This is a genomic window from Janthinobacterium woesei, from assembly GCF_051380875.1.
Classification (GTDB): domain Bacteria; phylum Pseudomonadota; class Gammaproteobacteria; order Burkholderiales; family Burkholderiaceae_D; genus Janthinobacterium.
Genome location: NZ_JBNYXW010000002.1, coordinates 56,773 through 114,443, shown reverse-complemented (window position 1 = coordinate 114,443; position 57,671 = coordinate 56,773). Strand labels below are relative to the sequence as shown.

At 63.2% G+C, this 57,671-nt stretch carries 45 protein-coding genes (2 of these 45 only partly in view); 13 read left to right on the top strand and 32 right to left on the bottom strand.

What is annotated here, in order from left to right; all coding sequences use genetic code 11:
• From recB to ACQ4W6_RS02200, 14 genes are all read right to left on the bottom strand, one after another.
• Positions 1-1,941 carry the 5' portion of an exodeoxyribonuclease V subunit beta gene (recB, locus tag ACQ4W6_RS02265; RefSeq protein ID WP_436565558.1) on the bottom strand. It extends 1,719 nt beyond the left edge of the window, so the window shows 1,941 of its 3,660 coding nt (coding positions 1-1,941); the start codon lies at positions 1,939-1,941; the stop codon falls past the left edge of the window.
• The gene (recC, locus tag ACQ4W6_RS02260; RefSeq protein WP_436565557.1) at positions 1,938-5,369 is read right to left on the bottom strand and encodes an exodeoxyribonuclease V subunit gamma; all 3,432 of its coding nucleotides are present in this window, start codon (positions 5,367-5,369) and stop codon (positions 1,938-1,940) included. Before recC ends, recB begins: the two co-directional genes overlap by 4 nt.
• Positions 5,370-5,444: 75 nt before the next feature.
• Positions 5,445-8,483: a CHASE domain-containing protein gene (locus ACQ4W6_RS02255; protein WP_436565556.1), complete on the bottom strand. Its 3,039-nt coding sequence runs from the start codon at positions 8,481-8,483 to the stop codon at positions 5,445-5,447.
• Positions 8,484-8,725: 242 nt separating this feature from the next.
• A complete protein-coding gene (cobA, locus tag ACQ4W6_RS02250) occupies positions 8,726-9,496 on the bottom strand; it encodes a uroporphyrinogen-III C-methyltransferase (RefSeq protein ID WP_436565555.1) in 771 nt (256 codons plus the stop codon).
• A gap of 14 nt (positions 9,497-9,510) precedes the next feature.
• Positions 9,511-10,701 (bottom strand): CmpA/NrtA family ABC transporter substrate-binding protein, encoded by a 1,191-nt coding sequence (locus ACQ4W6_RS02245; RefSeq protein ID WP_436565554.1) that lies wholly within the window; start codon positions 10,699-10,701, stop codon positions 9,511-9,513.
• Positions 10,702-10,876: 175 nt separating this feature from the next.
• Positions 10,877-11,530 carry an ANTAR domain-containing response regulator gene (locus ACQ4W6_RS02240; protein WP_436565553.1) on the bottom strand — a complete coding sequence of 218 codons (654 nt, stop codon included), beginning with the start codon at positions 11,528-11,530 and terminating at the stop codon, positions 10,877-10,879.
• Between the two features lie 68 nt (positions 11,531-11,598).
• Positions 11,599-13,098: a CoA-acylating methylmalonate-semialdehyde dehydrogenase gene (locus tag ACQ4W6_RS02235; RefSeq protein ID WP_436565552.1), complete on the bottom strand. Its 1,500-nt coding sequence runs from the start codon at positions 13,096-13,098 to the stop codon at positions 11,599-11,601.
• A gap of 13 nt (positions 13,099-13,111) precedes the next feature.
• Positions 13,112-13,909: a 5-deoxy-glucuronate isomerase gene (gene iolB, locus ACQ4W6_RS02230; RefSeq protein ID WP_436565551.1), complete on the bottom strand. Its 798-nt coding sequence runs from the start codon at positions 13,907-13,909 to the stop codon at positions 13,112-13,114.
• On the bottom strand, positions 13,906-14,829 hold the full coding sequence (gene iolE / locus ACQ4W6_RS02225; RefSeq protein ID WP_436565550.1) for a myo-inosose-2 dehydratase: 924 nt from the start codon (positions 14,827-14,829) through the stop codon (positions 13,906-13,908). Before iolE ends, iolB begins: the two co-directional genes overlap by 4 nt.
• Before the next feature lies 1 nt (position 14,830).
• Positions 14,831-16,660: a 3D-(3,5/4)-trihydroxycyclohexane-1,2-dione acylhydrolase (decyclizing) gene (iolD, locus tag ACQ4W6_RS02220; protein ID WP_436565549.1), complete on the bottom strand. Its 1,830-nt coding sequence runs from the start codon at positions 16,658-16,660 to the stop codon at positions 14,831-14,833.
• Between the two features lie 8 nt (positions 16,661-16,668).
• On the bottom strand, positions 16,669-18,615 hold the full coding sequence (locus ACQ4W6_RS02215; RefSeq protein WP_436565548.1) for a bifunctional 5-dehydro-2-deoxygluconokinase/5-dehydro-2-deoxyphosphogluconate aldolase: 1,947 nt from the start codon (positions 18,613-18,615) through the stop codon (positions 16,669-16,671).
• Between the two features lie 8 nt (positions 18,616-18,623).
• Positions 18,624-19,409 (bottom strand): ATP-binding cassette domain-containing protein, encoded by a 786-nt coding sequence (locus tag ACQ4W6_RS02210; RefSeq protein WP_436565547.1) that lies wholly within the window; start codon positions 19,407-19,409, stop codon positions 18,624-18,626.
• A gap of 3 nt (positions 19,410-19,412) precedes the next feature.
• Positions 19,413-20,540 (bottom strand): ABC transporter permease, encoded by a 1,128-nt coding sequence (locus tag ACQ4W6_RS02205; protein WP_436565755.1) that lies wholly within the window; start codon positions 20,538-20,540, stop codon positions 19,413-19,415.
• 188 nt (positions 20,541-20,728) lie between these two features.
• Positions 20,729-21,781, bottom strand: a complete 1,053-nt coding sequence (locus ACQ4W6_RS02200; RefSeq protein ID WP_436565546.1) for a sugar ABC transporter substrate-binding protein — start codon at positions 21,779-21,781, stop codon at positions 20,729-20,731.
• 244 nt (positions 21,782-22,025) lie between these two features.
• Between ACQ4W6_RS02200 and ACQ4W6_RS02195 the strand changes: the two genes are divergently transcribed.
• The 5 genes from ACQ4W6_RS02195 to ACQ4W6_RS02175 all read left to right on the top strand — a co-directional run bounded on the left by ACQ4W6_RS02195 (position 22,026) and on the right by ACQ4W6_RS02175 (position 26,574).
• The gene (locus ACQ4W6_RS02195) at positions 22,026-22,892 is read left to right on the top strand and encodes a MurR/RpiR family transcriptional regulator (protein ID WP_436565545.1); all 867 of its coding nucleotides are present in this window, start codon (positions 22,026-22,028) and stop codon (positions 22,890-22,892) included.
• The gene (iolG, locus tag ACQ4W6_RS02190) at positions 22,885-23,871 is read left to right on the top strand and encodes an inositol 2-dehydrogenase (RefSeq protein WP_436565754.1); all 987 of its coding nucleotides are present in this window, start codon (positions 22,885-22,887) and stop codon (positions 23,869-23,871) included. The genes ACQ4W6_RS02195 and iolG overlap by 8 nt, the downstream gene beginning before the upstream one ends.
• Before the next feature lie 28 nt (positions 23,872-23,899).
• A complete protein-coding gene (locus ACQ4W6_RS02185) occupies positions 23,900-24,922 on the top strand; it encodes a Gfo/Idh/MocA family oxidoreductase (protein ID WP_436565544.1) in 1,023 nt (340 codons plus the stop codon).
• A gap of 280 nt (positions 24,923-25,202) precedes the next feature.
• A complete protein-coding gene (locus ACQ4W6_RS02180) occupies positions 25,203-26,423 on the top strand; it encodes a hypothetical protein (RefSeq protein ID WP_436565543.1) in 1,221 nt (406 codons plus the stop codon).
• Positions 26,424-26,436: 13 nt separating this feature from the next.
• The gene (locus tag ACQ4W6_RS02175; protein WP_436565542.1) at positions 26,437-26,574 is read left to right on the top strand and encodes a hypothetical protein; all 138 of its coding nucleotides are present in this window, start codon (positions 26,437-26,439) and stop codon (positions 26,572-26,574) included.
• Positions 26,575-26,631: 57 nt separating this feature from the next.
• On the opposite strand, the gene ACQ4W6_RS02170 is transcribed toward ACQ4W6_RS02175, so the two are convergent.
• The 5 genes from ACQ4W6_RS02170 to ACQ4W6_RS02150 all read right to left on the bottom strand — a co-directional run bounded on the left by ACQ4W6_RS02170 (position 26,632) and on the right by ACQ4W6_RS02150 (position 32,520).
• Entirely contained in the window at positions 26,632-27,741 is a 1,110-nt protein-coding gene (locus tag ACQ4W6_RS02170; protein ID WP_436565541.1) for an ABC transporter ATP-binding protein, read from the bottom strand.
• A 9-nt stretch (positions 27,742-27,750) separates the two neighbouring features.
• Entirely contained in the window at positions 27,751-28,632 is an 882-nt protein-coding gene (locus tag ACQ4W6_RS02165; protein WP_436565540.1) for a carbohydrate ABC transporter permease, read from the bottom strand.
• Positions 28,629-29,513: a carbohydrate ABC transporter permease gene (locus ACQ4W6_RS02160; RefSeq protein WP_436565539.1), complete on the bottom strand. Its 885-nt coding sequence runs from the start codon at positions 29,511-29,513 to the stop codon at positions 28,629-28,631. Before ACQ4W6_RS02160 ends, ACQ4W6_RS02165 begins: the two co-directional genes overlap by 4 nt.
• A gap of 115 nt (positions 29,514-29,628) precedes the next feature.
• Positions 29,629-30,882 carry an ABC transporter substrate-binding protein gene (locus ACQ4W6_RS02155; protein WP_436565538.1) on the bottom strand — a complete coding sequence of 418 codons (1,254 nt, stop codon included), beginning with the start codon at positions 30,880-30,882 and terminating at the stop codon, positions 29,629-29,631.
• A 351-nt stretch (positions 30,883-31,233) separates the two neighbouring features.
• Complete coding sequence (locus tag ACQ4W6_RS02150) at positions 31,234-32,520, bottom strand: maltoporin (RefSeq protein ID WP_436565537.1); 1,287 nt, start codon at positions 32,518-32,520, stop codon at positions 31,234-31,236.
• 346 nt (positions 32,521-32,866) lie between these two features.
• On the opposite strand from ACQ4W6_RS02150, the gene ACQ4W6_RS02145 reads away from it, so the two are divergent.
• Together ACQ4W6_RS02145 and ACQ4W6_RS02140 are read left to right on the top strand one after the other, a co-directional pair.
• Entirely contained in the window at positions 32,867-34,780 is a 1,914-nt protein-coding gene (locus ACQ4W6_RS02145; protein ID WP_436565536.1) for a glucokinase, read from the top strand.
• The gene (locus ACQ4W6_RS02140; protein ID WP_436565535.1) at positions 34,764-35,882 is read left to right on the top strand and encodes a LacI family DNA-binding transcriptional regulator; all 1,119 of its coding nucleotides are present in this window, start codon (positions 34,764-34,766) and stop codon (positions 35,880-35,882) included. The genes ACQ4W6_RS02145 and ACQ4W6_RS02140 overlap by 17 nt, the downstream gene beginning before the upstream one ends.
• Here ACQ4W6_RS02140 and ACQ4W6_RS02135 read toward each other — a convergent pair.
• Complete coding sequence (locus tag ACQ4W6_RS02135) at positions 35,840-36,811, bottom strand: carbohydrate kinase family protein (RefSeq protein ID WP_436565534.1); 972 nt, start codon at positions 36,809-36,811, stop codon at positions 35,840-35,842. The two genes, ACQ4W6_RS02140 and ACQ4W6_RS02135, sit on opposite strands and share 43 nt — an antisense overlap.
• Positions 36,808-38,022, bottom strand: a complete 1,215-nt coding sequence (locus ACQ4W6_RS02130) for an AGE family epimerase/isomerase (RefSeq protein WP_436565533.1) — start codon at positions 38,020-38,022, stop codon at positions 36,808-36,810. Before ACQ4W6_RS02130 ends, ACQ4W6_RS02135 begins: the two co-directional genes overlap by 4 nt.
• Positions 38,023-38,393: 371 nt before the next feature.
• On the opposite strand from ACQ4W6_RS02130, the gene ACQ4W6_RS02125 reads away from it, so the two are divergent.
• Positions 38,394-38,792, top strand: coding sequence for a DUF1090 domain-containing protein (locus ACQ4W6_RS02125; RefSeq protein WP_436565532.1), 399 nt, complete (start codon positions 38,394-38,396; stop codon positions 38,790-38,792).
• A gap of 209 nt (positions 38,793-39,001) precedes the next feature.
• On the opposite strand, the gene mmsB is transcribed toward ACQ4W6_RS02125, so the two are convergent.
• Genes mmsB through ACQ4W6_RS02110 form a run of 3 tightly spaced genes read right to left on the bottom strand, consistent with a single transcriptional unit; the run spans position 39,002 to position 42,686 of the window.
• Complete coding sequence (gene mmsB, locus ACQ4W6_RS02120) at positions 39,002-39,904, bottom strand: 3-hydroxyisobutyrate dehydrogenase (protein ID WP_436565531.1); 903 nt, start codon at positions 39,902-39,904, stop codon at positions 39,002-39,004.
• A gap of 10 nt (positions 39,905-39,914) precedes the next feature.
• Positions 39,915-41,441, bottom strand: a complete 1,527-nt coding sequence (locus ACQ4W6_RS02115) for a CoA-acylating methylmalonate-semialdehyde dehydrogenase (RefSeq protein WP_436565530.1) — start codon at positions 41,439-41,441, stop codon at positions 39,915-39,917.
• A 27-nt stretch (positions 41,442-41,468) separates the two neighbouring features.
• The gene (locus ACQ4W6_RS02110; RefSeq protein WP_436565529.1) at positions 41,469-42,686 is read right to left on the bottom strand and encodes an ABC transporter substrate-binding protein; all 1,218 of its coding nucleotides are present in this window, start codon (positions 42,684-42,686) and stop codon (positions 41,469-41,471) included.
• Between the two features lie 121 nt (positions 42,687-42,807).
• On the opposite strand from ACQ4W6_RS02110, the gene ACQ4W6_RS02105 reads away from it, so the two are divergent.
• The 3 genes from ACQ4W6_RS02105 (at position 42,808) to ACQ4W6_RS02095 (ending at position 46,284) form a co-directional block, all read left to right on the top strand.
• Complete coding sequence (locus tag ACQ4W6_RS02105; protein WP_436565528.1) at positions 42,808-43,725, top strand: LysR family transcriptional regulator; 918 nt, start codon at positions 42,808-42,810, stop codon at positions 43,723-43,725.
• Positions 43,726-43,765: 40 nt separating this feature from the next.
• Positions 43,766-44,296 carry an isochorismatase family protein gene (locus ACQ4W6_RS02100; protein WP_436565527.1) on the top strand — a complete coding sequence of 177 codons (531 nt, stop codon included), beginning with the start codon at positions 43,766-43,768 and terminating at the stop codon, positions 44,294-44,296.
• A 116-nt stretch (positions 44,297-44,412) separates the two neighbouring features.
• Positions 44,413-46,284: a transthyretin-like family protein gene (locus tag ACQ4W6_RS02095; protein ID WP_436565526.1), complete on the top strand. Its 1,872-nt coding sequence runs from the start codon at positions 44,413-44,415 to the stop codon at positions 46,282-46,284.
• Position 46,285: 1 nt separating this feature from the next.
• Here ACQ4W6_RS02095 and ACQ4W6_RS02090 read toward each other — a convergent pair whose 3' ends face one another.
• Positions 46,286-47,449 (bottom strand): acetyltransferase domain-containing protein, encoded by a 1,164-nt coding sequence (locus ACQ4W6_RS02090; protein WP_436565525.1) that lies wholly within the window; start codon positions 47,447-47,449, stop codon positions 46,286-46,288.
• A gap of 47 nt (positions 47,450-47,496) precedes the next feature.
• Positions 47,497-49,605, bottom strand: coding sequence for a TonB-dependent siderophore receptor (locus ACQ4W6_RS02085; protein ID WP_436565524.1), 2,109 nt, complete (start codon positions 49,603-49,605; stop codon positions 47,497-47,499).
• A gap of 259 nt (positions 49,606-49,864) precedes the next feature.
• Here ACQ4W6_RS02085 and ACQ4W6_RS02080 point away from each other — a divergent pair, with 259 nt between their 5' ends.
• Positions 49,865-50,215, top strand: a complete 351-nt coding sequence (locus tag ACQ4W6_RS02080; protein ID WP_436565523.1) for a hypothetical protein — start codon at positions 49,865-49,867, stop codon at positions 50,213-50,215.
• A gap of 33 nt (positions 50,216-50,248) precedes the next feature.
• On the opposite strand, the gene bla is transcribed toward ACQ4W6_RS02080, so the two are convergent.
• From bla to ACQ4W6_RS02050, 6 genes are all read right to left on the bottom strand, one after another.
• A complete protein-coding gene (gene bla / locus ACQ4W6_RS02075) occupies positions 50,249-51,211 on the bottom strand; it encodes a subclass B3 metallo-beta-lactamase (RefSeq protein ID WP_436565522.1) in 963 nt (320 codons plus the stop codon).
• Between the two features lie 57 nt (positions 51,212-51,268).
• Positions 51,269-53,047: a M56 family metallopeptidase gene (locus tag ACQ4W6_RS02070; protein ID WP_436565521.1), complete on the bottom strand. Its 1,779-nt coding sequence runs from the start codon at positions 53,045-53,047 to the stop codon at positions 51,269-51,271.
• Positions 53,044-53,460, bottom strand: coding sequence for a BlaI/MecI/CopY family transcriptional regulator (locus ACQ4W6_RS02065; RefSeq protein WP_436565520.1), 417 nt, complete (start codon positions 53,458-53,460; stop codon positions 53,044-53,046). The genes ACQ4W6_RS02070 and ACQ4W6_RS02065 overlap by 4 nt, the downstream gene beginning before the upstream one ends.
• 70 nt (positions 53,461-53,530) lie before the next feature.
• Complete coding sequence (locus tag ACQ4W6_RS02060; protein ID WP_436565519.1) at positions 53,531-54,877, bottom strand: DUF3422 family protein; 1,347 nt, start codon at positions 54,875-54,877, stop codon at positions 53,531-53,533.
• Positions 54,878-54,987: 110 nt separating this feature from the next.
• Positions 54,988-56,196 carry a multidrug effflux MFS transporter gene (locus ACQ4W6_RS02055; RefSeq protein WP_436565518.1) on the bottom strand — a complete coding sequence of 403 codons (1,209 nt, stop codon included), beginning with the start codon at positions 56,194-56,196 and terminating at the stop codon, positions 54,988-54,990.
• The gene (locus ACQ4W6_RS02050) at positions 56,193-56,861 is read right to left on the bottom strand and encodes a TetR/AcrR family transcriptional regulator (RefSeq protein ID WP_436565517.1); all 669 of its coding nucleotides are present in this window, start codon (positions 56,859-56,861) and stop codon (positions 56,193-56,195) included. Before ACQ4W6_RS02050 ends, ACQ4W6_RS02055 begins: the two co-directional genes overlap by 4 nt.
• A 587-nt stretch (positions 56,862-57,448) precedes the next feature.
• On the opposite strand from ACQ4W6_RS02050, the gene ACQ4W6_RS02045 reads away from it, so the two are divergent.
• Positions 57,449-57,671, top strand: partial view of a PAS domain S-box protein gene (locus ACQ4W6_RS02045; RefSeq protein ID WP_436565753.1) — the beginning only. 3,173 nt of this gene lie beyond the right edge of the window; only the first 223 of its 3,396 coding nucleotides appear in the window; its start codon is at positions 57,449-57,451; its stop codon lies off the right edge, out of view.

Below are 57,671 nucleotides of genomic sequence, written 5' to 3'. Positions count from 1 at the left end.
GCCGATGGTGCGCGTGGCAAAGGCGGCGCGCGCCAGTCCCCCATCGAGCGGATTGGCCAGCGCCGCCAGCCAGCGCAGCACGTCTTGCGCTTCCTCGCTGTCGACGACGGAATCCTTGTCGGACAAATACACGCTGGCGACGCGTCGGCGCGCCAATGCCCGGCGGATGGCCGCCGCCTCCTTGCGGTCGCGCACCAGCACGGCGACATCGGCCGGATGCAGCCGCACGAAGCCGTCTGGCCCATCGAAACCGGCTTGCGGGTCGCCCAGCATGGCCACGATGTGTTCGGCGCAGTGCTGGGCGAAATACTCGCGGTAGCTGTCGCCGTGCAGCGATTCATCGCTGGCGCAGGCGGCCAGCAGCGCCGGCAGCGGGCCGCTGGCGCTCACCAGACGCTCATCGCGGCCCTTGGCATCGACCGCCTCGAACGGCAGCGGATTGTCGCCATTTTTCCGGTAGCGGAAGGCGCCGGCCGGCACTTCCGCCCTTTCGGCATGCAGGAACAGCTGGTTGACGGCAGCCACCAGCGGCGCCGTCGAACGGTAATTGGTGCCCAGCTGGTAATGACGGCCGGCGGTGGCGCGCCGCGCCGCCAGGTAGCTCTGGATATCGGCGCCGCGAAAGCCGTAGATCGACTGTTTCGGGTCGCCAATCAGGAACAAACCTTGCGCTGGATCATTCTCGGCAATGCGGTACAACAAATTGAAGATCTGATACTGTGCAGGTGCCGTATCCTGGAATTCATCGACCATGGCCAGCGGGTATTGATCGACGATGCGCTGGCGCAGGGCCGCGCCATTTTCGCCGGCCAGCGCGTCGTGCAGGCGCTGCAGCATGTCGGCAAAGCCGAACTGGCGCGACTGCCGCTTCAACTGGTCCATGCGCCGCGCAATGGCCGCCGCCGCATGCAGGTGCAGCGTGTGCGCCAGCGGGCTCAATGCGGCCAGCGCCCGTCCCAGCTCTTCGGTGTGCTCGAAGCAGGCCGGCACGGCGGCCGTGAAACTCTTGGCAAACGCATCTTCGATGCCAAATGGCGTCAAACGCTCCCACGCCTTGGCCGTGATGGCCGGCTGCAGCAAGAGCGGGTCTTGCGCCCACTGGCGCAAGCCATCGAACCACTTCGCCAGGTTTTCCGGCTTCATCTTGACGCCATTGAAACACTTGGGATTGACGGCGCGGTGGTCGTTGATCCAGGCCGCCATCTGGTTGGCGCGCTCGACCCAGCCCGCCTTCAGGCTGGCCAGCTGCGCGCCCAGCGCCCGCTGTTCGCGCGCGATCAGCACCAATAATGGCTCATCGCCGGCCATCTGCATGCTGCCGGCGCGGCGCGCCAGTTCGCGCACGCCCTTTTTCAATGCGCCGACGTCGGGCCAGCAATCGAGCAGCACGCCCAAAGCCTGCGGCGACAATGGATACACTTGCTGGCGCCAGTAATCGTGGGCCGCATCTTCGAACAGGGCTTGCTCATCGCTGACCAGTTCTTCATCGAACAGGCTGCCGCTGTCGAACGCATGCTCGCGCAGCATGCGCTGGCACCAGGCGTCGATGGTGAAGATGGCCGCTTCATCCATCGTCTCGGCGGCCAGCATCAAGCGGTGCGCGGCCTTTTGCCGCTCGCTCTCGTCCGGGTAGGAGACCAGCAAAGCATCCAGGAAGGCATCATCGCCGCCAGACTCGTGGCGGAAATACGCAGCCGCCTCGATCAGCCGCTCGCGCACGCGGTTCGACAATTCGCGCGTGGCGGCGCGGGTAAACGTCATCACCAGGATGTCGGCTGGCAGCAGCGGGCGGGCGAAACGGCTGTCCGCGTCGCCGTGGCCCAGCACGAGCCGCACGTACAGCGCGGCGATGGTCCAGGTCTTGCCGGTGCCGGCGGACGCTTCGATCAGGCGCGAGCCATGCAGGGGAAACGCCAGGGGATTGAGCAAATGGCTCGTCATGCTTCTTCTCCGGCGCCATCATTGGGCGCGCTAATCGGGTCGATGGTAATGTGCTCCTGAAGCCAGTCGGCCAGCGGGCCATACAGCTCGCGCGTGCAGTCCTGCCACGCTTCATCGGCTGCCAGGGCGGAAAACTCAGGCCACAGGCGGGCCAGGCACAGTTCCTCGCGCTCGCCCGAGATGTCAAAGCCACCATCGTAGACTGCGCGCGGGTCGCCGCCCTGCACCAGCGCCAGCCCCGTCTTGCAGGCGGTGGGCAGCGGATGGTTCATGCCTTCGCGCCACAGCGCCAGCAAGGTGGCCAGCGCCGCGCGCGCGGCGTTTGGCTCCAGTGGCGCCATGCTGATGATGGCGTCGCGCGCCACCAGGTAGCCAGTGACGGGCAAGCCCAGGGCGGCGGCGGCCAGCTGGCGCAGCCACATCAGCATCAGCTTGTCGCCGCGCGCCTGGCCGCTCTTGTCCGTCACCTTCGAGGAAATCTGCATCAGCCAGGCCGTTTCCTGCCCGTCGCTGCACAATTTGTCGAGCCAGTCGTCGATCTGCAGCTCGCCAAACACCAGGTTGATGGCGCGCTTGTCGGCCGCCAGCGGGAACGAGGCGCGCAGGGATAGCCAGGCGCTGCGCACGGGCACCAGCGCCTCGACCAACTGCGCCTGCACCTGCTGGCCGATCAGGCCTATCGGCAGCACGCCTTCGCGCGCCAGCCGCTCTGCGCGCGCCTGCAGGCTGGCGCGCACGTCGTCAATCGCTTCGACGGCGCCGCCGTCATCGAGCATGGTGTCTTCCAGCAGATAGCGCTCCAGGGCATTCAGGCCAAACGGCTCCTCATCCTCGCCCAGCATGGCCGCGTCGGCAAAATGTACGCTGAGACGGCGGCGGAAGAAGTATTTGACAGGCTGGCGCAGGAAGCTGGCCAGCTCGCCCAGCTTCAGGCGCGTGCCGGGATCGAGTTCGTAGGGTCTCAGCGGCAGCTCCCCGGACTGCGCCTGCACATCAGCATGGGCATCGGCGTGGGCCACGCGCCATTCGCGCGCATAGGTGAGCAAGCCGCCCGCCTCGAAATAGCGGCGGCTGAATGGCTGCAGCGCATGCTCCGTCGTCAGGCTTGCCAGGTGGCGCTCCAGCGACCAGCCAGCGGCCAGATAGTCGCGCAGCTGCGACACCAGCACGGACGGCGGCTGCTCGGAATTGTCGCGCACATTGCGCCCCACCCAGCTCACATACAGCTTGTCGCGCGCGGCCAGCAAGGCTTCGAGCATCAGGTAGCGGTCATCGTCGCGGCGCGAACGGTCGCCGGGACGCGCCATGCCGGGCAGCGCCAGCAAGTCGAAATCGGCTTTCGGCGCCCGGCGCGGAAAATCGCCATCGTTCATGCCCAGCAGGCACACCACGCGAAACGGCACGGCGCGCATCGGCATCAGGGTGCAGAACGTGACGCCACCGGAGACAAACTGGTGGTTCAGGGTCGGTTCGTCCAGTGCGCTCAACCACGCCACGCGCAGCACGGACAAGGGCACTTGCTCGACAAAGCCCGCATGCTCGCAGGTTTCCAGCCAGCGCAGCAAGGCGTTTTCCAGCTGCGCCAGGGTCAATCGGTCGCCCTCGTCATCGGCGTCAAAGAAGGCGGCCAGCAGCGCGCGCGCCTGTTCGCCCCATTCCTTCGGCGTGCGCGTGGCGGCCAGCACGCCGCGCCATTGCAGCAGCGCCTCGACCAGCTGCGCCAGGGACCCCGCCAGCGCCGCATCGAGGCCGCCCACTTCCGCATACGGCTCGATGCCGTGGAAATTGGCGCCACTGCCGCTGGCGTAGCCGAGCAGCATGCGCCGCACGCCGAAGATCCACGCATTCTGTTCGCCCGCCGCGCCCAGCCCCAGGCCGCTGCGGTGCGCCTGGTCCAGGCCCCAGCGCACGCCGGCGCCCTCGATCCAGGCGCCCAGGGTGGCCAGGTCGTCGGGCTGCAAGCCGAAGCGGGCCGCCAGTGCCGGCACGTCGAGCAAGTCGCGCACTTCGCTCTGGCGGCAGCGCTGCTGCGGCAGATGCAGCAGCCATTCCAGCGCGACGAGCAGCGGATTGACGCTGCGATCCTTCACATCGCCGATTTCAAACGGAATGAATCGCTCGTCGTTGCGCCGGTACTGGCCGAAGACGGCGTGGATGGCGGCCGTGAAGGTGTCGATATCGGGCACCATCACGACCACGTCGCGCGGACGCAATCCCGTCTCGCTGCTGCGCGCGAACATGGCCAGCAACTGGTCGTGCAGCACTTCCACTTCGCGCTGCACGCTGTGCGCGACGTGGAATTCGATCGAGCGGTCAGCGGCATCGGGCGGCACTTGCACGTGTTCGGCCAGCGGGCGCAGTTCGCGGATAGCCACCTGCACCTGCTGCAGCAAGGTCTCGCCCGTTTCTTCGCCAAACAGGTCGATGCGCAGGCTGTCGTCGCGCCCTTCAGCGGCCGCATGTTCATCGAATTCATCGAGCATGCGGATGAAATCGCGCCCTTGCCGGCCCCAGCTCGCCAGCAGCGGGTGGCTGTGCGCATGCAGCTCTTCGAGCGGGATTTGCGCCAGATCATGCCCATTGCGCTGCTGCTGGCGTTTATTCGCCGCGCGCAGCAAGTCGCGCCCGTCGATGATGTCACCCCAGTAAAACTGGCACGGATTGGGCACGGCCAGCACCACCTGCGTGTGGCGCGCCAGTGCCGCCAGCGCCTGCAAGGTTTGATACGGCAAGGCCGAGACGCCAAACAGCACCACGCGGCGCGGCAGCTTGGCCGCAGGCGCTTCGCCGGCGGCAATCGCCGCCAGGAAGGCTTCGTGGATATCGGCGCGGCCCGTTTCACGCTCGAAGGCCTCGACGTCGGCCCCCACGGCGCGCCACAACTGCGCCTGCCAGCGCTGGTCCTCTTTCAGCGCGATGGCTACACCACGCGCCGTGCGCAGCTGGTCGCGCCCTGCCGCCCAATCGGCGAGCCAGTCGGCGCGGTAGACCTGGTACTGGTCGAACAAGTCGGCCAGGCGCTCGGCCAGCTGCAGCCGGCGCTCGCAATCGCCATCGGCCAGGAAATAGCGCAGCGGCGCGAAGACAGGGTCGGCCAGCAAGGATGGCAAGAGGCGCATCAAGCGCCAGGTCAGCGGCGATTTATCGAATGGCGAAACGCTCGGCACGCGTTCGCGGCCCAGCATGCCCCGGTAGCTTTCCCATAGAAGGCGCGCCGGCAAGGCGATGCGCGTGGCGGCGCACACCCCCATCTCCTCGGCCAGGGCGATTTTCAGCCACTCGGCCACGCCATTCGACTGCACCAGGAAGATGTCGGTTTCCAAAGGCGCCAGCGGATGCTGGCGCAGCCACTGGAAGACGGCGGCGCGCAGCTGTTCGAGCTGGTTACCGTGCAGGATGAGGAGGCCGGGCGTGACGGTAGTTTGCATGCTGTTCCGATGGGTTGCCGCGCCCCCGCCCTGATGGCCGGAGACGTCAAAGACGTATTATCGCCGCTGCCTGCGTCAGGGCGCGTCGCTGGCGACAAATTCCAGTGAAATTTGTTCGGCCACCTGGGCCAGGGCCGGCCCCAGCGCCGTCAGCAAGGCGCGCGCCTGCTGCATGTCGCCGCCCAGGCGCAAGCCTTCGATCGCCGTGCACAGGGCGGCAAAGCCATGCGCGCCCACGGCCAGCGCCGACGACTTGCTGCGGTGACCCAGGTCCGCCAGGCGCCCCAGGTCTTCCAGCGCCATGGCTTGCTCCATTTCAGCGATGCCATCGCGCGCCGTGTCGAGGAACAGCTGGGCATACTTGCGCATCTTGACGGCGTCGTTGCTGAACGTCAGCGCCAGGGTAGCCAGGTCGAGGATGGCCGTATCGCGCAGTTCCAGGGCGGCCGGCGACGGCCGCACCTTCTGCACAACGGCCAGCGTGTCGCCCATGCCCGCGCGGCCCATGCCGCCAATCCCGCCGCGCAGGCGGAACCATTTCGCCAGCAGGTGGAACAGCAGATTCGGGGCGATCGGCTTGGTGACGAATTCGTCCATGCCAGCCGCCAGGCAGCGGGCGCGGTCTTCGCTGCCCGCGTTGGCCGTCATGGCAATCACCAGCAGGCCGGACAAAAGCGGATCGGCGCGGATGCGGCGCGTCGCCTCGAAGCCGTCCATTTCCGGCATCTGCACATCCATCAGCACGCAGTCGTAGCGCTGCCGGGCCAGCAAGTCGAGCGCTTCGCGGCCGTTGCCCGCCACGCAAACGGTGGCGCCCGCGTCTTCCAGCAATTCGCAGCCCACCTGCTGGCTGAAGATATTGTCTTCCACCAGCAGGATGGAAGCGCCACGGATCACGCCCAGCACTTCCGGTTCCACCTCGGCGATGCCGTCGTCGCTGGTCTGCGCGCACTTTTCCAGGCACGCCGTAAACCAGAATGTGCTGCCCTGGCCCGGCTGGCTGTACACGCCGACCTTGCCTTTCATGAGTTCAGCGAGCTGCTTGCTGATCACCAGTCCCAGGCCGCTGCCGCCATATTTGCGGGTGGTCGACGGGTCGGCCTGATGGAAGGAGCGGAACAACTGCGCCACCTCTTCCTGCTGCATGCCGATGCCCCGGTCCTGCACCTCGAAGCGCAGCATGCCATGGCTGCCGCGCTCCTCGGACTGGCGCACGCGCACGAAGATGCTGCCCTTGTCGGAAAACTTGATGGCGTTGCTGGCCAGGTTCAGCAAGATCTGCTCCAGGCGCAGCGGATCGCCGCGCCAGCGCTGCGGCAAGTCTTGCGCAATATCAAACTGCAGGGTCAGGCCCTTGACGGCGGCCGCTTCGCCCAGCTGGCTGGCGATGTTACCCAGCAGGGTATCGAGCCGAAAGTCCAGCACTTCCAGTTCCAGCTTGCCCGCCTCGATCTTGGAAAAATCGAGAATGTCGTTGATCAATCCCAGCAAGTGCTGGCCCGAATGGTAGATTTTTTGCAGGTAATCGCGCTGGCGCACGTCGGCCACCGATTTCAGCGCCAGGTGCGCCATGCCGATGATGCTGTTCATGGGCGTGCGGATCTCATGGCTCATGTTCGACAGGAAATCGCTCTTGGCCTGGCTGGCCGCGTCGGCCTGCGCCTTCAGGCGGTGCAGTTCCGTCACATCGGTGGACAGGCCGATCAGGCCAGTGACGGGGCCGGGCAAGCCGAGTGGCACCTTCACGCTCCACAAGTGATGCACCTGGCCTTGCGCATCGACAAAGCACTCTTCGCCGACGAACTTGACGCCGCTGTCGAATACCTGGCGTTCGGTGCGCTGCGCGGCGGCGGCCGCATCACCGAGCATCAACTCGCCATCCTGGCGGCCTATCACCTGCTCGGCGGCGCGGCCCAGGATGCTTGCCGTACGGGCATTCACGTAGCGGTAGCGCAGATCGGCATCCTTCATGTAGACATAGGCGTCGACGCTGTCGAGCACCGTGTCGAGCAGGGTGCGCTGCGCAACGGCGCTGCGGCGCGAGCGGTACAGGGTGTAGATATAGCCATAAATGAGCAAGGTGCCCGCCACCCCGACGGCCAGCGCCAGCCACGGAAAATAGCGGTCAAAGCCGCTGTACAGCTCCGCCTTGCGCACGCGAAAATGGGCTTTCCATAGGCCGCCCTGGTACGTCACGGGCAGCACCTGGTCGAAATAAGCGGCATCGCTGCCCGCTTGCGGCGGCGCTGCCGCCAGGTCGCCGTCATCGTTGAACAGCAACCGGTCTTGCGGCGTGATGCGCAAGATGCCTACGGCAGGCACGGGGTCGGCGGCGCTATACAAGGTCAGGTGCAGCGGCTCGAGCGCGCTGCGTTCGAACGCGCTGTGCACCAGTTGCGCCACGCCAAAGCCGATGCCCACCGAACCCTGGTAGGCGGCGCGGCGCTCGGCCACGCTGCCCTGCGGCATGCCGTTGCGGTACACAGGCAGGCGCATGCCCAGGCCCACGTGCGCGGGCGGCCCCTTGATCATGATCACCTGGCCCGACGCGCTGACCTCGCCGCTGTCGCGCGCCTGGGCCAAGGCCTGCGCCACCAGCGCATTGGCGCCGATATCGACGCCCATGCGTTCGGCCAGCAGGGAATCGGGCTCCAGGTAGGTGAGCACCGTATAGTCTGGCCGCTCGCCGGGCGGGCGGATGGTGAAGGCGGGATAGCCGCGCGGCGCCAGGCTGGTGTCCGTGCGCACGCCGACGACAAAGGCGGCGCGCTGGGCTTGCGTCAGCGCAACGGCATAGTTGACCGATTCGATGGCGGGAAACTGGCGCGCGATATCGAGGCCGCCCACGTAATCGTGGAACTGCCGGCGCGTGAGGTTTTCGCTGGTGCGAAACAGCGCTTCGAGTCCGCGCAGCAGGTCGGCATAGCCTTTCACGCGCGTCGCCAGGCTATGCTGGGCGCCATGCGTGAGGTTGTCGAAACGCTGTTCGGCGTCATCATCGACGGTGCGCGCCGCCCCCGCATACAGGGCACCGCCCACCGCCAGCGCCAGCAGCACGCCTGCCGCCCAGATCCTGATGCCCGCTGCCGTCCCGCCTTTGCTCAAAGTGTGCATTGTCGATCGCTTATTCCGGTTCCTCGAATGTGGGGCGCAATCCCGCACAGCAAGTACGAGGATACTATCAAAGCTCCTGCGCCACGCGTGTGCACATGAAAAAAAGCACGCGCAATGGTTGTCAATGATGGTCAATGCTTGTACGGGAAGGTATTCCAGGCCGACTGTGCGGCGCTGGCAAGGCAGCATGGACAACGCTCGCTCGTTGAAACGAAGTGACTGGACGGCGGCCGATACGCAGCTCAGGCGGAAGCGGCCAACAGGTTTGCCGCGCCATGCGCATCCCAGGCATCGGCGCAGCGCACCACTTCGCCCACGACGATGATGCTGGGGCTGCCAAGGCCGCTGGCCAGCAAGTCGGCAGGTAAATCGTGCAAGGTACTCAGCAACTGGCGCTGCGCGGCCAGGCTGGCCGATTGCACCACGGCCACCGGCGTGCCCGGCGCCATGCCGCCGGCCAGCAAGCCCGCTTGGATGGCAGCCACGCGCGCCACGCCCATATAGATAACCAGGGTCAGGCCACTTTGCGCCAGCGCAATCCAGTTCGGCTCCGAGGCACTATCCTTGCCATGGCCCGTGACGAAAATGGCGCCCTGGCTCCAGCTGCGGTGCGTCAGCGGCACGCCGATGCTGGCCGGCGCGGCCAGGCCGCTGCTGATACCCGGTATCACCTCGACTGCCACGCCGTGGCTGCGCAAATAGGCGCGCTCTTCCCCGCCACGGCCAAACAGATACGGGTCGCCCCCTTTCAGGCGCACCACGTGCAGGCCCGCACGCGCTTCAAGCAGCATCAAGCGCTCGATGAAGGCTTGCGGCGTGGAGGCGCAACCGCCCCGCTTGCCCACTTCGACCACGCGCACGCCAGGCGCCGCATGCGCCAGCACGGCGGGATTGACGAGGTCATCGATCAGCACCACGTCAGCGCGTGCGATGGCCTTCACGGCTTTCAGGGTCAGCAGGTCCGGGTCGCCGGGACCGGCACCGACCAGCGTTACGCTACCTTGTTGTGCCATGATGAAATCTCCAGTCAGAAAAAATGGCCGATGGCAAACGACGCCGCATACGCTTCCGGCGCGCTGCCATCCCACACCGCACCGTCGCACAGGGTCGATGTGCGCATGGGCGACGCTGGCAAGGGCGTCTGCGTCATTTCCGCCGCCTGGCGGTACAGGTCGATGCGGCTGACCTGCCTTGCCACGGCCAGGTAATCGGGTTCCTCGCGCAGCAAGCCCCAGCGCCGGTGCTGGGTCATGAACCACATGCCGTCCGACAGATACGGAAAATTGACGGCGCCGCCGTTGTAGAACCGCAAGCCGTGCGCCTCGTCCCACGTCTTGCCCAGCCCATCCTGGTAATGGCCGAGGATGCGCGGCGCCAGCATTTCCTGCGGCGTATGCAGATAGGCGGGGTCGGCCAGGGTGGCCGCCATGGCCATGCGGTTTTCATCGCTGGCGTCGATCCAGCGCCCCGCGTCGAGCACTGCGGCGATCAGGGCGCGGCAAGTGTTCGGATGCTGGCGCGCAAACGCGGCGCTGGTGCCCAGCACCTTGCCCGGGTGGTCGGGCCAGATCTGCCCGCTGGTGGCAGCCGTCACGCCCACGCCATCGACGATGGCCTTGTAGCCCCACGGTTCGCCCGCGCAAAAACCATCCATCTGGCCGGCGCGCAAGGCTGCCACCATCTGCGACGGCGGCACCGTCATCACGCGCGCATCGCGCAGCGGGTCGATGCCATGCGCGGCCAGCCAGTACTGCAGCAGCATTGCATGGTTGCCCGTTGGAAAAGTATGCGCAAACGCAAATGGCCGCGCCGCGCCGCGCATGTGCTGCGCCAGGGATGGGCCATCGTGGGCGCCCTCGCGCGCCAGCGCCGCCGACAGGGTCACTGCCTGGCCGCTGTGATTCAGGTTCATCAACACAGCCATGTCACTGTGCTGCCCGCCGATGCCCATCTGCACGCCATACACGAGGCCATACAACACGTGGGCCGCGTCGAGCTCGCCGCTGTTCAATTTATCGCGCACGCCAGCCCACGACATCTCGCGGCTCAGCTCGATCTTGATGCCGTATCGTTCATCGAAGCCCAGCTTCGATGCCATCACCAGCGAGGCGCAGTCGGTCAATGGCAGGTAGCCGACGCGTATCGTCTGTTTTTCCGGATGCATGGACCGCATCACGTGGGCGCTGCTTCCTGCTTGGCTGCCCGCTTGCTTTGTCATACCATTCCTTGCTGAAAGATGCCATCTTGCCGCGCCACCGTCCGTGGCCAGGCTACCCTCACCGAGCAGCAAAGAGCGTGCCAGCAACGCAAGATGATTTGCCGTGCATAGCGGCTGGAAATGCACTGAAATGGTGCAACGCACCAGAATGCATCATGAAAGGCACGTGGATACCTCATCCCAGCAAGTCCTCCACGTCGATGATGCGCTGGGCAATGTCCGCCAGTTTCAGCTTCTTGTTCATGGCCATGCTGCGCAGGCGCTGGTAAGCCTGCTCTTCCGTCAAGCCGTGATGCGTCATCAACAGGCCTTTGGCCCGCTCGATGACCTTGCGTTCCTGCAACTTGTGGCGCGTGTCGAGCAATTCGGCGCGCAATTTCTCTTCCTGGCGAAAGCGCGCCAGGGCCACGTTGAGCACGGGCAGGATGCGCTCGGCCTGCAAGCCGGCCACGATGTAGGCCGAAACGCCGGCCGCCATGGCCGCATCGATGCTCGCCGTGGCGCCGTCTTGCGTGAATAGCACGATAGGGCGGCGCTCTTCGCGCGTGGCGATGACGATGTGCTCGAGCACGTCGCGCGCGTCCGATTCGGCGTCGATGATGATGAGATCGGGCTGCAGCTGCGCGATGCGCTCAGGAAGGTAGAGGTCGGCAGGCAGGGAGGCGACGATGTCAAAGCCCGATTCCAGCAAGCCGATACGCAGAGCATTGCCGCGCTGCACTTGTGCCGCCAATGCCGCATTCTCGTGCACGCCGTGCTCGATGATGGTATTGACGACAACGATGCGCAGGGGTCGATCAAGCGCTGGCTGGGTACGGCTGGACGTCATGGGAGCTATCTACAGTGGCTAAACAATAACCACTGTAGCAAGCAAGAATCAAACCAGACGCGTTTCTCTTATTTCAAGGTCGGCATGGCAAACTCGGCGCCGGCAGCCGTGGAAGCGGGCCAGCGCTGCGTGACGGCTTTCTGTTTCGTGTAGAAACGCACCGATTCCGGGCCATGCGCGTGATGGTCGCCAAACAGGCTGCGCTTCCAGCCGCCGAAGCTGTGGAAGGCCATCGGCACGGGAATCGGCACATTCACGCCCACCATGCCTACTTGCACGCGGTGCGTGTACTCGCGCGCGGTGCCCCCATCGCGCGTGTAGATGGCCGTGCCGTTGCCGTATTCGTGCGCATTGACCAGGTCCAGCGCCGTGGCGAAATCGGGCACGCGCACGATGCACAGCACGGGGCCGAAGATTTCCTCTTTATAGATCGTCATGGCGGGCGTGACGTGGTCAAACAGGCTGCCACCGAGGAAAAAGCCCTGTTCGTGGCCCGGCAAGACGAAACCGCGCCCATCGCAGACCAGTTTCGCGCCCTCTTGCACGCCGGTGGCGATATAACCGCTGATCTTGTCCTTGTGCACCTGCGTCACCACGGGGCCCATTTCGGCCTGCAAATCCATGCCCTGCGTGATTTTTAACGCCGCAATGCGCGGCACCAGCGCGTCGACCAGTTGATCGGCCACATTGCCCACCGCCACCACCACCGAGATGGCCATGCAGCGCTCGCCAGCCGAACCGAAGGCCGCGCCCATCAGCGCATCGACCGTCTGGGCGATATCTGCGTCCGGCATGACGACCATATGGTTTTTCGCGCCGCCCAGGGCTTGCACGCGCTTGCCTTGCGCACAGCCGGTGGCGTAGATGTATTCGGCAATCGGCGTGGAGCCGACGAAGCTGACGGCGCGCACGTCCGGGTGGTGCAGCAAGCCATCGACGGCTTCCTTGTCGCCCTGCACCACGTTGAAGACGCCGTCAGGCAAGCCCGCGTCCGTCAGCAGTTGCGCCAGCAGCAGGCTGGCCGACGGGTCGCGCTCCGACGGTTTCAAGACGAAGGTGTTGCCGCAGGCAATGGCCATGGGGAACATCCACATCGGCACCATGACGGGAAAGTTGAATGGCGTGATGCCGGCGCACACGCCCAGTGCCTGGCGGATCGACCAGGCGTCGATGCCGCCGGCCACTTGTTCGCTGTATTCGCCCTTCATCATTTGCGGAATGCCGCAGGCAAACTCCACCACTTCGATGCCGCGCGTCACTTCCCCCTTGGCATCCGTAAACACCTTGCCGTGTTCAGCCGTGATCAAGGCCGCCAGCTGATCGGAATGTTCTTCCAGCAACTCCTTGAACTTGAACATGACCCGCGCGCGGCGCAGGGGCGAGGTTTGCGACCAGGCGGGAAACGCCGCGTGGGCGGCGGCCACGGCCGCGTTCAATTCACTGGGCGTGGCCAGCGAGACCTTTGCCGTGACCGCTCCCGTGGCGGGATTGAACACGTCGCTGCTGCGCTCGGAGCGCGATACCATGGGGTTGCCACCGATAAAGTGGCCGATCATTTGCGTCGTCATCTTGCTTCCTTCATTATTGAGTCATCAGCCATTCATGGGCCGGGTCATTCTTGAAATGCCACACCCGTTTCGGGCCGGCCATCACGTTCAGGTAGTAACCGTCGTAGCCATATGGCACGGTGACGGGGTGGTAGCCGCGCGGCACCATCACCACATCGTGGTTTTCCACGGCCATGGCTTCGTCGATGGAGCGGTCATCCGTGTAGACCCGTTGATACGCAAAGCCCTGCTCGGGATTCAAGCGGTGGTAATAGGTTTCTTCCAGCGAACTTTCCAACGGGATATTGTCGCTGTCGTGCTTGTGCGGCGGATAACTCGATGAATGACCGGAAGGCGTCACCACTTCCACCACCAGCAAGCCATCGGCCTCTTCCGTTTGCGGCAAGATGTCGCACACATAACGCGTGTTGGCGCCCTTGCCGCGCACGGAACGCGTCATGGTCGATGGTTCGATCAGGCGCGCCGCACGGTGGGTGCTGGCCGGGGCGCTGCACAAGGCGACCTCGGCGTTGCCCACCGCCGTGATGCTGACCGCTGTTTCCAGTGGCACATACACGGCATACGGTGCGCGCTCTTCAAACACGCTGGCGCGCCCGCCGATGGTTTCCCAGGTTTGCTCGCCCGCCTTGACAGTAATCCTGCCCGTCAGCACGACGATGCACAGTTCACGCGTGCCCGTCTCCAGGCTCAGCGATTCGCCTGCCGCCAGCCGGTGCGCGGCAAAGCCCACATGCGTCCAACCAGCCGACTCGGGCGTGACTTCGACGATTTTGCCGCCAGTCTTGTTGGCCTTGACCAGCAGCGGGCTCATGCCGCCTCCCGGCCCAGGCGCGGGATTTCATCGACCAGTTGGGCCAGGTAGTCATGGCCCATCTTCGCGTATTGATAGCTGGGGGCCACGGCCGGGTCTTGCTCCGCTTCCACCACCAGCCAGCCCGTGTAGCCGTGGCGGTACAGGCTGCTCAAAATCGCCGGGAAGTCGATGCTGCCATCGCCTGGCACGCTGAACGCGCCATTGATGACGGCTTGCAGGAAGCTCCAGTTGCCATTACGCGCCAGTTTCACCACGTTCGGACGCACATCCTTGCAATGCACGTGGCAGATGCGCTCGATGTGTTTGTTGAGGACCGCCAACGCGTCGCCACCGGCAAAGGTGATATGACCGGTATCAAACAACAGGCCAACTTCCGGGCCCGTCAACGCCATCAGTTGATCCACGTCAGCGGGGGTTTCCACGTAGGCGCCCATGTGATGGTGGTAGGCGAGGCGCACGCCGTGCGCCAGCAGGTGGGCGGCAAAGGCTGTCAATTTGTCTGCATACGCTTGCCATTGCTGCTGCGTCTGGAAACGCGGGCGTTTATACAGGGGGCGCGCTTCACCCTGGATGGCGTCCGCCACTTCGCCGTACACCATCACCGTGGCGCCGCTGTCGGCCAGCAAACGCAAGTGCGACGCCACGGACGCGATCTCTTCTTCGACCGAACGCTGCGCCAGGCGGCCCGAATACCAGCCGGAAACGCAAGCCAGGCCGTACTTGCCCAGCACGGCATTCAAGGCAGACGCTTCCTTGGGAAACTTGTTGCCCAGCTCGAAACCGGCATAGCCGATCTCGGCGCCTTCTTTTAACGCAGTCTCCAGCGGCGTCTCGCCACCGAGCGACGGCAAATCGTCGTTCATCCACGAGATCGGGTTGATGCCGATGCGAACATTCCAGGTCGTTGAGTGATGCATGTCAATTCCTTTGCTTCAGGCGTTCGGTTTCATAACGGGCGCGGGCAAGCTGCACGCGCAGCTGGGGTGACACCTCCGGCACGGCCACTTCCCACCAGCAACCCCCCTCCTCCGTCGTGCGCGTGTCGTCCGTATTGATGCAGATCAGATACGTGCGCGGCGCGGCGCGGGCGCGCAGCATGGCGCTTTCCAGTTCGGCGATATTGCCCACGTGTTCGCTCAAGGCGCCCAGCGCGCGCGCATGCAGGGCGAAGTCGATCACGGGGGCGCTGTCGGGCAACATATTGTTGAACGAGGCATTACCGCAGGCCTGCTGCAGGCGGTTGATGCAACCGTAGCCGCGGTTGTCGAGCACCACGATGATGAGCTTTTTACCCAGCATGACGGAGGTGGCGATTTCCGAATTCATCATCAGATAGCTGCCGTCGCCCACCATGACGATCACTTCCGATTCCGGTTTAGCCATCTTGACGCCCAGGCCGCCGGCGATTTCATAGCCCATGCACGAGTAGCCGTATTCCATGTGGTAGCCGCCCGGCGTGCTAGTGCGCCACAATTTATGCAGTTCGGCCGGCAAGGTGCCCGCCGCGCAGACGACGATATCGCGCGAGGTCGAGTCTGGTGCGGAACGCTGCACGGCGCCGATGACTTCGCCGTCATACGGCAAGCCCGCCACCTCGCGCTGGCCCGTGATGGCCGCCACCGTGTCGCGCCACGCGTGACCGGCCTGCTGTGCGCGCTCCAGCCATTGGCCGGCGCTGTTCCAGCCGTCAAGATGGCGCGACAGGCCCTGCAAGCCCAGGGTGGCATCGGCCTGCAAGCCCAGCCCCCGGCGTTTCAAGGCGTCAAAGGCATTCACATTCAGGCTCACCAGTTGCGCTTGCGCAAACAGGGAGTTCGAGCCGGTCGTAAAATCCTGCAGGCGCGTGCCCACGGCCAGCACCACGTCCGCCTCGGCTGCCAGCGCATTCGCAGCGGGCGAGCCCGTCACGCCGATGGCACCCAGTTGCAAGGGATGGTTCCACGGCAGCGAACTCTTGCCGGCCTGCGTCTCGGCCACGGGAATGCCATGGCGCTCGGCAAACGCCTGCAAGGCGGCGCTAGCCTTGCCGTATAGCACGCCACCACCGGCCACGATCATCGGCTGCTTCGCGTGCTTTAGCAATGCGGCCGCTTCTTCCAGTTCCTGCAAGATGGGCGGCACGGCGCGGAAACGCACGAGGCGCGGTTCGAAGAAATCGGCCGGATAGTCATACGCCATGGTTTGCACATCTTGCGGCAAGGACAGGGTCACGGGACCGCAGGCGGCCGCGTCCGTCAAGGCGGCAATCGCCCGTGGCAAGGCCGTCAGCAATTGCTCTGGGTAAATAATGCGGTCGAAATAGCGCGACAGCGGCTTGAAGGCGTCATTCACCGACACGCTGCCATCGCTCGTATCTTCCAGCTGCTGCAGCACCGGATCGGGCGCGCGCGAGACAAACACGTCGCCGGGCAGCAAGAGCACGGGCAAGCGGTTGACATGCGCCAAGGCGCAGGCGGTGAGCAAATTGGTGGCGCCCGGGCCGATGGAGCTAGTGACGGCCATCATGCGCCGGCGCATGTGGGCTTTCGCGTAGGCAATAGCCGCATGCGCCATCGCCTGCTCATTGTGCGCGCGGTAGGTGGGGAAACTGTCCTTGTATTGGTACAGCGCTTCGCCCAGGCCCGCCACGTTGCCGTGGCCAAAGATGGCGAAGGCGCCACCGAACAGGGGCTGACCATCCTCCGTGCGCAGGGCGGCCAGATAACGCACCAGCGCCTGCGCCATGGTCAAACGAACGGTTTCTTGCATTTGCGCGCTCATGCTGCACGCTCCAGACGGTTGCGCGTGCGCTGCCACAGGGCAATCAACTGCTCGAAGTTGGCGCGCACGGCCGCGATCAGGCCCGCGTCGTCGAGTTCGCCCGCCAGCCAGCGACGGCTCGGCTCCTGGAAGATGGTGCGTCCCACCATGAAGCCCTTGCACGTCGTGCTGGCACTGGCTTCTTCAAAACTGGCGGCCAGCGCGGCGATGGGCGCGTTCAAGCCAAGTAATACCACGCCACGGCAATACGGATCGCGCTCGTGCACCAGCGCATCGATGGCTTGCCATTGCTTGGCCGACATGCTTTCCAGCTTCCACCATTCCGGATAAATGCCCAGGTTGTACAGGCGCTTGACGGCGCGCAAGAGCGTATCGTCGCCGTGCGGCAAGGACTCCGGCGGTATGACTTCGAGCAACAGTTCATGACCACTCACTTGCGCCGCGTCATACAGGGCCTTGATCTGCGCTTCCTGTTCCAGGCGGTTTTCCACCGCATCGTCCGGGTGCAGCTGCACCAGGCATTTGATGACGTGCTCTTTCGGCCAGCTGACCAGGTGCGAGCCGATGGAACGGCCCCAGTCGAATTGCAGGGGATTCGAGCCGGGCAATTCCACGGGACGGCCCATCCACCAGCCGCGTCCCGTCGCATCGTTCAAGGCATCGACGCCATAGCGGCCATCGATCAGCACGCCCGTCTTGCCGGCCAGGTTCAAGGCCGTTTCCGTCTGCGCCACCGCTTGCACCATCAGTTGCTTCAATACCGCAATGCGCGACTCGGACGCGCCCGTTTGCTGCGCCAGCTCAAAGAATTGCGTGCGATGGTCAAAGGCGAACACGCACAGTTCGTCCCATTGCTTGCGCGCCACCGTCGTGCGGTGCAAACGGGCCAGCGTGGCGTCCTGGTCCGGCTGCGCCAGTTTCGCCGTGTTCGCCAGGAAATACTCGAGTTCGACGGGCGACGGCATGGCTGGCGCGCAAGCGTGGCGCGACACGACCAGCGCGCCGCAGGCATTCGCATAGCGGCAGCACGCCTCGTAGCCTTCGCCGCGCAGCCAGCCCTTGAGAAATCCCGAGATGAAGGCATCACCCGCGCCCAGCACGTTCAACACCTCGACCCGCACGCCACGGTAGTTATACGCGTCGTCGAGGCTGTGCGGCACCACGCTGTCGATGACGGCGCTGCCCAGCGGCCCGCGCTTGACGACCAGGGTGGCCAAGGTGGCGGCCCGCACGGCGCGCAAGCTGGCCATGATGTCGGCACCACCGCCGGCGATCATGAATTCCTCTTCCGTGCCCACGACCAGGTCAAACTGCGGCAAGATCGATTGCAAATGCCTGGTCACGCCATCATTGGAAACGAAGCGCGTTTCGCCGTCCGCCTTGCCCGACAAGCCCCACAGCACGGGCCGGTAATCGATGTCGAGCACGGTGCGCACATTGTTGGCACGGGCCAACTTGAGGGCGTGCATGCTGACGCCATGCATGGCGGCCGTGGAAAAATGCGTGCCAGTAATCAAGAGCGCCTTGCTGGAAGCAATAAAGGCGGCGTCGACGGAAGAAGGCTCGATGGCCATGTCGGCGCAATTTTCCCGGTAGAAAATCAGGGGAAAGGTGTTTTTATCCTTGATGCCCAGCATCACCAGCGCCGTCAGGCGCTCGGGATCGATGCTCACATGGCTGACATCGCAGCCTTCGCGCGCTAAAGTTTCCGTGAGGAAGCGGCCCATGTGGTCATCGCCCACCCTGGACAGCATGGCGGACTTCAAGCCCAACCGGGCCGTGCCAAAGGCAACGTTGGCCGAGGAGCCGCCCAGATACTTGGCGAAACTGCTGACGTCTTCCAGCGGGCTGCCGATTTGCTGCGCATACAGGTCGACCGCCAGGCGGCCCAGGCAGATCACGTCGAGCGCGCGGCCCTGGGCAAATTGTGTCGGGTTATTCATGGTTATCCTTAAATCGTGACACCGTCGAGTTCACTCATCAGCGTTTGCATTTCCGCACCGCCGGCCATCATGTCGAGTACTTCATCCTTGGAAACGGTTTCCTTGGTGTAGGTACCCAGCGACTTGCCCCGGTTCAACAAGGTGAACGAGTCGCCCACGGGATAGGCGTGGTGCACATTGTGGGTAATAAAGATCACGGACAAGCCCCGTTCGCGCGCCTTGTAGATCAGTTTCAAGACATTGAACGATTGCTTGACGCCCAGCGCAGCCGTCGGTTCATCGAGGATCAGCACGCGCGCGCCGAAGTGGATGGCGCGGGCAATGGCCAGGCATTGCCGCTCGCCGCCCGACATGGTGCCCACGGCCTGGTGCGGATCGCGCACCATGATGCCCATCTCGGCCAGCTTGTCGCGCGCCGTGTTGGCCGCATATTCCATGTCCATGACGGGCAGTACGCCAAACATCTTGCGGATCGGCTCGCGGCCCATGAAGAAATTGCGCGCCACCGACAACAGGGGTACCAGTGCCAGGTCCTGGTAGACGGTGGCCACGCCCAGGTCCAGCGCCTCTTTCGGCGAACTGAAACTGACCGGCTTGCCATCGACCAGGTACTCGCCGCTGGTGGGACGGTGCACGCCGGCCAGTGTCTTGATCAGGGTCGACTTGCCGGCGCCGTTATCACCCAGCAAGCAATGCACTTCGCCCGGTTTCAAGCGCAAGGTGACGTTTTGCAAGGCGATGACGGAGCCGAAACGTTTGCTGATATTTTCCAGCGCAAGGATGTATTGGCTCATGGCTTATCTCGCTTCCGTGACACGCGCACGGACAAAGTTATTGAACAGCACGGCGATCAGCAGCATCACGCCGAGGAAGACGCGGAACCAGTCCGAATTGATATTCGTGTAAGTAATACCGATCTGCACCACGCCGAAGATCAGCGCGCCGAAGCAGGCGCCGACGACGGAACCGTAGCCGCCCGTCAGCAAGGCGCCGCCGATGACGGCCGCAATGATGGCTTCGAATTCCTTCTGCATGCCACGGTCGGCGGCGGCCGAACCCACGTCAAATACTTGTAAGGTAGCAAACAGGCAGGCGCAAAAGGCAGTGAAGACGAACAGCGAGACCTTGACTGTTTTCACGGGCACGCCCACGTTCTTGGCCGCGTTGGCGTCGCCGCCGACGGCGAAGATCCAGTTGCCGATGCGGGTGCGGGCCAGGACGAAGCCCGACACCAGCGCCAGAGCACCCCACCAGACGATCACTTTCGGAATGCCTTTCACCAGCGGCGCGCCATTGTCAAGCGCCGTGATCCAGCCGGCCTTGGCCATCCAGACAAACAGCGACGTGCCCACCTCGCCATGGAACAGGGTCATGGCCAGCCAGTCTTCGGTGGCCAGCGCGCCGATGCCGCTGACGATGGTGCGGTTGGCGAACATGATCGACAGGGCCAGAGTCAGGCCGCGCAGGATGAACAGGAACGCCAGCGTGACGATAAACGAAGGCAAGCGCGTCTTGATGACCAGGTAGCCGTTGAGCCAGCCCAGCGCCATCGAGCCGGCAAAGGCAAACAGGATGGCGGCCCACACGGGCCAGTGGAAATACACGGAAGGGATGGCGATCATCATGCCGGCAAAGCCGATCATGGAGCCGATCGACAGGTCGAACTCGCCGGCGATCATCAGCACGCAGGCGCCGATGGCGATGATGCCCAGGTAGGCCGCCACCTGGGCCCAGTTGATCACGCCGTCGAGGTTGAACATGCCCGAGTCGCCGGCCGTCAGGATGAAGAACGCAAACACCAGGATGGCGCCCGAGATCGAGGCGAATTCGGGACGGCTGAACAGCCGCTTGAGCCAGCTGACTTGCCCCACGCGCTCGTCGGCGCCCTGTTCGCCCTGTTGTTTCGGCGCGGCGGTAGCGGCCATGCCGCCCTGCTCCACGCTTAATTTCACGCTACTCATGCTATGTCTCCCTTGTTTTATCGCAAACTGCCAGCCTCAACCCAAAATCGCGGGCGGCAGGACCCGCGCGCCGGCAGGCATGGCCTGCGCGCGGGGACAACGACTGATGTATTGAATTGGAACGCGGATGCTGAATGCTGAATACTTAATGCTTAACGGAACTGCCCGGCGTACTTCTCGACTTTGCCGATATTGTCCTTGGTCACATAACCAGGGCCGGAACCGATATGGCGCGGGCCATACGATGGCGCCAGGCCGTATTCAGCCATGCGAGCCTTGAATTTGGCATTGTTCATCAGCTTCTCGCGTACCTTGGCCAGGTCGGTGGTCTTGTCCTGTTTCATGATGGCCAGCACGGCCACGGGGATGTAGCCTTGCAGGTAGGGCTGCTGGTCGATGGCGAACTGAATGCTGCCATCCTTGATCGCTTTCGAGATTTCCTCCGACAAGTCAAACGTGGCGAACCACATCTTGCCCTTCAAGCCCATTTTCTCCAGCGCCTTCAGGGAAGCGTGGGCCGAGGTGGGGCCCAGCGCCAGCACGGCCTGGGTCTTCGGGTTGTTGCGCAGGAACGCGCTCAGCTTGCTTTCGATGGTGGTCGGGTCTTCGCCCGCATCCAGGGTGGCCGCCTTGAAGTCGACGCCGATCGCTTCGGCAAAACCACGGCAGCGTTCGAACGAAGAGGGATTCGTGGCGTAGTGGTTCACGCACACGAAGGACTTGATGCCGGCCGCCTTGGCTTTTTCACCGGCGCCCTTGCCTGCCTCATATTCAGGCTGGCCCACGTGCATCACGGCGCCCAGTTGCTCGCTTTGCGCCAGCGTCCCGGAATTGATGGTAATGAAAGGGATCTTCTTGGCAGCCACCAGGCCCAGCGGCTTTTGCAGCACGCTGAAGTCGGCGATGCTGACGATCACGCCATCGTAGTTGCGGGCCGCAGCCTGCTCGACCAGGCGCGCCATGTCGGCCAGGTCGCCATTCGGCGGATTGCGGTAGTCGACCGTGACATTGAAATCCTCGCCAGCCTGCTTGACGGAATTCTTGATCGTATTCCACCAGGAATCGGAATCGGGCGCATGGCTGATCAGCACGAATTTTTCGCCCGCCGCGTGGCTGGCGCTCATTCCCAGGCTCAGGCTCAGTCCCAGGCCAAGTCCCAGCACGGCCAGGCGCTTCAGAAATTGCTTACGCTTATTGCTTTGCATGAATGTCTCCTTGAAGGATTAATTTTTATAGTTGCCAGCTTTTGTCGCGTGTCATCGGGACCGAAAAAGCGGCAAGACCGATGCACTGCGCACAGCTTAGGCCACAAAAAAGACAAATGCAATAAAATTTTCAAATTAAATTTAAATAGAAATTCATTTCTATTTTTAAAATTCCCTCCTATAATTCTCGCCAGAACCAGCCGCAGTGATTCAGCGGCCCAGCAAGCACACCGAGGAAAAAATCATGGCAGCCACCGCCCCCATCGAACAACTGATGCAGCAGATCGCCGCCGAGTACGACAAGCTGTCGCGCCAGTTGAAAGTCATCGCGCAATATATAGAGAAGCACCGCGCCAGCCTGATGCTTGAGCGCATCAGCGATATCGCTGCCGCCTGCGACGTGCAGCCGTCGGCCATCGTGCGCTTCGCGCAGCGCTTCGGCTATACGGGTTTTTCCGAAATGCAGGATGTGTTCCGCCAGGCCTACACGGACCAGGCGGGCGCCGCGCCCGACTACCAGCAGCGCATCCGCAAGCTCATTTCCACGCGCGACGTCGCCCTCAGTGCCGGCGACCTGACGCGCGAATTCGTCGGCGCCAGCCGCGCCGGCCTCGATGACCTGGCCGCCGGCCTCGACGACGCCCAGCTGGAAGCGGCCGTCAACCTGCTGCTGAAAGCAGAGAATATCTACGTGATCGGCGTGCGCCGGTCGTTTCCGATCGCCTCCTACATCGCCTACGCGCTCGAACACACGGACAAGCGCGTGCACCTGATTAGCGGACTGGGCGGCATGCACCGCGAACAGATGCGCAGCGTGCGCGAACGCGATGTGGCGATCGCCATCAGTTTCTCGCCTTACGGCAAGGAAACCCAGCAGTGCATCAAGGCGGCGCAAGACAGGGGCGCCAAGGTCCTGGTGATTACCGACAGCAAGCTGGCGCCGCTGGCGCGCAGCGCCGACGCGCTGTTGACCGTCACCGAGGGCAGCGCCTTCGCCTTCCGCTCGCTCACCAGCACCATCTGCCTATGCCAGGCGCTATTTATCGCGCTGGCTTATAAATTAGAGCTCGACATCGAAGAAATCCACACCCCAGGAGAACATGATGATTGAAGTAGCATTGTTCGGCGCCGGACGTATCGGCAAAATCCACGCGGCCAACCTGGCTGCACAGCCGGGCGTACAGTTCAAGTACGTGGTCGACGTCAACTTGGAAGCGGCCGCCGCGCTGGCCAGCTTGCATGGCGGCAGCAGCGCCACGGTGGAAGCGGCGCTGGCCGATCCGGCCATCAAGGCCGTCGTCATCGCCTCCAGCACGGACACGCACGCCGACCTGATCTTGCGCTCGGCTGCCGCCGGCAAGGCCATCTTTTGCGAAAAACCCGTCGACCTGACCATAGCCCGGGCGCGCGCCTGCGCCGCCGCCGTCAAGGAAGCCAAAGTCATGTGCATGCTGGGCTTCCAGCGCCGCTACGACCCGACCTTCAATGCCGTCAAGCAACGCCTCGAAGCGGGCGAGATCGGCACGCCTGAATTGCTGGTCGTCACCAGCCGTGACCCTGGCCCACCACCCGTGAGCTATATCAAGGTTTCGGGTGGCATCTTCAAGGATATGCTGATCCACGATTTCGACATCTTTCGCTGGATACTCGACGACGAAGCCGTCAGCGTGCACGCCACGGGCAGCTGCCTGGTCGATCCGGCCATCGGCGAGGCGGGCGACCTCGATACGGCAGTGGTCACGATCCGCACGGCCAAGGGACGTTTGTGCCAGATCAATGCCTCGCGCCGCGCCGCATATGGCTATGACCAGCGCTTCGAAGTGCTGGGCAGCCAAGGCATGCTGCAGGCGGGCAACCACAAGCCGACGGAAGTGACAGCCTATGGGGCCGTCAACGTCAGCGTGGACAAGCCGGAAGACTTCTTCCTGGAACGCTACCGCGTTGCCTACGCGCAGGAAATGGGGCATTTCTTTGACGCCCTCGCCCACGGCACGCCGCTGCGCACCACCGTCCACGATGGCTTGAAAGCGCTGGAACTGGCCGAAGCGGCCACCCTGTCGTGGCGCGAAAGTCGTGTCGTGACCTTATAAACCAAGAATAACAATACCTGGAGACAGCATGTCATCCCCAACATTGAAAGTGGGCATCGTTGGCCTCGGCCGCCTGGGCCAGCGCCATGCCATCAACCTGGCGCAGCGCGTGCCGAACGCGCAAGTCGTGGCCGCCTGCAGCCCCGTGCAAGCCGAACTGGACTGGGCTGCCAGCGCGCTCGGCATCACCACCGGCTATGCAAATTACGCTGCCCTGCTGGCCCATCCGGGCCTGGACGCCGTCTTCCTCGTCACGCCCACGTCCCTGCACGCAGAGCAGATCATCGCCGCCTTGCGCGCCGGCAAGCATGTGTTTTGCGAAAAACCGCTGTCGCTGGACCTGGCCGACTGCCTGAAGGTGGAAGCGGAAGCGGCGCGCCACCCGCATTTGACCGTCATGATCGGCTTCGTGCGCCGTTTCGATGCCAGCTACCATGACGCGCAGCAAAAAATCGCACTAGGCCTGATCGGCAAGCCGTATCTGGTGCGCTCGCAAACCTGCGACCAGAACGACCCCAGTGGCGCCTTCATGCGCTTCGCCCCCACCAGCGGCGGCATTTTTCTCGATTGCAGCGTGCACGACATCGACCTGGCGCGCTGGCTGCTGGGCAACCCCGTGCCCAAGCGCGTGTATGCGAGCGGCACCAATGCCATCCACACGGGTTTGCAGGCATACGGCGACGTCGACAACGGCCTGGCGACGGTGGAGTTTTCCGATGGCAGCATGGCCAGTTTCATGGCCTCGCGCACGATGGCGCATGGCCATGAAACCCTGACGGAAGTGTTCGGCACGGGCGGACGCCTGGCCGTAGGCAGCAATCCACGCCTGAACCGCGTGGAAATTTCGGATGCGCATGGCGTGCGCAATGAATGCACGCCAGACTTTTATGCCCGTTTTGCCGATGCCTTTTTGATCGAGGCGCAGGAGTTTACCGACGCGGCGCTGGGCCAGCGCACCTTGTCGCTGACCTTGCACGATGCCACGGAAGCGACGCGCATCGGCCTGGCCATGACGCAAGCCATGCGCGAGGCGCGGCCGGTGCAATTCTAGCCTTTTGCAGGCCGCTCAGGCAGCCGGTGCACGAAACGGCTGCCTGGGCTCGACGGCCAGCCTTAAGCCCATGAATCACGGGAATATGAAAAGATAAGAAAACAGCACCATCTTGCGGCGGAATGCCCGCAGCGGATGCAAAACTGCCCTGACGACTGATCCATGTCAGATATCCATTCACACTTGTTATAGAAAAATGTTGCCAATAGCCAGTGCATCACCTGCCCTCCATTGCGCTATACAATAAACGCCCGACCACTCCCGCAACGAGCACGCCGCCATGATGCCCGCCGACAGCCACTCCCCTCCCCTTGACCACGTGGCCGAGCGCTACGTCAAACTGATCCTCGCCATGGGCCAGCACGATGCGTCGTATGTCGATGCCTATTACGGCCCGCCCGAATGGCAACAGCAAGCCATCGAGCAACAACAGGGCTTGAGCGACATCAAGGCGGCTGCAGACATGGTGCTGGCACTGTTCGCCGGCGACCACTGCCTGCGCGCCGTCAACTTGCGCAAACAGCTGCAGGCACTACTGGCGCGGGTGGACATGCTGCAGGGCGCGCGCCTGGATTTTGATACGGAAAGCGCGCGCCTGTACGACGCCGTCTCGCCCCACCACAGCCGCAGCTACTATGCAACGCTGGTGGCGGAAATCGATGCCCTGCTGCCGGGCGATGGCACGGTCAGCGCACGGGTCAATGCCTTCCGCGCACAATTGGTCATTCCTGCCGACAAGCTGCGCGCCGTCATGGATGCGGCCATCCGCGCCGGCCGCGAACGCACCTTGCAATACATCGCCCTGCCCGAAGGGGAAGATTTCGTGCTGGAATTTGTCAGCGACAAGCCCTGGAGCGGCTACAACTGGTACAAGGGCAACTACCAGAGCGTGATCCAGATCAATACGGACTTGCCCGTGTATATCGACCGCGCCGTCGACCTCGGTTGCCACGAAGCCTATCCGGGCCACCATGTGTACAACGTGCTGCTTGAACGCGACCTGGTGCGCGGCAAAGGCTGGCTCGAATACTGCGTCTATCCGCTGTACTCGCCGCAATCGCTGATCGCCGAAGGCACGGCCAATTACGGCATCGAACTGAGTTTTACGGATGCCGAGCGGCTGGCCTTCGAACAGCAGGTACTGTACCCGCTGGCCGGTCTCGACCCGGCGCTGGCACCACGCTATGCGCAGCTCAATGCGCTGCTGGCCAGGCTCAGCTACGCCGACAACGACATCGCGCGCCAGTACCTCGAAGGCAGCCTGGCGCGCGAAGAAGCGCTGGAATGGCTGGTCAACGTGCGTCTGTATCCGGCCGAAAAATCAGCGCAGCGCCTGCAGTTCTACGACGCCATGGGCGCGTATGTCATCAATTACAACCTGGGCCAGGACATGGCGAAAGCCTATGTCGAGCGCCAGGGCAGCACGCGCGAGGCACACTGGGCCGCATTTTGCGACCTGATGTCGTCGCCCCGCGTGCCCAGCGCGCTGCGCGCTGAGTAACAGCAGGTTGCCGATGGCGCGCTTCAGCGCCAAAGACTGGGCAGACTGGCTGCGCAAGCAAGCTGCGGTGGATCTGGCAAAGACCGACGGGCTAGCTGGGCTGCACCATCGCGTACAAGAAATCGCTGGCAAAATAATCGCGGCGACGTAAACAACAACGGCCCGCTTGTCCAAGTGACAAGCGGGCCGTTTTCTATTGCAACTGCGCTTACGCGATGCGTTCGCCGTTGGCCGGGTCAAACATGGCCGCCTTCGACAGATTGAACGAAAGCTGCATGGTCTGGCCTGGCAGCACCGCTTCGCGCGGGTGCGTGCGGCAAGTCACGGCGGCGCCGTTCAGGCGCGTCGTCAGCAAGGTATCGGGGCCGGTCGGCTCGACCAGGTCGACCAGGCAAGCCAGTTCCTGGCCCACGTCGCCATGCGCGCTGCTCATGTCCGTGATCTGTTCCGGGCGTACGCCCAGGATCACGTCGCGGCCCGCGTAGCTGCGCAGCTTGTCGGCCGAAAACGGCAGTGCCAGGCGCATGCTCTTGCCCGCGTTCTCGATGGCAACAAACACCTCGTTGCCTTCGATCAGCGGCTTGACGGTGATGAAGTTCATCGACGGCGAGCCGATGAAGCCGGCCACGAACAGATTGGCCGGGTTGTCGTAGATTTCCTGCGGCGTGCCCAGTTGCTGCACCACCCCATCCTTCATGACGGCGATCAAATCGCCCATGGTCATCGCCTCGATCTGGTCATGCGTGACGTAGACGATGGTGGCCTTCAGGCGCTGGTGCAACCGCTTGATCTCGGCGCGCATTTCCACGCGCAGCTTGGCGTCCAGGTTCGACAGCGGTTCATCGAACAGGAACAGCGAGGGCTTGCGCGAAATGGCGCGGCCCATGGCCACGCGCTGGCGCTGGCCACCCGACAATTGCGCTGGACGGCGGTCCAGCAAGTGCGTGATCTGCAAGGTTTCAGCGACGCGGGCGACGATTTCTTCCTGCTCGGCCTTCGGCACTTTTTTCACGTTCAGGCCGAAGGCGATGTTCTGGCGCACCGTCATCGACGGGTACAGCGCGTAGGACTGGAACACCATGGCGATGTCGCGGTCCTTCGGCGGCAAGTCGTTAACCACCTTGCCGTCGATAAGGATTTCGCCCGAAGTGACGCTTTCCAGGCCGGCCACCATGTTGAGCAAGGTCGATTTGCCGGAGCCGGAGCCGCCGACGAGGATCAGGAACTGGCCATCCTTGATCTCGATGTCGATGCCTTTCAGCACTTCGACGCCATTCGTGTACACCTTGCGGATGCTGCGTATTGATAAACTGGACATATTATTTCCTTAACCTTTGACTGCGCCTGCGGTCAGACCGCGCACAAAATAACGGCCTGCGACCAGATAGACCAGCAGGGTCGGCAGCGCGGCAATCACCGCAGCGGCCATGTTGACGTTGTATTCCTTCACGCCCGTGGACGTGTTGACCAGGTTGTTCAAGCCCACCGTGATCGGTTGCGAGTCGCCGCTGGCGAACACGATGCCGAACAGGAAGTCGTTCCAGATCTGCGTGAACTGCCAGATGATGCAGACGACGAAAATCGGACCCGAAATCGGCAGCACGATCTTGCGGAAGATCAGGAAGAAGCCGGCGCCGTCGATGCGCGCCGCCTTGATCAGTTCTTCCGGCACGCCAATATAGTAGTTGCGGAAGAACAGGGTCGTAAACGCCGTGCCATACACCACGTGCACGAAGACCAGGCCCGTGGTGGTATTGGCCAGGCCGAATTCGCCCAGCAAACGCGCCATCGGCAGGATCACCACCTGGAACGGAATGAAGCAGCCCACCAGCAAGGCGGCGAACAGCATTTCCGAACCGCGGAAACGCCAGTGCGCAAACACATAGCCGTTGAAGGCGCCCAGGAAAGTCGAGATCAGCACGGCAGGAATCACCATCTTGATCGAGTTCCAGAAGAACGGCTGCATGCCGTCGCAGGTCACGCCCGTGCAGGCCGAAGACCAGGCCTTGGACCAGGAATCGAACTGCCACACATGCGGCAGCGCCAGCAAGTTGCCGCTGCGGATCTCGTCGAGCGACTTGAACGACGTCGACAGGGTCACGTACAGGGGCACGATGTAGTACACCGCGAACAAAATCAGCAGCAGGTATAAAACCACCCGCCCCAGGGTGAGTCTGTTGTTACGTGTAGGATTGCGTGTGTGTGTCATCTCATCGCCTTTGCGCTGCGCGTTTCCAGGTACATCAGCGGCACGAGCACGGCCACGATGGTGGCCAGCATCATCATTGCCGATGCCGAGCCCAGGCCCAGCTGGCCGCGGGTGAAGGAAAACTGGTACATGAAGATGGCCGGCACGGACGACGAGTTGCCAGGTCCGCCAGCCGTCAATGCGATGACCAGGTCGAAGCTCTTGATGGCGATATGCGCCAGGATCAGCAGCACGCTGAAGAACACGGGCCGCATGGCGGGAATCACGATGCGCCAGTAAATCGTCGGCAGGGACGCGCCATCGACTTGCGCCGCCTTGATGATTTCGTCATCGATACCGCGCAGGCCGGCCAGGAACAGGGCCATGACGAAACCCGACGACTGCCATACGCCGGCGATCACCACCGTGTAGATGGCCATGTCGGAGTTCACCAGCCAGTCGAAGGTAAACGAGGTCCAGCCCCAGTCGTGCATGACCTTTTCCAGCCCCAGGCTGGGATTGAGCATCCATTTCCAGGCCGTACCGGTGACGATGAAGGACAGCGCCATCGGATACAGGTAGATGGCGCGCAGCGCGCCTTCGGCGCGGATTTTCTGATCCAGCAAAATTGCCAGGAACAGGCCGATTGCAATGCTGCAACCGATGAACAGGACACCGAAAATGCCCAGATTCTTGAGCGAGGTCCACCAGCGTTCATTGTCGAACAGCTCGTAGTATTGCACCAGGCCGGCGAACTCGTAGTTCGGCATCAGCCGCGATTCGGTCAGCGACAGCCAACCGGTCAAAAAGATAAAACCATAGACGAATAGCAGGCTGGCGATGAGCGTGGGGCCCAGCACCATCTGCGGTATCCATCGGTCGAAATGCTTGCGTATGGACATAGGACTGCCGTAGAAGTAAAACTGTGTGTGGCACCGGCCTGGGCGAACGCCAGGGCGGATGCCTGCGATGCGTGCGATGCAGCGGGCGCCGGCGGGGATGCCGGCGCCATCGTGATTACTTCACTTTTGCTGCTTTAGCCAGTTCGGCAACCGCGTCTTTCGAGCTCATGTTGGTGTTCATGAACTTGGCGACGACGTCAAAAATCGCACCTTGCGTGGCCGAAGGCAGGGCCATGCCGTGGGCGAACGACGGCAGCAGCGCGCCGGTCTTGTTGGTAGCGTCCATGTCTTCCATCGATTTCAGGGCGCAAGCGTCGAACTTGTCCTTGGAAACGCCGGAACGCACAGGGATAGAACCCTTGTTCAAGTTGAAGACCGACTGGAACTTCGGATTCATGATGGCGTTGGCCAGGGCGATCTGCCCTTTCTTCGCATTTGCATCCTTTTGCGTGAACATGGCAAACGAATCGATGTTGAAGGTGTAGGCTTTGTCCGTGCCAGGAGCTGCCACGCACAGGTAGTCCTTGCCTGGCACTTTGCCGGCAGCCGTGAACTCGCCCTTGGCCCAGTCGCCCATGAACTGGAAGCCGGCCTTGTTGTTGATGACCATGGCAGTCGCCAGGTTCCAGTCGCGGCCTGCCGCATCCTTGTCGATGTAGGTCTTGACCTTGCCCAGGGTGTCGAACACCTTGATCATGGTCGGGCCGGTCAATTCCTTCTGGTCCAGCTTGAGGATGGCTTTCTTGTAGAACTCGGTGCCGCCCACGCCCAGCGCGACCGATTCAAACACGGTGGCGTCCTGCCATGGCTGGCCGCCGTGGGCAATCGCGATGCCGCCCGATTTCTTGATCTTCTCGGCCGCTTCGAAGAAGGCAGGCCAGGTGGTTGGCGTGCTCGTGACGCCGGCTTTTTTCAGCACTTCCGGGTTGACCCACATCCAGTTGACGCGGTGGACGTTGACGGGAGCGGCAACGTAGTGGCCCTTGTATTTCATGATGTCGGCGACCACTTTCGGCAGCACGGCATCCCATTTGCCCGGGATGGCGGCATCATCGATACTGGCCAGCACGCCTTCTGCACCCCATTCCTGGATCGATGGGCCCTTGAGCTGGGCGGCGGTAGGCGGATTGCCGGAAATGACGCGGGTTTTCAGCGCGGTCGTGGCGTTTTCGCCAGCGCCGCCAGCTACGGCGAAGTCTTTCCAGCCATAGCCGCTTTCCTTCACGATCTGCTGCAACTGGCCCACGGACTTGGCTTCGCCGCCGGAGGTCCAGTAGTGCAGCACTTCCACGTCGGTCGCAAATGCGCTGCCGGCGAATGCTAGGGTGGTCAATGCGGCCAGTTGGGTAATCTTGAATTTCAGTTTCATCTCCACATTCCTTTTTTGATCAAGCTTTTAGGGGGCTTCGGCATACGGGGGCCGAAAAAGGTGAAAAATGCGCCTGTACCGGCGCTCTTGTGCTCAGACCCGCTTGCAAACGGGCATCATCTTGCGTGTAGAGACGGCGCCGTGATCCATGACATAGTCATAACATCATTTATAGCACGGAACGGCGCCAAAAACGCATCCGTGAAGGATGCGCCAGGTTGATCTATACATAACACACCAACCAAAACCGTCGCGCGCGGCGGCGATTGGTGGCAGGAAGCCCGGCCGGGCCGTAGCCCGGTGAGCATCGCCGGCCGCAAAGCGCGCCGCGCAGCAGCTTGGCTTAGTTGTTTAGAACCAGGTTTCCACTTGGAAGCCGTAGGAGGTTCCGCTGGTATTGTTGTTGTAGATCGGGCCGCCGTTGTTCGACGCGTTGACCGAGGCGGTGGCCGCATCGTTCCATTTGCCGTAGGTGACAAAGGCGCGCAGTTCAGGACGCGACCACAGGCCAGGGCCGGCCGAGATGGTCGGCGCGATGGTCAGCTTGGTCAAGCGCTTGGCTGGCAGGCCGCCCGCTTGCGTCACGCGGTCCGTACCCAGTTCGCCCACCAGCTTGAAGTTGTTGGTGAACGCGTACACAGGGCGCACGCCGACCGACGTCCAGGTCGAGGAACCGGTGGCGTTCGACTCGTCTTTTTGCCACAGGGCGACGAATTCCATGCCGAAGTTTTCCATCGGCTGGATCGCCATGTCATTGAACACGCGGGTGCGCTTGACGTCCGAACCGAACGAGGTGTCGCCTGCGGCGCCAAACTGGGCACCCTTGCCCACGCCAGGACCGACGCCGTACTGCACGCCGAAGGTATTGCCGCCGCCGAAAACTTTACCTTGACGGTGGAATGCCGACAGTTGCCAGCCATTATGCTTTTCGCCGAAAGCGTCGTTGTCCTTGCCTTCGCCGATGATGTAGGTCGCAGCCAGGTCCAGCGTGCCGTTGGTGTTGACCGGAATTTCACCATAGATGAAGTTCTGGCGCACGGCCGACTTGGTGCTGACGATGCCAGTCGGCGAAACACTGTTGATGTCGTTGTCCTTGAAGAAGGCATACGAGAATTTACCCGGGCCTGCTTGAATACGGTCCAGACCGGCACCGGTGCCGTTCATGTTGATGTACTGCAAGTCCAGCATGTGGATGTCAGGACGGTAGTAGAAACGTTTGCCGACCCAGGCCGTGCCGCCGCTCAGGAAGTCGAGTCCCTGGGCTTCGACATAGGCTTTGACGATGCCGACTTTGTTGTCACCGAAGTCCGAGTTCGGTGCATACGCATTGACCCACAACGTGGCCATGTAGGTCACGTCACCGGACTTGGCGATGGCCTTGGTGTAGCCGAATTCCGTGTAGGCGTCGCACTCATTGCCCAAACGGTATTTCATGGTATTGCCGCCCAGGCCGTAGCAGCCTTGCGAGCCGCCGTCGCCGGAGGTATTGCTGCCGGCGCCAGCGCGCAGGTAGCCGTGGAAACCTTCGGAGTCAGTCGGGTACATGGGGTCGGCAGCAGCGGAACCGCTGGCGATGGCTAAGACGATGGCAGCTGGCAGCGTTTTCAACACGGCCTTCAGCATGGTGCGATGCAGCATGGTAAGTCTCCTCAGTAATTTGTTTTTATCTAGTCATCCGTGGCCGAATGCACTGGCCAGAATTCTTTCCAGCAGAGACATAGTAACTATACTACGAACAAATATCAACATATTATGTTGTAATCCTACGACTACTCTGCGACACTTTATTCAGTCATTCGCCTGTTGGTTTACCGGCCTGCTGTTACCTCCTGCAGCGCCCGTTTCTGGCGCTGCGGACAGACATTTGGGCCGGCACCCCGCATTTTTCGGCACGCGGGACGTATACGAATTAAAATCCTTGGATTTTGCCCATAACGACAGTGCGCCGCCATGACAGCGCACGCATACGAGATAGAGCACCGCCATGAAAATTGATGAAAAAATGGAAATAGCTGGCAGCGACCCGGCAGACCGCTTCAGTGACGGGCCGCGCCTGCTGGCCGACATCGGCGGCACCAATGCCCGTTTCGTGCTTGAAACGCGCCAGGGCCACCTGGAAGCCGTGGCCGTACTGCCCTGCGACGACTATGCCTCGCTGCTCGACGCCATCACCGCCTACATGGATAGCAGCGAAGCGCGCGCCGCCGGTTCGGCGCGCGTGCGCCACGCGGCCATCGCCATCGCCAACCCCATCGACGACGACACGATCCGCATGATGAACCATCACTGGTTCTTTTCGATCGAAGCCATGCGCGCCGCGCTGGGCCTCGATACCCTGCTGGTGGTAAACGACTTCACGGCGCTGGCCATGGCCCTGCCCTATCTGCGGCCCGACCAGCGCCTGCAGATCGGCGGCGGCATGGCGCGCGCCGACAGCGTCATCGGCCTGCTCGGTTCGGGCACGGGCCTGGGCGTGTCGGGCATGATCCCGGCCGAAGACCGCTGGATTGCGCTGGGCAGCGAAGGCGGCCATGTCAGCTTTGCGCCGTGCGACCAGCGCGAGATGGACGTGCTGTCCTTCGCCTGGCGCGAACTGTCGCACGTCTCGGCCGAACGCTTAGCTTCGGGGCGGGGGCTGGAACTGATCTACCGCGCCCTGTCCGAGCGGGCCGGCCGGCCCGATGCACTGCCGCTGCTGGCGGCGGACATCACCAGCCACGCCCTGAACAATGAATGCGATGTGTGCATCGAAGCGGTGGACTGCTTTTGCGCCATCCTCGGCTCCATCGCCGGCAACGTGGCCATGACCCTCGGTGCGCTGGGCGGCATTTATATAGGCGGGGGCATCGTGCCGCGCCTGGGCCCACTGTTCGAGCAATCACAATTTCGCGCCCGCTTCGAGCAAAAGGGCCGCCTGAACGAATACCTGGCGCAAATTCCCACTTTCCTGATTACGGCAGAACTGCCCACTTTCCTCGGCATCGCCGCCATCCTGGCGCAAAAGCTCAAGCGCGCCCATTCCGGCGCGCCCGTGCTCGAATCGGTGCGCCAGGCACGCGGACGCATGAGCCCATCGGAATGCAAGGTGGCAGACTGGGTGCTGAAGGAGCCGAACGCCATGCTGACCCTGCCGATCGCCGAAATCGCCCAGCGCGTGGGCGTGAGCCAGCCCACGGTGATGCGTTTTTGCCGTTCGATCGGCGTGCAGGGCCTGGCCGATTTCAAATTGAAGCTCGCTTCCGGCCTGACGGGCGGCGCCATCACGGTGGCGCACTGCCACGTGGAGATCTCGGACTCCGACGCCGAGCTGGCGCGCAAGGTGCTGGGCAACAATGCCTCGGCCGCCCTGGCCCTGCGCGACATGCTCGACGTGAAGGCGCTGACGGCGGCCATCGAACTGCTGCGCGGCGCGCAGCGCGTGGAGCTGCTGGCCGTGGGCAGCGCCCGCGTGGTGGCCGACGACATGCAGCATAAATTGCTCAATCTGGGCATCGTCAGCAGCTTCTTCGCCGACCAGCAAGCGCAGGAAATGAGCGCCGCCATGCTAAAACCGGGCGACGTGGCGCTGGTCATTTCCCGCTCGGGCGCCCTGCCCGAGCTGCTGCGCACCGTCAAGGTGGCGCAAGGCTGCGGTGCGCGCGTGCTGGCCATTACGGCCAGCGGATCACCCCTGGCCAAGCTGGCCGACGTGCTGCTGACCCTGAACCACCCGGAAGGCAATCTCAATTTCGTGCCCATGATCGTGCGCCTGCTGCAGCTGATGATGCTCGATATCCTGTCGGTGGGCCTGGCGCGGCGCGACACGGCGCAGCGCACCAGTGCCGCCGAACTGGAAGAGGGCCAATTGCACGGCATGCGCATCAGCGGCAAGCTGAAATTCGGTGGCCACCTCGAATAAGGCGGCACCAGCCGCGTTTGACAGCGCCAGCGGCGCCACCGTGCATGACGTGGCGCGCGTGGCAGGGGTGTCGGCCATGACGGTGTCGCGCGTCATCAACGGGCGCGCCAGCGTCAGCGCCGCCACGCGCGGCAAGGTCGAGGCGGCAATCGCCAGCCTGCGCTACCAGCCCAACCTGGCAGCCAGGGCGGCCCGCACGGGCACCCTGCGTATCGGCCTGTTGTACAGCAATCCCAGCGCGGCCTTCCTCAGCGAATTTTTAGTCGGCGCCATGGATCAATGCCGCCAGGGCGGCGGCCAGCTGCTGCTTGAGCGCTGCGGCGACCTGGCCAGCCAGCGCGCCGCCATCGACTGCCTGGTGGCGGCCGGCGTGGACGGCATCCTGGTGCCGCCGCCCCTGTGCGATTCGCCGCAAGTGCTGGCGCAATTGAACCAAATGGGCATCCCGGCCATCGCGGTGGCCACGGCGCGGCCCTCGCCCGATGTCTCGGCCGTGCGCATCGACGATTACGAAGGCGCGCTGGCCATGACGCGCCATCTGATCGCGCTGGGCCACCGCGACATCGGCTTCATCGAAGGCGATCCGGAACACACGCCCGCCCTGCTGCGCCGCCAGGCTTTCGAAGACGCGATGCGCGAAGCGGGATTGCCCGTGCCGCCACAGCGCGTGGCGCAAGGCTATTTCACGTACCGCTCGGGGCTCGATGCGGCGCGCCAGTTGCTGGCCGCCGCTCCTCTGCCCAGCGCCATCTTCGCCAGCAATGACGACATGGCCGCCGCCACCCTGGCCGTGGCGCATGGCATGGGCTTGCAAGTGCCGCAGGACGTCAGCGTGTGCGGTTTCGACGACACGCCCGTCGCCACCACCGTGTGGCCCGAGCTCACCACCATCCACCAGCCCATCGCCGACATGGCGCGCGCCGCCGTCACGCTGGTGATCGACGAGATCCGCCAGCGCCGCGCGGGAAAAACGGCGCCCGCCACGCATCATTTGATGGCATTTACGCTGATGGCGCGGGCCTCGTCGGGGGCAGTGCGCGCCAATGGCGCACACTCCGATCACGAAGTGACCGACCCCGGTAGTGCGCTAGCCGGCTCTTGACGCAGCACGGTGCGCTGCGCCAGCGACTCCACCAATTCCACGGACGGTGGCGAGCCGCCAGCAGCCAGGCAGGCGCCCGCGCCGGCCGCGACGGCGAAGCGCAAATGCTGGCCCCAGTCGGCGTCGGGCCGGTACATCAGGCTGTACAGCAAGCCGCCGATGCTGGCGTCGCCCGCGCCGACCGAATCGACCACCTCGATCTGCGGCGGCGCCGCCTGCCACATCTGTTCGCCCTGGTACAGGGCCGCGCCCTGTGCGCCGCACGTATATAAATAGGTGGCCTGCCGATTCCAGCTGCGCAGGGTGGCGAACGCGCCGTCGATGTCGTCGTGGCGGAACAGGCCCGCCAGGTCTTCATCGGATACCTTCACCACGTCGGCCAGCTGCGTCATGCGGCGCAGGGTGGCATCGTAGCGCGCATCCATCATGACGCGGAAGTTCGGGTCATAGCTGATTTTTACACCGGCCGCCTTGAGTTCCTGCGCCAGTGCCACCAGCTTGCCCGCCAGTGGTTCGCGCGCCAGGCTGATGCCGCCAAAATGCACCCATTGCGCGCCCTGCATCCAGCCGTCCGGCAGCAGGGCCGCGTCGAAATGCAGGTCGGCGCTGTCGTCGCCGATGAAGTAATAGGTGGGCGGATGCAATTCATGCACGATGGCCAGCAGCGGCGACTTGGCGTAGCGCTGCAAGAAGCGCATGTCCAGCCCCGCCACTTCGGTGGCCTGCGCCAGCGCGTCGCCGAAGACATCGCGGCTGACGCCACCGGCAAAGGCGCTGGGCACGCCCAGGCGCGCCATCACGCGCGCCACGTTCCAGGTCGAACCGCCCACCTGGCTGCTCCACTGGTCGCTGCCGGTGCGCAGCATGTCCGTCAGCGCTTCGCCGGCCGAGACAAATTGTGGAAATTCGCGGGGGAACTGGGCGCTCATGCGGCACCGCCAATCACGTTCAGCACTTCATAGCAGGCGCCCATGGTGTGGTAATCGACCTTGCCGGCCGGGCTTTTCTCGTTGCTGATCTTCTGATTTTCGGGCGTCAGGATGCGGTACCAGGCGCCGTGTTCATGATCGACGAAGTGCTGCCAGCTGTAACCCCAGATCTTGTCGTAGCTCTGCCAGTAGGCTTCGTCGCCCGTGCGCGCTGCCAGCACGGCGGCGGCAGCGAAGCTTTCGGCCTGCACCCAGAAATACTTGTCGCCATCGCAAATCTCATCCTGCGGGCCGAAACCGTAGTGGATGCCGCCATGCGTGCCATCCCATGCCTTGGCCAGCGCCGTGTCGTACAGTTCGCGCGCGCGCGGCAGCAGCCATTCGGACGGGCCGGCCATGAATTTGGCGTGGCGCTCCATGATCAACAGCAGCTTGGCCCACTCCGTGAAATGGCCGGGCTGGTAGCCCCAGGGACGGAAGATATTACTCTTGTCGTGCAGGTTGTAGTCCCAGTTGATCGACCAGTCAGGCTTGTAGTGTTCCCAGATCATGCCGCCGGCCAGCGCTGCCTGGCGCACCGTGATGTTGTGCGCCAGCGTCTCGGCGCGATGCAGGTAGCGCGCCTCGCCCGTCGCCTCGAAGGCCGCCAGCATCGCTTCGCAGGCATGCATATTGGCGTTCTGGCCCCGGTAGCCGTCCAGGGTGGACCAGTCGGCGCTGGCCACGTCCGCATACAGGCCGTGCTCGGGCAGCCAGAAGCGCTGCTCCATCAATTCGAACGTCTCGTCCAGGTAGGCGCGCGCTTCCGGCATGCCGGCGTGCAGCGCGTGCGCGTACGCCAGCAGCACGAAGGCCAGGCCGTAGCAGTGGTTGGCGCCGTCTTCGAGCGTTTTGACACCGTCTTTCCAGCTGAGTTGCCAGGCATAGCCGCCCGTGGCCGGGTCGCGGTGCACGTCGCGCAAGAAGGCCACGCCATGGCGCAGCGCCGCCAGGTAATCGTCGTCGCCGAACTGGCGGTAAGCCATGGCGTAATTGAAGATGAAGCGCGTGCTGCTGACCAGATGGCGCGTGCTGGCGTCATACACCGTGCCATCATCGAGGAAAAAGTGATAAAAGCCGCCACTGGGGTCAAGGGCGCGCGGGTGATAGAAGCGCAGCGTGTGCAAAATATGCGCGGTGAGCATATCCTTTGAACGGAAATTCGGATTCATGAATGTCTCATCATATTGTTATCGATAACAATGATCATAGCATGCCGTTTTCGCCGCGTCTCCTACTCCCTTGCCAATTCAGGGCGTCTTGCGGTGGCGTAGTTTTTCGCGCCACAACGCTGCCCGCAAGGCGCTGGCCGCCTGCCCCAGTTCGCCCTGCTCGAACACCTTGACCAGGCGCTGCATCGTTTCTTTATCGCCCTGCTTTGCCGCCAGCAGGTACAACGCGTACGGTTGCGGCGCCGGCCCCTGCCGGGTGACTCCGCCACGGCCCTGCTCCAGCAGGCGCGCACGGCACGGCAGCGCACGTTTGACAGGGCATGCCGGCAGGCTTACATTCTCTTCAGTAATCCCACTTAACCAGGAACGCCATGAACCAATTATCCAAAACCGTCTTGACGCTGCTCGTCGCCGCTGCCTCCATTGGCGCCAGCAGCAGTGTCTATGCCGAAACCCAGCTGACCGGCTGCGCCGCCAAGCGCGAAAGCATCCGCAGCGAATTGCGCCAGGCGCAGGAACAGGGCTTGAGCGACAAGGTCGCGGGCCTCACGCGCGCGCTCGATGAAGTCAACGCCCATTGCCGCGACAACGTGCTAGTCGAGCGCCACAACAAGAAAATCGTCAAGGCGCAGGCAAAAGTAAGCCAGACGGAGCGTTCGCTGCGCCTGGCCCAGGAAGCCAATAAAGAGCCAAAGAAGATCGCCAAGCTGGAAGGCAAGCTGGAAAAAGCCAAGGCGGAACTGGCCGCCCTGCAGGCGCAGCAACCCTAAGGAGCCGTTCAAAAATGACTGTCACATTTGGATCGTCTCTGGCCGGCGCGCTGCGGCGTTGCTCGTCGTCGCCATAGTTCGCTATGGCTCCTTCTCGCGCCTTGCATCGCATCCCGCCAGAGTCCCCCAAACGTAACACCTATTTATTCACGGCCCCTAAACGCCGGACCAACCCTGCTCGCTACGGTTTTGTCAGGCGTTACGCAGTATTACCCTTCCCCCAGCATCTGGTAGATGCTGGAAAAATCCAGCGCGCCCGAACCCGCCTTGCTGTGCAAGCTGTACAAATTGCGCGACAAGGCGCCCAGCGGCACGGCCGCGCCGCTGGCCAGCGCGCTTTCCATGGCCAGGCCCAGGTCTTTCAGCATCAGGTCCACGCCAAAGCCGCCCGTGTAGCCGCGCGCGGCGGGCACGTTGTCGGCCACGCCCGGGCACGGGTTGTACACCTCCAGGGTCCAGTTGCGGCCCGAGCTTTTCGCCATCACGTCCGATACCACTTTCGGGTCCAGCCCATTGGCCACGCCCAGGCGTATCGCTTCGCTGGTGCCGATCATGAGTATACCCAGCAGCATGTTGTTGCAGATCTTGACTGTCTGCCCGCTGCCCGAGCCGCCCGCGTGGAAGATCGCCTTGCCCATGATTTCCAGGTAGGGCCGCGCCGCCTCCAGCGTAGCCTCCTCTCCGCCCACCATGAAAGTCAAAGTGCCATTGGTGGCGCCGGCCGTGCCACCGGAAACGGGCGCGTCCAGCATCGGCAAGCCCTTTTCCTGCGCCGCGCGGCCCACCTGGCGCGCCGCCTCGGTGGAAATCGTCGAGCAGTCGATCAGCAAGGTGCCGGGCCGCGCCTGCGCCAGGATGCCAGCATCGCCCAAAGGGTTACCCAAATAAGCGCCAAGAACATGGCGGCTGGCCGGCAGCATGGTGATGACGATGTCGGCGGCTTGAATCGCCGCCCCTTGGTCACTTGCTGCGAGGCCGCCGCCGTCGGCAAACTGCTGCACGCTGGCCGGCAGCAAATCAAAGCCCGTGACGGCGTGGCCGGCGCGCACCAGGTTCTGCGCCATGGGCAAGCCCATGTTGCCGAGGCCAATAAAAACGATATTAGTGCTCATCGCCGCCGCCTTACTTCATCGAGATGGTGGTATTGATGCCGCTGCCGCCATCGTCCGGGGCGAACCAGCGCGCCGTGACGGTCTTGGTTTGCGTCCAGAAGTACAGCGCCTGCTTGCCGTTCGGCCCCAGGTCGCCCAGCTTCGAGGCGCGCGAGCCGGTAAAGCTGAAATAGGCGACGGGCACGGGAATGGCCACGTTGATGCCCACCTGCCCCACGTCGATCTCGTTCTGGAATTTGCGCCCCGCCCAGCCGGACGAGGTGAAGATCGAGGTGCCGTTGCCGTTCGGGTTGGCGTTGATGAAGGCGATGGCCTGGTCCAGGGTATCCGTTTCAACCACGCACATGGCGGGGCCGAAAATCTCCTGCGTGTAGACGCAATTGCTGGCCTCGACCTTCGAGAAAATCGTCGGCCCCATGAAGTTGCCGCCCTCGTAGCCCGCCACCTTGTGGCCACGGCCATCGAGCAGCAGCTGCGCGCCTTCGTCCACGCCAGCCTGTATCAGTTTTTCCGCGCGCTGCATGGCTGCCTTCGACACCATCGGCCCCAAATCCGCATCGCGGTCGGTGCCCGGCCCCACTTTCAGGGCTTGCGAGCGGGCGACGATTTCCGGCAGCCAGGAACGCGCCTCGCCCACCAGCACTACCACGGAATTGGCCATGCAGCGCTGGCCGGCCGCCCCAAATGCGGCGCCGATCAGGTTATTGATGGCTTGCGCCTTGTTGGCATCGGCCAGCACCACGCAATGGTTTTTTGCACCCATCATCGATTGCGCACGCTTGCCCGATTCGCTGGCGCGGCGGTACACGTGCGTGCCCACGGCCGTCGAACCGATAAACGAGATGGCTTTGATGTCGGGATGGTCGCACAGCATGTTGACGACGTCGGCGCCGCCATGCACGACGTTCAATACGCCGGCCGGCAAGCCCGCCTGGTACATCAGTTCGACCAGATACATGGTCGACGATGGGTCTTGCTCGGACGGTTTCAGGACAAAGGTATTGCCGCAGGCGATAGCGATGGGGAACATGAAGCACGGCAGCATGACGGGGAAATTGAAAGCCGTGATGCCCGCGCCCACGCCCAGCGGCTGGTAGATATTGTAGACATCGACACCGGTGGCCGCATTTTCCGCGATTTCGCCCAGCTGCAGGGTGGCGATCGAGCATGCATGCTCCACCACTTCCAGGCCGCGCATCACTTCCCCTTCCGCGTCGGGCAAGGTCTTGCCGTGTTCGCGCGTGATCAGTTCAGCCAAAGTAGCGATGTTTTCACGGATCAGGTGCTGGTACTTGAGCATGATGCGCATGCGCGCCGCCAGCGGCGTATGGCGCCAGGTCTTGAATGCTTCCTTGGCCGTGGCGACGGCCAGATTGACTTCATCTCGTGTGGAAAACGGCACCTTGGCGACGATTTCCTGCGTAGCCGGGTTGACGACGTCGCGCCACTCGGTGCTGGTCGATGCGTGGTGCTTGCCGCCGATATGCAGGGGGACGGCGGGGACTTGGGTGAGGGCTTGGGTGTGGACTTGATTCATGTGAGGCTCCGTGAGGTTGTTCGGTGATCACTTCTTAACCAGGTTGCAGGCGGCAGCATCCATCGGCTTGAAGGCCTGGTCGGCGGGGATGGTCGACAGCACTTTCAGGTAGTCCCATGGGCCTTTCGATTCAGCCGGGGTCTTCACCTGCACCAGATACATGTCGTGGATGACGCGCCCGTCAGGGCGGATCGAGGCGTTGTTCATCACAAAGTCATTGATCGGCAACTGGCGCATTTTTTCGGCGACGATTTTCGAGTCGTCGGTTTTCGCCGCCGCCACCGATTTCAGGTAGTGATAGACGCTCGAATACACGCCCGCCTGCACCATGGTCGGTTTGGCGCCCTTGTTCAGCGCCTCGAAACGCCTGGCAAACGCGCGGCTGCGGTCGTCGTAATCCCAGTAAAAGCCATCCGCGTAGACCAGGCCCTGGGCCGTTTCCAGCCCCAGCGCGTGCACGTCGGAGAGGAACACCAGCAAGGCGGCCAGGCGCTGGTCCTTGCCGCTGCCGATGCGGAACTCGCGCGCCTGCTTGATGGCCGACACCGTATCGGCGCCGCCGTTGGCCAGACCAATCACCTGCGCCTTCGAACCCTGCGCCTGCACCAAAAAGGAGGAAAAATCGGAGGCGTTCAGCGGATGGCGCACGGCGCCCAGCACCGTGCCGCCATTGCGCTTGACGACTTCGCTGGCGTCTTTTTCCAGCGAATGGCCGAAGGCGTAATCGACGGTGACGAAATACCACGATTTCTGGCCCAGTTTCGTCAGCGCCGCCGCCGTGCCGGCCGCCTGCGAATAGGTGTCGAACATCCAGTGGAAGCCGTTCGGCGAGCAATCTTCATTGGTCAGGCGTCCCGTGGCCGGGCCGCTGAACATGGCGATGCCGCCCTTTTCCTTCATCAGCTTTTGCACCGACAGGGCCACCGAGGAGTTGGTCAGATCGGCGATGGCGTCGACCTTGTCGCGGTCTATCCATTCGCGCGCCTTGGAGGCGGCGATGTCGGCCTTGTTCAAGTGGTCGGCCGAGAGGATTTCGATCTTCATGCCCTTGCATTCAGCCTTCAGGCAATCCTCGACGGCCATCTGGCTGGCGACGACGGAGCCGCGCCCGCCCATGGCAGAATACGGGCCGGACATGTCGGTCAGGATGCCGACCTTGACGACGCCATCGGAAATCTGCGCCTGCGCGCCGGTAAAAGACAGGGTGAGCGCCAGCGCGCCCAAGGCCAGAACGGTTTTTTTCATGCTTGTCTCCTGAGGTTCAGTTTTTCTTATATGCTTAGATGTATTCTGCATGTGTAAAAATATGCACTCAAGTTAAATTAATGCATAATTCCTTTGCAAAAATGCACAGATGGAGTTTGCTATGCTCGATTGGGACAATGTACGGATCTTCCTGGAGCTGACGCGCAGCGCCGGCCTGGTGGATGCGGCGAAAAAACTCGGCATCGACCATTCCACCGTGTCGCGGCGCATGCGCAAGTTCGAGGAGCAGGTGGGCACGCAGTTGTTCGACCGCAATTACGTGGGTTACCAGCTGACGCCCGAAGGCCACCGCCTGATGGAATACGCGGAAAGCATGGAAAGCACGGTGTTTGCCGCCACCGAGGAGCTGGGCGAACATAACCGCCTGCTCTCGGGCCAGGTGCGCCTGGGCGCCACCGAGGGTTTCGGCGCCGTCGTGCTGGCGCCCCACCTGGCGCATTTTTGCGGGCGTTATCCGCATATCAGCGTGGACCTGATCGCCGTGCCGCGTTTTGTCAGCCTGTCCAAGCGCGAGGCGGACGTGGCCATTTCCATCGAGCGGCCCCTGTCCGGCCCCTACGTGGTAACAAAACTGTCCGACTACCGTTTGAAACTGTATGCCACACCCGCCTACCTGGCGCGCCATGCACCGATCACCAGCCTGGCCCAACTGGCGCTGCACCCAATCATCGGCTACGTGGACGACCTGGTCTTCAGCGCAGAGCTGCGCTATATCGACAATGTGGCGCCCGATTCCCTGCGCGCGTTTCGCAGCACCAGCGTGCTGGCCCAGTACCACGCGGCGCGCGCAGGCCAGGCGCTGGCCATCCTGCCCTGCTTCGTGGCCCAGCAGTCGAACGAACTGGTGCCCGTGCTCGATGAGCACATCGACTTGCTGCGCGCCTTCTGGATGGTCTCGCCCAGCGAACGGCGCAACATCGCCAGGGTCAGTGCCCTGTGGAACTACTTGCGCGAAGTCATCGACCTCAATCATGCCTACCTGATGGGCGAGACGGCTGCGCCCAGCTGGCCCGCCTGAGCGCGCTACACTGTCGCCACATACTGATAAGGAGAATGCCATGCTGATGGATGCAAGCCAGGCTGTTTTGGTCATTGTCGACCTGCAAGGCCGCTTGATGCCGGCCATCCACGAGGCTGGCCTTGTGCTGGCGCAAAACCTGCGCCTGGCGCAGATCGCCCGCCTGCTCGACGTGCCAGTCCTGGGCACGGAGCAAAACCGCCAGGGACTGGGGCCAAATGTGGAAGAGATCGCCGCGCTGTGCCAGAAAACCTTGCACAAAACACATTTCGGCGCCTGCTTTGACGGCTTGCAGGCCATCTTGCCGCCCGGACGCAAGCAGATCGTCGTCACGGGCTGCGAAGCGCATGTGTGCATGCTGCAAACGGCCATCGGCTTGCTCGAACTCGGCTACGACGTCATCATCGCCATCGACGCCGTCGGTTCACGCCAGGCGGCCAGCCGCGATGCCGCCCTGGCGCGCCTGGGCAAGCTGGGCGCGCAACTGGTCACCGTCGAGATGCTGGCCTTCGAATGGTTGCGTGACTGCAAGCACCCGCGCTTTCGCCAGGTGCTGGCACTGATTAAATAGAACGCAGGTTTAATCCAGATCAAGTCCATCGACTGCCCATTTGCTAGCTTGGTAACAGCGCCGCCATCGCGCGCGGCGCGCCCGTCCAAGCAATTCAACCGAGCTGGAGAATGACCATGGCTTATATCTTGCGGGGCAAGTTGTGCGGCTTGATTTGCGCCGAGTATCCGGAAGCCTTATCCCGCGTCATCGTGCGCCTGTACCGCACGCGCGAGACGCAAAACGTCACGGCCCTGGCCGTGGCCAGTGCCAAGGAAACCTTCGCCATCCTCGGCGATGACGAAGTCCAAGGGAAAGCGCCCTTCCTGCTGGCCGAGGCGCGCACAGATGACGACGGCAACTACAGCTTTACCCTGGCAGGCGATTACCAGGGCGAGGCGGTCGAGGTAGACGTGCTGTGCCCGAGCGTGCCGCGCTTGAAAGGGGGACCGAAAGAGCCCGTGCCGCTGCAATTTTCCATCACCACCCTCCAGCCGCGCTGGCGCCAGGCCGAGAATGATTTCCTCGCCGTCTGGGATTATTGCTTGCCGCAACGCTTCTGGTGCCTGGTGCGCGCCCGCTTCGGCGCCTGGACCATCTGCGGCCGCCTGCGCACCTGCGATGCGCCAAACGTACCCATTGCCGGCGCCACCGTGCGCGCCTTCGATGCGGACTGGCTGCAGGACGATCCGCTGGGCGATGCGGTGACGGACGCCAGCGGGCGCTTTCGCATCGACTACCTGACGTCCGCCTTCACGCTCACGCCGTTCTCGCCCTTCATCAACGTGGAGTTCGCCAGCGGGCCGGACGTGTATTTCACGGCGCAACTGGGCAGCGTAGCCATCCTGTCGGAAACGCAGGCGAACGGGCGCCAGCCGGGGCGCGAAAACGTGGGCCACTGTTTCTGCGTGGAATTGTGCTCGAAAGACGTCCTCCCGCCCGACGTGGAGGGCGTGCCCCACTGGCAACAGGTGGAAGTGTTCGACATCCACCCATTTCCCTCGCTGGCCGGTTTTTCGGCGCAAGGCTATGCGGGCGGCGCCAGCGCCTCGTATGTGTTTGGCGGCGGCGTCACCTTGAAAGGCAATTGCCCACTGCGCAACAGCGCCAGCCCCGCCAATGCGCTCGAATACCGCTTCCTGATCGGCGAGTGGACGTGGCCAGGGGGCAGCGACGACCCGGCCAGCCTGCCTACGGTGGCGCCCGCCAGCCTGGCGCCGTTGACGCAAATCCTCGGCACCCACGTTGGCTATGTGTTTTATACGAATGGATTGGGACTGGGCGACTCGGCACCCGTCATCATCGACGCGGGCGACCTGAAACCGGGCGGCTGGATCAGGGTCGACGGCAAAGCCGTCACGGTGGACATGCGCGACGGCACCACGGCTGTCGTCAACGTGCAGCCCAACCTCTTCCTGCGCACCTTCGACTTGCTCAGCGTGAATACGCCGGCCATCACCAGCCTGCACCCGGCCAAGCTGCCGGGCGGCTTGCCGCTGCAAGACGCGGGCCGCAGCTTGAGCGCCGCCGAGAGCGAACCCATACGCCGCTACCGCCTGGGCTTCGAGGTGCGCGACGGCGTCAGCATGGCGCTGGTGGCGACAGACGGCCTCGATTCCATCGTTTTCGACAATTCGCCCGTTATCGTGGCGCTGGACCTGGAAGAATTGCGCAGCAATGCCTGCAACCCCATCGCGGGCGGCCTCGTGCATATCCTGTACACGATCGACCATCCGCACCTGCGCTTCTTCAATAGTACGATTTCCAACAACAATGGCGTCGCGCATCCGCCGCCACCGTTGCCGGCCGCCAGTTTCATCGCGCCGCCACCGCCCGGCAACTACCTGTTCCGCGGCGGCGCGGGCGGCCCGCACCTGTCGGGCAACAATGGCGGCTTCCCCGTCAACGTGGCGCTGGACCCGCCCTGCGCCTACCGGGTAGCCATCGGTTGGCAAACGCGGCATTACCTGGCGTCCTCGCATAGCATCGACAGGCTGTATTGCAAGTAAGCTAGAAGTAGCGCACCCAGGCCTGCTTCGAGGTGCGCTTGTAATTGGCAAACGCGCGGCAAGGGAAATACAGCACGGGCATCAGCAGCAAGGCCAGCAGCCAGACCTGCCAGATGTGCTCGACGCCATAGCGATTGCCATGGTTGGCGCCCAGCAGGGCCGTCAAAGTCATGCCGATGGCCAGCAGCAGGTACAGGTGCAGCAGGTAGTAAAACATGGGCGCGCCGCCAAAGGTGGCGCAGGCCCGCGTGAACCCGTTATCGACGCTTTCCAGCCAGGCCAGGCCCAGTAGCCCCAGGCCGAGGGTGAACAGCAGGAAATCGAGCGAAGGCGGATATTTGGTGAAATTGAGGACGCTCATGAGCGTGCGCACGGCCGTCTCGTCCGCCACCCACGGCAAGGTTTCGCCGTACAGGTTCCAACCGCGCAAGATGGCCAGCAATAGCAAGGCCGCGCCGCCCAGCGCCAGCAGCCAGCGCCGCCGCGCTGCGGGAGCAACGGTGCGTGCGTACAAGGGACTGGCCGCGTAGCCGAGCACGATCACGCCTATCCACGGCAGCAGCGGATAGCTGACCTTGATCTTCATGGCGCCGTCCGCCACCAGATAGCCGCGCTGCAGCAGCAGCGTCAACAGGTAATAAGCAAGGCTGCCCTCTTCCGCATGCAAGCCCGTCAACAGATGCTGGCCGGCGATGATGGCCACGCCCAGCGCCGCCAGCAGTTTTAAAGGCAGCCTGTGCAGCACGGCCAGCGCCATCATGGCTAGGCCGATGACCCAGATCACCTGCAAATACAGCACGGCCGGTGGAAAGGCCCCGCTCCAGGCAAAGTTGACGAATACCAGTTCGAGCACGATCAGCAGCAAGCCCCGCTTGAACAGGAAACCGGCCGCGCTGCGGGGGCCGGCAGCCGGATGCGCATACAGCCAGGCCGAGAGGCCCGTCAGGAAGACAAACATGGGCGCACACACGTGGGCGGCCAGGCGCGTGAAGAACAGGGCCGGATCGACGCTGCTGGCAGTCATCGGGTCGCCGACCTGATGGTGCAAAAACACCGTTTCGCGCACATGGTCGAACAGCATGATCAGCATCACCAGGCCGCGCATCACGTCGATGACGGCGATGCGGGCGCGCACGGTCGCGGGGGAAGTCAAGGTCATGGTCATCAATCAATCAATCAATTAATTAATCAATCAATCAATCAATCAATCAATCAAAAACGGTAATGGGCATTGAGGGTCAGGGTGCGCTCGGCTCCTGGCGCCACCCACAGGGGGCTGTAGGAACTGGCATAGTAGCTGCGGTTGAACAGGTTTTCCACCTTGAACGCCAGGCGCAGTCTGGCGTTAGGCGCATACGATGCCAGCAGTTTGGCCGTCGTGTAGGCTGGCAAGGTGAACGTGCTGCTGACGGCCACGTCGCCCAGGCGCTCGCCTACGTACTGCAGGGCGCCGCCCACGCTGGCCGTGCCGGCACCCAGGACAAATTGCTGCGTGGCCAGCAGGTTGGCGCTGTGGCGCGGCACGTTGGCAAAGCCGCTTCCCGTGACGATGGTATTGTCGCCGCGCGTGACGCTGGCGTCCGTGTACGCATAGGCGCCCGACACGCGCAGGCCGCGCGCCAGTTCGCCCGATACATCGAGCTCCAGGCCCCGGCTGCCCACCTCGCCGGCCGCGATGGCAAAATCCGTGTTGGCGGGATTGGTCGTCAGCACGTTGCTCTTGCCGATGGTGTAGACGGCCAAAGTACCCGTCAGTTTACCCGTTTCCAGCTTGGCGCCCAGCTCATACGAGCCGCTGCGCTCGGCCGGAAACGCCTGGTTATCGATGCTGATGCCGCTGTTCGGGCGGAAGCCCTTGGCCGCGCTGGCATACAGGGACCACGTTGTCGACGGCTGATACACGAGGCCCGCGCGCGGGCTGGTGGCCGACAACGACTGGCCGTTGCGCACGTTTAGCCGCTTATTCGCCACGTCCTGCGTGTAGCGATCGTGGCGCACGCCGAACAGCGCCTTCCACTGCGCGCCCAGGTCGACTTGATCCTGCGCATACAAGCCGCGCGCCTTTTGCCCTTCCTGCGTGTCGATGGACAGGGCCAGCGGACCGGCCACGCCGCCATACACGGGCGCGTCAATATCGATGGCATAGGCAGTGGCAGCGCTCGGATTGCGCCGCAGCTGCACCCGGCGGTCATCAAAATGATAGGCGTCGACGCCGAGCAGCACCTCGTGCGCCAGCGCGCCCGTTTTGAACTTGCCCAGCAATTCGATCCTGGCCGAGACATCGGTGGCCGAAAAATCACGGTAGCGGCGCTGGCGGCGCAAGGTATGGCCATCGGCCAGCAGATTGTTCGCTTCGCTGGAATAGCCTTGCAATTGGCTGTCGCGGTAGGAAGCGCCCGCCTGCACAGTCCAATCGTCGGACAGCGCATGGTGGACGAACAGCTGCTGCCCCAGCGACTTGACCGTCATGGGGCCGTCGCTCGGCTCGCCCAGGAAACGCGAGATGGGAACAAAACCCAGCTTGCCATTCACGGCGAGCACGCCCCGGTCGAACGGCGCGCGCTGCTGCACCGCCTCGATTTCGTAGGACACCGTCGTGTGTTCGCCGGCCAGCCAGATGAACGAGGGCGCAAACAGGCTGCGTTCGACTTTCAGCGTATCGCGAAAACTGTGGCCTGCTTCATGCGCGGCGTTCAGGCGATAGGCGATGGTCTCGCTCAAGGGTCCCGTCAGGTCAACAGCGGCGCGGCGCGTCTGGAAGCTGCCGAGGGAAAAATCGGCGCTGACTTCGGGGGCGAACTTTGGCTTCTTGGTGGTGATATTGACCGTGCCGCCCGGCTCGCCCCGTCCGTACAGGGCTGAGGCCGGGCCTTTCAACACTTCCACGGCTTGCGTGTTGGCGCCGTCGCGCATGCCGTTGTAGCCACGGCTGGAGCTGAAGCCGTTGACCATGTAGTCGGAGCCGAAATTCGGATCGCCCGTGAAGCCGCGCATGGCATAGCTGTCCCACAGGCCGCCCAACGGGCTTTGCCGGGAGATGCCGCTGGCCAGGTCCAGCGCGCCCGCCAGCGTTGTCACGCCCGCGTCGCGCAGCAAATCGCCCGTGAGCACGCGCACGCTTTGCGGCAAGTCCATCAACAGCGCGTCCGTTTTCGTCGCGCCCGTGGCCGACAGGCTGCGGTAATGCTGGCGCTCGGCATTGACGGTGACGGTGACGACATCCTGTGCCTCCTGGCTATCGGCGGCAGGCTCGGCGGCCAGCGACCAGGGGCTGGCCGCCGCCAGCAAGAGCGCCACGGGGCGGCGTGAGAACAAAGACATGGAATTCCTGACAATAGCGCAAATTAATGCAATAGTCTTGCATTATAATTGATAATCAATTCTCATTAAAGTCATTGCGAAAAATCTGTGTCAAAAAATATAGCAACACTTGCACCTTGGCCGCACGCAGCTGGCGCGGGTGGAACAGCGGCCACAGGTCCAGACCACGCGTCGGGAATGCTTGCAACACTGACTTGTTTATCCCAAACCCATCCATTAATATACAAGTATTTACTTGCATATTAATATGGAGCCAAGAATGCGTTTAACATTGGAAAAACTGCTGGCGCAGGGGCGTGACAATGCCCTGCTGCGCTTTGGACTGGGCGATGCTTGCCTGAAAGAGCATGATGCGCAGCAAGCCGCCATCCACCTGGCGCAGGCAACGCGGCAGCAAGCCAGCTATTCGGCTGCCTGGAAACTGCTGGGCAAAGCCCTGCACCAGTTGGGGCGGCTCGATGAAGCACAGTCTGCCTGGACGACGGGCGTGACGGTGGCGCAGCAGCAAGGCGACATGCAAGCGGCCAAGGAAATGGCCGTATTTTTAAAACGCCTGCAAAAATCCAGGGATAGCCAGGCAGACCCCCCCCCCGCCGCGCCTGCCACTTAGACGACCTGCGGCGATATCTACCCGGCTGGCCGCCTAGTGCGCGTGCACCGCGCCCTTGGGCTCGGCCGGCACCGGCTCACCCCGCTCTTGCGCCAGGCGCTTGGCCAGCAAGGTGCCCGCGCCGGCCGCATAGTTGCGGCAAGCTTGCGCATCGATGAAGGGATTGTGCGCGCTGCTGCGTCTGGCGGCCTTGCCCAGCACGTCCGTCGAGTTAGGATGCACGGGGATGATGATATCGCATGGCAAGGCAGCCACCTTGGCGATGCTGGCCGCGAACGAGGCCGAGATATCTGGCGTCCTGCCTTTGCCCTTGCCTTTACCCGTATACATGAAATCGCCGCTGGCATACGCGTTCAGGCTGTCGGCATACACCACGTTCAGGCAGCGCTGGCCTTCGCACGAGGTCCAGCTCCAGGTGGTGCCGCCGGGCGTGTGGCCCGGCGTCATGTGGGCCGTCAGCGCCAGGCGGCCTACCTTGATGGTGTCGCCCTCGCCCACCAGGCTGACCTTGGCCACCTTGGCAACCTGCACCACGGGATTGGCCTGGTACTGCGGATCATCCTTGCCGTTGGTGCCGCTTTGCAACACCAGCGCCCCCGATGCGCTGGCCACCACGGTGGCGCCGCTGGCGCGCTGCAGCGCGGCGATGCCGCCCGCATGATCCCAGTGGGCGTGCGAATTGAGAATGAATTTCACGTCCTCGATGCGAAAACCCAGCGCCTGGATGTTCGCGATAATCACGGGCGCCGATTGCGGCAGCGCGCCGTCGAGCAAGATATGCCCCTGCGCACTGGTCACCAGCACGGCAGACAGGCCAGCCGTGCCCACATACCAGGTATTGCCAACCACATTGAACGGCTTGACGGCTTCGTTCCATGCCTCGCAGCTGTCGCATTCGACGGGCGCATCTTGCATCGGCGCCTCGGCCTGCGCCTGTACCGTGCCCGCCGCCATGGTCGCCATGCTAACCAGCATCAACTTCGCCAATATTGTCATCTTCATCTCCAGAGTGTAAAAAGAAAGGCTGCCGCACCGCGGCGCGCCCGGGTTCCATCAATGCATGCGGCCAGTCCCGTCGGCCAGCGCAGTACGGATTGCGCCTGCGTCGAGCGAGCGCCGCTGTGCGCCGTCGGCGTCGAGTAGCACCACGGTGACGTGCTTGCCGCCGCTGCGCATGCGCATGGTCAGGCAACTGCCAGCCTCGCGGCTACTGCCGGTCTTGGACAGCAGGATGTCCCAGCCCTTGCTGCCCACCAGCGGGTTGCTGTTGTGCAAGATGCGTGTCCTGCCATTGACCGCCACGCTTGCCTGCGGGTGGCTGGTGATGCGCGCAATGTCCGGATAGCGCGCGGCCGCCGCTACAATTTTGGCAACCTCGCTCGCGGTGGAGGTATTCGCCGGCGAACGTCCCACCGGATCGGTCAGGGTGGTGCGGATCAGGCCAAGGCCATGTATCTTGGCTTGCAGCGCCCGGGCAAAGGCGGCGTTGCCGCCCGGATAGGTACGCGCCAGCGCAGCGGCGGCGCGGTTCTCGGAAGGCATCAGCGCCAATTGCAACATCAGCCCACGCGGCACTTCCACGCCATCGGCCAGCACGCCTTGGCGTTGCATCGGCGCCGCGCCATCGGCGCGCACGATGCGCAGCTTTTCGTTCGGATCGAGCCCCGCGTCGAGCACCACCATGGCTGTCATCAGCTTGGTGATCGAGGCGATCGGCACCACAGCGTCGGCGTCTTTCGCCATCAGCACTTGGCCGCTGCTGTCATCAAACACCAGCATGTGCCTGGCGTTCACGGGCAAAGGCAGTATGCTCGCGGCGGCTGCGGCCATGTGCGTGGCGCCGGGCGCAGATTGCCCATGCGTCTGCATCAGCAAGGTGACGCAGGCCAGCAGCATGGCAGGCAAGGCCAGCTTCCAGCTGGCAGGGGCCGAGCCAAGCGCGGATGCGGGTGCCATCAGGCGTTGTATGCGCGTGAGCAAGGTCCCGCCGCGGGCCGACATCAGCAGGCCGGAATGGCGCAACGCGGATGCGTGCAGGGACAAGGCGTGCAGCGCCGTGGCCAGCTGCTGCGGATCATCGAGCGCCTGCGCGGCCAGCTCGTCGGCCACCAGTTCGCGCTCGACCCGCATGCGCGCCGACAGCCACCAGACGACGGGATGGAAAAACAGCAGCGCCTCGACCAGGCTTTGCAGCAGATTCGCCAGATAGTCCCAACGCCGCACGTGCGCCAGCTCATGCGCCAGCAAGGCTTCGAGCAGCGGCACGGGCATGCCGCTCAGCAAAGAGGCAGGCAGCAAGACGATCGGACGCCAGCTGCCCAGTGTCACGGGGCTGGACAGGCCGGCATGCAGCTTGAGCGGCAGCGGACGACTCCGGCCTTGGCCTTGGCCCAGGCCCATGCGCAGCGCCAGCGCGTCGAGGCGCGCTTGCCAGATGGCTGGCGCGGCAACGGCCTGGCGGCGCAACCTGGCGACCCATGCCAGGCCCATGCACAGGCGCAAGGCCATCAGGCCCACGCCAGCGCTCCAGGCCAGCACCAGGGCCGGCATCCAAGCTTGCAGCTCAACAGCGAATGGCGGCGCGGCGTGCGATGCGCCCGATAGCCCCAGCAGATACAGCATATGCACGCAAGGGATACACAGGCACAGCAGCAGTGCCAGCGCGCATAGCGCATAGCGCCAGCGCGCGCTGGCGTGGCGCAGCAGCCATAGCAGCACGGCGGAGGCGGCGCCGACGATCAGTGCCTGCCAGACAAAATACAGCAAGGCCCAGCCCAGCGCGGGGACGAATCTGCCCAGGTCCAGCCCGATTGCCATGGCAAGCAGGTTCATGGCGCGCTGCCGTCCTTGCCACCACCGTTGCTGCCATCCTTGCTGCGCAGGATTTTTTCAATTTCCACGCGTTCAGCGTCGCTCACATGCTCGCGCAGCGCCGTCAGCACCAGTGCCTTGCCGGAACCGGAAAACACCTTGCCGATCAAATCCTTGAGCAAACTGGTCTGCAACTTTTCCTGCGCTTCGACGGCCGCATACCGTTGCGGCCGCTGGCTTTCATCGCGGCTCAGCAGGCCCTTGCCATGCATGAGTTGCAATTGCCGCAGCACCGTGGCGTAACTGGCGTCAGGACGCTCTGCAGCCAAGGTTTCATACACGGCCCTGGCGTCGGACGAACCGCGCTGCCACAGGATGCGCAACAGATCAAGTTCGGCGGCGGTGGGATGGGGCGTGGGTGTATTTTTTAACATGGAAGCTAGAATAACAGTTTTAGAACTTTATATCTAGAACTTTTTTTCTAGCCAGCCGGGCGACTTTGGCTCAGTCCGTGTGCAGCTTGTGGTGCATGCGCCGCAAGCCCAGCCAGACGGCTGCGGCCACGAACGGCACCAGGGCGCCGACGAGGATTTCCGGGTTCACGGGCAAGCCCATTACCTTGGCCGCCTTGCCCGTGTAGCTGAACAGGCCGATCACGTAGTAGGAAATGGCCGCCACCGACAGCCCCTCCACCGCTTGCTGCAGGCGCAGCTGCTGCGCGGCGCGGGCGTTCATCGACTGCAGGATTTGCCGGTTCTGCAATTCCTGCACGATGCCCACGCGCGTGCGCAGCAAGTCATTCGTGTTGGCGATGCGCTGCGCCATGGCTTCCTGGCGGCTGGCCATCGCTTCGCAGGTGTTCATGGCCGGCGTCAAGCGGCGGTCCATGAATTCTTCGACCGTGGGGATGCCTTCGATGCGCACTTCGCGCAATTCCTCGATGCGCGCCTTGACCAGGCCCATGTAGGCTTTCGAGGCGGAAAAGCGGTAGCTATTGTCGAGGGACAATTTTTCGATGCGGGCCGCCAGGCGCGTGATGCGGTCGAGCAATGCTTGCTCGGACACGCCCTCGTCAGCCTTGCTGGCGCCCGGCGCGTCGTCCGTATCGACCATGGCGCCGGCCAGGGTCGCCAGTTCATTCTCGATGGCATTCAAGGATGGCGCCGCCTGCATGGCGTATGGCAAGCCCAGCAAGGCCATCATGCGGTACGTCTCGATTTCCAGCACGCGCTGCACCAAACGTCCCGACTGCTGCGAACGCATGCCAGCGTCGCGGATGACGAAGCGGCTGAAGCCGTCGGACTGGATGGTGAAGTCGGTCCACAATTCGCCGCCCTGCAGCACTTTGCTGCCGGCCAGGGTATTGCCTTCGAAGACGCGCGGCAAGCCCTGCATGAAGATCTCGGCTGGGGCCAATGCTTGTTCGAGCACCACGTGCGCGGCCACCATCAACTTGCCCTTCAAGCCCACCAGCCACTGCTGCGGCAATTGTTCCAGGGGCATGCGTTCGAACGCCTGCTCCAGGGGCAAGGCGGCGCCCGGGTGTTCGGCAAACGTGTAGGTGGCAAATTCCGTGTGGCATTCCCACTTCAGGCGAAAGCGGCCGAAGTCGTAGTAAAAATACTTGGCTTCGGCGCTTGGGGGCGTGACGCCAAAATGCGTGCACAGCGCCGCCAGCGTGGCGTGCTGGGCCGACATATTCGACACGCCGGGCGCCGCGCTGTCATCCCGGTACACGGCCAGATGGGTAATGAGCTCGGGCGCGTCGAGCTGCAAGAAGGGCCGCGAATGGATTTCCGCGGCCAGCGGCACGCGCAAGGCGTGGTTCAGACTGGAGTTAATCAAGTGCATGGCTAGCCAAAGGTAAAGTTGCAAAACTGCTTAGACCTGGCGCGAGCTGATGTGCCCGCAGCACGGGTCTGATTGTCACAGTGTAACAAAGCAGGAAGCATGCCCACCTTTTAGCCCATTTTTGCCCCCTGAGCCAAAGGGGCTGGCGCACGCTGGCGCGTGCCGAGCCACCAGAACAGCCCCGCCAGCACGACGGCTGAGGCCTGGCCCAGCGCCAGCTTGAAAGCGCTATCAAACAGCAATGGGGCGATAAAACCGGAGACCAGCGCAAACAGCAGCATCTGCACGAAGTTTTGCAGCGAGGCGGCCAGCCCCCGCATCTGCGGGAAGATATCCAGCGTGGCCATGGTCATGCCCGGCAAGGCCAACGACATGCCAAATGTGTACAGCATCACTGGCACGATTGCCCACGGAATGCTGGCGGAAAACCAGTGGTTGTACGCGATATTGAGCGCGCTCGTGGTCGCCATGGCCAACATGCCCCAGCGCACCATTGTCGTGCTCGGCACCGTGTGCGCCAGCCTGCTGTTCAAGGCAGAACCGGCCACGATGCCGGCCACCTGAGGAATGAATAGCCAGCCGAACGCCGTCTCAGGCAGGCGCAACAATTCCAGGATGAAATTCGCTGCGGAAGCGATGTACAGGGCAAAGCCGCCAAAGGCGAAGGCCACGGCCAGCGAGAGCAGCAGGAATGTGCGGTGGCGCAGCGCTTGCCAGTAATTGACGGCGATGGTGCCGGGATGAAACGGCTGGCGTTGTGCGGCAGGCAAGGTTTCCGGCAGCCCTTTCAAGCAAGCCAGCAAGAGCAGCACGGTGATGGCAAACGTGAACACGAACGTCGATTGCCAGCCATAGGCCACGTGCAGCCAGCCGCCGATGATGGGCGCGATGGCGGGCGCGATGCCGAACAGCATCATGATGTTAGCCAGCATCTTTTGCGCCGCTGCCCCTTGCAGGCTGTCGCGCACGATGGCTTGCCCGATCACCCTGCCCGCCCCGGCCGACGCGCCCTGCATGCCACGGAAGAACAATAGCCAGCCGAAGCTGGGCGCGAACACGGCGCCGATGGAGCCCACGGCAAAAATCACCAACGAGGCAAGGATGACGGGACGGCGGCCAAACGAGTCGGACAAGGTACCGTAGAACAGGGTCATGAAGGCGTAGGCGGCCAGGTAGACGCTCAGGGTCTGCTGCACCAGCACGCTGCTGACATCGAAATGCGTGCTGATGGCGGGAAACGACGGCAGGAAGGTGTCGGTGGCGAACGGGCCCAGCATGGCCAGGCCGGCCAGCACCAGGGTCAGATTGCGGGCCTTCATGCGCTCACCTGCGTAGGCGCATATTGACGGTGCATGCCATCGAGGGCAGCGAGCGTGAATTGGGCGATATGCCTGGCGATGCTGGCGATGCCCGCCTCGTCATAGGTAATTTCCGGCGCCACCAGTTCATGCACGACACGCGAGCGGGTATGGAACACGGCCTGGCCGATCAGGCTGAGGACGCATTTCTGCACCACGTCCGCCGGCATCGACTGCCCCACCACGCCACGGATCAAGGCAGTAAACAAGGCGTGCTGGGGCCGCACGTCACGCACGGCCAAGGTGCGGATGGCGGCCGTCGGTTCGAGTAGTTCACGCGCCACCAGGCGGCTGAACAGCGACGCCGGCCCCGAACGCAGCATGTCTGATACGAGCGCCTCGATGGCCAGGCGCAATTGTTCCACGGGCGGCAGCTGCGCTTGCGCACTGGCGGCAGCCACATCGGCGGCAGAACCCGGCGCCAGTTCGCGCGCATAGTCGAAGGCGGCCAGGTACAGCTCTTCCTTGCTAAGAAAGTAATAATTAACCATCGCCACGTTGACCTTGGCCGCCTCGCAAATTGTGCGCACGGATGTGGCTTTGTAGCCACCAGCGGCAAACAGCTCGGCCGCCACTTGCAAGATGCGCGCGCGGGCCGGTTCGGCTTCTTTTTCCAGATTCATCATTACTCACATATTCAAACAGATGTTTAACATCCTATCAAACGACTGTTTAATTTTCAAGCAGCGCAAAAAAAGCCACGGAGCGGGCTTTTCAAAGGACTATCAACGCCAAAAAAACCGTAGCGAGCGCAGTGAAATGTGGAGGAGATGCGGCGCAGATGCGGAGCTGTGCGAATGCACGGAGCCGCCGAGGCAATGCGCATCGGCAGCACCCTCCCCTTCCGACCATTTGCCTAGCATGTGCATCGAACTTGGCCAGAAAGATTCATCCCAAAAAAAAGTCCCGCTATGTGCGGTAGCCCACATACAAAAAATAGTACCAGGAAATATTATTTGCAACTAATGTTGCGAATCTTTCAATTTCCATGACTGGTATTATGTATAAAATAACAAAAACATTGCTCATTCGTACGATGAAAATTGGCCTGGGAGTTGTACTGGCCGGTTTGCTGCTCTGGGCCGCCACCGTGGGATGGAGCAAGGCGGTGCAATCCATCGTCGTCCCGCTCTGGAGCATTGCGATTTTCCTGCTGGCGTTCCTGGTGCTGTTGTGTATGCCATTGCGGCGGGCGTTGCCCGAGCGTCTTGTGATGGATCAGCAATTACTGCAACCACAATCGTTGCTCAAGGCGGGCGCACTACAAGATGCGATTTTCAACAGCGCCAATTTCTCCAGTATCGCCACCGACGCCCTGGGCGTTATTCAGATCTTCAATGTCGGTGCCGAACGCATGCTCGGCTACAAGGCTGCCGACATGGTGGATCAGATTACACCGGCCGGCATTTCGGATGCCGACGAAGTGATCGCTCGGG

What these genes read in the sequence shown, in the direction of transcription:
- recC (WP_436565557.1), bottom strand. Translation starts at nt 5,369, where the DNA reads ATGCAAACTACCGTCACGCCCGGCCTCCTCATCCTGCACGGTAACCAG.
- ACQ4W6_RS02255 (WP_436565556.1), bottom strand. Translation starts at nt 8,483, where the DNA reads ATGCACACTTTGAGCAAAGGCGGGACGGCAGCGGGCATCAGGATCTGG.
- cobA (WP_436565555.1), bottom strand. Translation starts at nt 9,496, where the DNA reads ATGGCACAACAAGGTAGCGTAACGCTGGTCGGTGCCGGTCCCGGCGAC.
- ACQ4W6_RS02245 (WP_436565554.1), bottom strand. Translation starts at nt 10,701, where the DNA reads ATGACAAAGCAAGCGGGCAGCCAAGCAGGAAGCAGCGCCCACGTGATG.
- ACQ4W6_RS02240 (WP_436565553.1), bottom strand. Translation starts at nt 11,530, where the DNA reads ATGACGTCCAGCCGTACCCAGCCAGCGCTTGATCGACCCCTGCGCATC.
- ACQ4W6_RS02235 (WP_436565552.1), bottom strand. Translation starts at nt 13,098, where the DNA reads ATGACGACGCAAATGATCGGCCACTTTATCGGTGGCAACCCCATGGTA.
- iolB (WP_436565551.1), bottom strand. Translation starts at nt 13,909, where the DNA reads ATGAGCCCGCTGCTGGTCAAGGCCAACAAGACTGGCGGCAAAATCGTC.
- iolE (WP_436565550.1), bottom strand. Translation starts at nt 14,829, where the DNA reads ATGCATCACTCAACGACCTGGAATGTTCGCATCGGCATCAACCCGATC.
- iolD (WP_436565549.1), bottom strand. Translation starts at nt 16,660, where the DNA reads ATGCAAGAAACCGTTCGTTTGACCATGGCGCAGGCGCTGGTGCGTTAT.
- ACQ4W6_RS02215 (WP_436565548.1), bottom strand. Translation starts at nt 18,615, where the DNA reads ATGAATAACCCGACACAATTTGCCCAGGGCCGCGCGCTCGACGTGATC.
- ACQ4W6_RS02210 (WP_436565547.1), bottom strand. Translation starts at nt 19,409, where the DNA reads ATGAGCCAATACATCCTTGCGCTGGAAAATATCAGCAAACGTTTCGGC.
- ACQ4W6_RS02205 (WP_436565755.1), bottom strand. Translation starts at nt 20,540, where the DNA reads ATGGCCGCTACCGCCGCGCCGAAACAACAGGGCGAACAGGGCGCCGAC.
- ACQ4W6_RS02200 (WP_436565546.1), bottom strand. Translation starts at nt 21,781, where the DNA reads ATGCAAAGCAATAAGCGTAAGCAATTTCTGAAGCGCCTGGCCGTGCTG.
- ACQ4W6_RS02195 (WP_436565545.1), top strand. Translation starts at nt 22,026, where the DNA reads ATGGCAGCCACCGCCCCCATCGAACAACTGATGCAGCAGATCGCCGCC.
- iolG (WP_436565754.1), top strand. Translation starts at nt 22,885, where the DNA reads ATGATTGAAGTAGCATTGTTCGGCGCCGGACGTATCGGCAAAATCCAC.
- ACQ4W6_RS02185 (WP_436565544.1), top strand. Translation starts at nt 23,900, where the DNA reads ATGTCATCCCCAACATTGAAAGTGGGCATCGTTGGCCTCGGCCGCCTG.
- ACQ4W6_RS02180 (WP_436565543.1), top strand. Translation starts at nt 25,203, where the DNA reads ATGATGCCCGCCGACAGCCACTCCCCTCCCCTTGACCACGTGGCCGAG.
- ACQ4W6_RS02175 (WP_436565542.1), top strand. Translation starts at nt 26,437, where the DNA reads ATGGCGCGCTTCAGCGCCAAAGACTGGGCAGACTGGCTGCGCAAGCAA.
- ACQ4W6_RS02170 (WP_436565541.1), bottom strand. Translation starts at nt 27,741, where the DNA reads ATGTCCAGTTTATCAATACGCAGCATCCGCAAGGTGTACACGAATGGC.
- ACQ4W6_RS02165 (WP_436565540.1), bottom strand. Translation starts at nt 28,632, where the DNA reads ATGACACACACACGCAATCCTACACGTAACAACAGACTCACCCTGGGG.
- ACQ4W6_RS02160 (WP_436565539.1), bottom strand. Translation starts at nt 29,513, where the DNA reads ATGTCCATACGCAAGCATTTCGACCGATGGATACCGCAGATGGTGCTG.
- ACQ4W6_RS02155 (WP_436565538.1), bottom strand. Translation starts at nt 30,882, where the DNA reads ATGAAACTGAAATTCAAGATTACCCAACTGGCCGCATTGACCACCCTA.
- ACQ4W6_RS02150 (WP_436565537.1), bottom strand. Translation starts at nt 32,520, where the DNA reads ATGCTGCATCGCACCATGCTGAAGGCCGTGTTGAAAACGCTGCCAGCT.
- ACQ4W6_RS02145 (WP_436565536.1), top strand. Translation starts at nt 32,867, where the DNA reads ATGAAAATTGATGAAAAAATGGAAATAGCTGGCAGCGACCCGGCAGAC.
- ACQ4W6_RS02135 (WP_436565534.1), bottom strand. Translation starts at nt 36,811, where the DNA reads ATGAGCGCCCAGTTCCCCCGCGAATTTCCACAATTTGTCTCGGCCGGC.
- ACQ4W6_RS02130 (WP_436565533.1), bottom strand. Translation starts at nt 38,022, where the DNA reads ATGAATCCGAATTTCCGTTCAAAGGATATGCTCACCGCGCATATTTTG.
- ACQ4W6_RS02125 (WP_436565532.1), top strand. Translation starts at nt 38,394, where the DNA reads ATGAACCAATTATCCAAAACCGTCTTGACGCTGCTCGTCGCCGCTGCC.
- mmsB (WP_436565531.1), bottom strand. Translation starts at nt 39,904, where the DNA reads ATGAGCACTAATATCGTTTTTATTGGCCTCGGCAACATGGGCTTGCCC.
- ACQ4W6_RS02115 (WP_436565530.1), bottom strand. Translation starts at nt 41,441, where the DNA reads ATGAATCAAGTCCACACCCAAGCCCTCACCCAAGTCCCCGCCGTCCCC.
- ACQ4W6_RS02110 (WP_436565529.1), bottom strand. Translation starts at nt 42,686, where the DNA reads ATGAAAAAAACCGTTCTGGCCTTGGGCGCGCTGGCGCTCACCCTGTCT.
- ACQ4W6_RS02105 (WP_436565528.1), top strand. Translation starts at nt 42,808, where the DNA reads ATGCTCGATTGGGACAATGTACGGATCTTCCTGGAGCTGACGCGCAGC.
- ACQ4W6_RS02100 (WP_436565527.1), top strand. Translation starts at nt 43,766, where the DNA reads ATGCTGATGGATGCAAGCCAGGCTGTTTTGGTCATTGTCGACCTGCAA.
- ACQ4W6_RS02095 (WP_436565526.1), top strand. Translation starts at nt 44,413, where the DNA reads ATGGCTTATATCTTGCGGGGCAAGTTGTGCGGCTTGATTTGCGCCGAG.
- ACQ4W6_RS02090 (WP_436565525.1), bottom strand. Translation starts at nt 47,449, where the DNA reads ATGACCATGACCTTGACTTCCCCCGCGACCGTGCGCGCCCGCATCGCC.
- ACQ4W6_RS02085 (WP_436565524.1), bottom strand. Translation starts at nt 49,605, where the DNA reads ATGTCTTTGTTCTCACGCCGCCCCGTGGCGCTCTTGCTGGCGGCGGCC.
- ACQ4W6_RS02080 (WP_436565523.1), top strand. Translation starts at nt 49,865, where the DNA reads ATGCGTTTAACATTGGAAAAACTGCTGGCGCAGGGGCGTGACAATGCC.
- bla (WP_436565522.1), bottom strand. Translation starts at nt 51,211, where the DNA reads ATGACAATATTGGCGAAGTTGATGCTGGTTAGCATGGCGACCATGGCG.
- ACQ4W6_RS02070 (WP_436565521.1), bottom strand. Translation starts at nt 53,047, where the DNA reads ATGAACCTGCTTGCCATGGCAATCGGGCTGGACCTGGGCAGATTCGTC.
- ACQ4W6_RS02065 (WP_436565520.1), bottom strand. Translation starts at nt 53,460, where the DNA reads ATGTTAAAAAATACACCCACGCCCCATCCCACCGCCGCCGAACTTGAT.
- ACQ4W6_RS02060 (WP_436565519.1), bottom strand. Translation starts at nt 54,877, where the DNA reads ATGCACTTGATTAACTCCAGTCTGAACCACGCCTTGCGCGTGCCGCTG.
- ACQ4W6_RS02055 (WP_436565518.1), bottom strand. Translation starts at nt 56,196, where the DNA reads ATGAAGGCCCGCAATCTGACCCTGGTGCTGGCCGGCCTGGCCATGCTG.
- ACQ4W6_RS02050 (WP_436565517.1), bottom strand. Translation starts at nt 56,861, where the DNA reads ATGATGAATCTGGAAAAAGAAGCCGAACCGGCCCGCGCGCGCATCTTG.